This is a genomic window from Bordetella muralis (assembly GCF_965139205.1).
GTDB classification, from domain to species: Bacteria; Pseudomonadota; Gammaproteobacteria; order Burkholderiales; family Burkholderiaceae_B; genus Bordetella_A; species Bordetella_A muralis.
Genome location: NZ_CBCSIU010000020.1, coordinates 9054 through 65216, shown reverse-complemented (window position 1 = coordinate 65216; position 56163 = coordinate 9054). Strand labels below are relative to the sequence as shown.

54 protein-coding genes (1 of these 54 cut by a window edge) are annotated in these 56163 nt (G+C 60.4%); 25 read left to right on the top strand and 29 right to left on the bottom strand.

Features of this window, described 5'->3' with window-relative positions; translation table 11 throughout:
• Positions 1-240, bottom strand: partial view of a uracil-DNA glycosylase gene (locus tag ACNA0I_RS22030; protein ID WP_415808178.1) — the 5' portion only. It extends 525 nt beyond the left edge of the window; only the first 240 of its 765 coding nucleotides appear in the window; it begins with the start codon at positions 238-240; its stop codon lies off the left edge, out of view.
• A gap of 286 nt (positions 241-526) precedes the next feature.
• On the opposite strand from ACNA0I_RS22030, the gene ACNA0I_RS22025 reads away from it, so the two are divergent.
• On the top strand, positions 527-1051 hold the full coding sequence (locus ACNA0I_RS22025; RefSeq protein ID WP_415808165.1) for a hypothetical protein: 525 nt from the start codon (positions 527-529) through the stop codon (positions 1049-1051).
• Between the two features lie 27 nt (positions 1052-1078).
• On the opposite strand, the gene ACNA0I_RS22020 is transcribed toward ACNA0I_RS22025, so the two are convergent.
• The 4 genes from ACNA0I_RS22020 to pap all read right to left on the bottom strand — a co-directional run bounded on the left by ACNA0I_RS22020 (position 1079) and on the right by pap (position 4660).
• Complete coding sequence (locus tag ACNA0I_RS22020; RefSeq protein ID WP_415808164.1) at positions 1079-2095, bottom strand: amino acid ABC transporter substrate-binding protein; 1017 nt, start codon at positions 2093-2095, stop codon at positions 1079-1081.
• Between the two features lie 162 nt (positions 2096-2257).
• Positions 2258-2722, bottom strand: coding sequence for an HIT family protein (locus ACNA0I_RS22015; RefSeq protein WP_415808163.1), 465 nt, complete (start codon positions 2720-2722; stop codon positions 2258-2260).
• On the bottom strand, positions 2719-3168 hold the full coding sequence (locus ACNA0I_RS22010) for a GNAT family N-acetyltransferase (protein WP_415808162.1): 450 nt from the start codon (positions 3166-3168) through the stop codon (positions 2719-2721). Before ACNA0I_RS22010 ends, ACNA0I_RS22015 begins: the two co-directional genes overlap by 4 nt.
• 22 nt (positions 3169-3190) lie before the next feature.
• Positions 3191-4660, bottom strand: coding sequence for a polyphosphate:AMP phosphotransferase (gene pap / locus ACNA0I_RS22005; RefSeq protein WP_415808161.1), 1470 nt, complete (start codon positions 4658-4660; stop codon positions 3191-3193).
• A 235-nt stretch (positions 4661-4895) separates the two neighbouring features.
• Here pap and ACNA0I_RS22000 point away from each other — a divergent pair, with 235 nt between their 5' ends.
• Complete coding sequence (locus ACNA0I_RS22000) at positions 4896-5690, top strand: hypothetical protein (protein ID WP_415808160.1); 795 nt, start codon at positions 4896-4898, stop codon at positions 5688-5690.
• A 62-nt stretch (positions 5691-5752) separates the two neighbouring features.
• On the opposite strand, the gene ACNA0I_RS21995 is transcribed toward ACNA0I_RS22000, so the two are convergent.
• From ACNA0I_RS21995 to ACNA0I_RS21965, 7 genes are all read right to left on the bottom strand, one after another.
• On the bottom strand, positions 5753-7018 hold the full coding sequence (locus ACNA0I_RS21995; RefSeq protein ID WP_415808159.1) for a phenylacetate--CoA ligase family protein: 1266 nt from the start codon (positions 7016-7018) through the stop codon (positions 5753-5755).
• 64 nt (positions 7019-7082) lie between these two features.
• A complete protein-coding gene (locus tag ACNA0I_RS21990; protein ID WP_415808158.1) occupies positions 7083-7976 on the bottom strand; it encodes an ABC transporter ATP-binding protein in 894 nt (297 codons plus the stop codon).
• 54 nt (positions 7977-8030) lie between these two features.
• Positions 8031-9365: an ABC transporter substrate-binding protein gene (locus ACNA0I_RS21985; RefSeq protein WP_415808157.1), complete on the bottom strand. Its 1335-nt coding sequence runs from the start codon at positions 9363-9365 to the stop codon at positions 8031-8033.
• Between the two features lie 111 nt (positions 9366-9476).
• Positions 9477-10541: a branched-chain amino acid ABC transporter permease gene (locus ACNA0I_RS21980; protein WP_415808156.1), complete on the bottom strand. Its 1065-nt coding sequence runs from the start codon at positions 10539-10541 to the stop codon at positions 9477-9479.
• A gap of 10 nt (positions 10542-10551) precedes the next feature.
• Complete coding sequence (locus ACNA0I_RS21975; RefSeq protein WP_415808155.1) at positions 10552-11481, bottom strand: branched-chain amino acid ABC transporter permease; 930 nt, start codon at positions 11479-11481, stop codon at positions 10552-10554.
• Between the two features lie 21 nt (positions 11482-11502).
• The gene (locus ACNA0I_RS21970) at positions 11503-12300 is read right to left on the bottom strand and encodes an ABC transporter ATP-binding protein (RefSeq protein ID WP_415808154.1); all 798 of its coding nucleotides are present in this window, start codon (positions 12298-12300) and stop codon (positions 11503-11505) included.
• A 3-nt stretch (positions 12301-12303) separates the two neighbouring features.
• Complete coding sequence (locus ACNA0I_RS21965) at positions 12304-14280, bottom strand: AMP-dependent synthetase/ligase (RefSeq protein WP_415808177.1); 1977 nt, start codon at positions 14278-14280, stop codon at positions 12304-12306.
• A 174-nt stretch (positions 14281-14454) separates the two neighbouring features.
• Here ACNA0I_RS21965 and ACNA0I_RS21960 point away from each other — a divergent pair, with 174 nt between their 5' ends.
• Positions 14455-15156, top strand: coding sequence for a Crp/Fnr family transcriptional regulator (locus ACNA0I_RS21960; protein WP_415808153.1), 702 nt, complete (start codon positions 14455-14457; stop codon positions 15154-15156).
• Positions 15157-15284: 128 nt separating this feature from the next.
• Here ACNA0I_RS21960 and ACNA0I_RS21955 read toward each other — a convergent pair whose 3' ends face one another.
• A complete protein-coding gene (locus tag ACNA0I_RS21955) occupies positions 15285-15920 on the bottom strand; it encodes a LysE/ArgO family amino acid transporter (protein WP_415808152.1) in 636 nt (211 codons plus the stop codon).
• Positions 15921-16074: 154 nt separating this feature from the next.
• On the opposite strand from ACNA0I_RS21955, the gene ACNA0I_RS21950 reads away from it, so the two are divergent.
• Together ACNA0I_RS21950 and ACNA0I_RS21945 are read left to right on the top strand one after the other, a co-directional pair.
• Positions 16075-16980 (top strand): LysR family transcriptional regulator ArgP, encoded by a 906-nt coding sequence (locus ACNA0I_RS21950; protein WP_415808151.1) that lies wholly within the window; start codon positions 16075-16077, stop codon positions 16978-16980.
• 40 nt (positions 16981-17020) lie between these two features.
• Complete coding sequence (locus ACNA0I_RS21945) at positions 17021-17515, top strand: copper chaperone PCu(A)C (protein WP_415808150.1); 495 nt, start codon at positions 17021-17023, stop codon at positions 17513-17515.
• A gap of 4 nt (positions 17516-17519) precedes the next feature.
• Here ACNA0I_RS21945 and ACNA0I_RS21940 read toward each other — a convergent pair whose 3' ends face one another.
• Positions 17520-18230: a YggS family pyridoxal phosphate-dependent enzyme gene (locus ACNA0I_RS21940; protein WP_415808149.1), complete on the bottom strand. Its 711-nt coding sequence runs from the start codon at positions 18228-18230 to the stop codon at positions 17520-17522.
• A 315-nt stretch (positions 18231-18545) separates the two neighbouring features.
• Between ACNA0I_RS21940 and ACNA0I_RS21935 the strand changes: the two genes are divergently transcribed.
• Complete coding sequence (locus ACNA0I_RS21935) at positions 18546-19787, top strand: aminotransferase-like domain-containing protein (RefSeq protein ID WP_415808148.1); 1242 nt, start codon at positions 18546-18548, stop codon at positions 19785-19787.
• Between the two features lie 86 nt (positions 19788-19873).
• Here the strand turns inward: ACNA0I_RS21935 and ACNA0I_RS21930 are convergent, their stop codons facing one another.
• The 3 genes from ACNA0I_RS21930 to dprA all read right to left on the bottom strand — a co-directional run bounded on the left by ACNA0I_RS21930 (position 19874) and on the right by dprA (position 22691).
• Positions 19874-20350 (bottom strand): hypothetical protein, encoded by a 477-nt coding sequence (locus tag ACNA0I_RS21930; RefSeq protein WP_415808147.1) that lies wholly within the window; start codon positions 20348-20350, stop codon positions 19874-19876.
• A gap of 10 nt (positions 20351-20360) precedes the next feature.
• Positions 20361-21269 carry a hydroxymethylglutaryl-CoA lyase gene (locus ACNA0I_RS21925; RefSeq protein WP_415808146.1) on the bottom strand — a complete coding sequence of 303 codons (909 nt, stop codon included), beginning with the start codon at positions 21267-21269 and terminating at the stop codon, positions 20361-20363.
• A 198-nt stretch (positions 21270-21467) separates the two neighbouring features.
• Positions 21468-22691, bottom strand: coding sequence for a DNA-processing protein DprA (gene dprA, locus ACNA0I_RS21920; protein ID WP_415808145.1), 1224 nt, complete (start codon positions 22689-22691; stop codon positions 21468-21470).
• A 211-nt stretch (positions 22692-22902) separates the two neighbouring features.
• On the opposite strand from dprA, the gene def reads away from it, so the two are divergent.
• Both def and fmt read left to right on the top strand, forming a co-directional pair.
• Positions 22903-23415, top strand: coding sequence for a peptide deformylase (def, locus tag ACNA0I_RS21915; protein ID WP_094824211.1), 513 nt, complete (start codon positions 22903-22905; stop codon positions 23413-23415).
• A gap of 149 nt (positions 23416-23564) precedes the next feature.
• Positions 23565-24509, top strand: coding sequence for a methionyl-tRNA formyltransferase (fmt, locus tag ACNA0I_RS21910; RefSeq protein WP_415808144.1), 945 nt, complete (start codon positions 23565-23567; stop codon positions 24507-24509).
• A gap of 33 nt (positions 24510-24542) precedes the next feature.
• On the opposite strand, the gene ACNA0I_RS21905 is transcribed toward fmt, so the two are convergent.
• The 4 genes from ACNA0I_RS21905 to ACNA0I_RS21890 are packed head-to-tail and all read right to left on the bottom strand — an operon-like array spanning position 24543 to position 27006.
• Positions 24543-25169: a pyridoxamine 5'-phosphate oxidase family protein gene (locus ACNA0I_RS21905; protein WP_415808143.1), complete on the bottom strand. Its 627-nt coding sequence runs from the start codon at positions 25167-25169 to the stop codon at positions 24543-24545.
• Positions 25170-25171: 2 nt separating this feature from the next.
• Positions 25172-25804 carry an HAD-IA family hydrolase gene (locus ACNA0I_RS21900; RefSeq protein WP_415808142.1) on the bottom strand — a complete coding sequence of 211 codons (633 nt, stop codon included), beginning with the start codon at positions 25802-25804 and terminating at the stop codon, positions 25172-25174.
• Entirely contained in the window at positions 25801-26388 is a 588-nt protein-coding gene (locus ACNA0I_RS21895; protein WP_415808141.1) for a hypothetical protein, read from the bottom strand. Before ACNA0I_RS21895 ends, ACNA0I_RS21900 begins: the two co-directional genes overlap by 4 nt.
• A gap of 30 nt (positions 26389-26418) precedes the next feature.
• Complete coding sequence (locus ACNA0I_RS21890; RefSeq protein WP_415808140.1) at positions 26419-27006, bottom strand: LOG family protein; 588 nt, start codon at positions 27004-27006, stop codon at positions 26419-26421.
• Positions 27007-27576: 570 nt separating this feature from the next.
• Here ACNA0I_RS21890 and ACNA0I_RS21885 point away from each other — a divergent pair.
• Together ACNA0I_RS21885 and ACNA0I_RS21880 are read left to right on the top strand one after the other, a co-directional pair.
• Complete coding sequence (locus ACNA0I_RS21885) at positions 27577-28470, top strand: aKG-HExxH-type peptide beta-hydroxylase (RefSeq protein ID WP_415808139.1); 894 nt, start codon at positions 27577-27579, stop codon at positions 28468-28470.
• Between the two features lie 10 nt (positions 28471-28480).
• Positions 28481-29842 carry a hypothetical protein gene (locus ACNA0I_RS21880; RefSeq protein ID WP_415808138.1) on the top strand — a complete coding sequence of 454 codons (1362 nt, stop codon included), beginning with the start codon at positions 28481-28483 and terminating at the stop codon, positions 29840-29842.
• A gap of 89 nt (positions 29843-29931) precedes the next feature.
• On the opposite strand, the gene rimO is transcribed toward ACNA0I_RS21880, so the two are convergent.
• Positions 29932-31257, bottom strand: coding sequence for a 30S ribosomal protein S12 methylthiotransferase RimO (gene rimO / locus ACNA0I_RS21875; RefSeq protein ID WP_415808137.1), 1326 nt, complete (start codon positions 31255-31257; stop codon positions 29932-29934).
• A gap of 46 nt (positions 31258-31303) precedes the next feature.
• Positions 31304-32701, bottom strand: a complete 1398-nt coding sequence (locus tag ACNA0I_RS21870) for an ATP-binding cassette domain-containing protein (RefSeq protein ID WP_415808136.1) — start codon at positions 32699-32701, stop codon at positions 31304-31306.
• 359 nt (positions 32702-33060) lie between these two features.
• Between ACNA0I_RS21870 and rsmB the strand changes: the two genes are divergently transcribed.
• The 7 genes from rsmB to ACNA0I_RS21835 all read left to right on the top strand — a co-directional run bounded on the left by rsmB (position 33061) and on the right by ACNA0I_RS21835 (position 42601).
• A complete protein-coding gene (rsmB, locus tag ACNA0I_RS21865; RefSeq protein ID WP_415808135.1) occupies positions 33061-34422 on the top strand; it encodes a 16S rRNA (cytosine(967)-C(5))-methyltransferase RsmB in 1362 nt (453 codons plus the stop codon).
• A gap of 38 nt (positions 34423-34460) precedes the next feature.
• Positions 34461-35045: a DUF4390 domain-containing protein gene (locus ACNA0I_RS21860; RefSeq protein WP_415808134.1), complete on the top strand. Its 585-nt coding sequence runs from the start codon at positions 34461-34463 to the stop codon at positions 35043-35045.
• The gene (locus ACNA0I_RS21855; RefSeq protein WP_415808133.1) at positions 35042-37363 is read left to right on the top strand and encodes a sensor histidine kinase; all 2322 of its coding nucleotides are present in this window, start codon (positions 35042-35044) and stop codon (positions 37361-37363) included. The genes ACNA0I_RS21860 and ACNA0I_RS21855 overlap by 4 nt, the downstream gene beginning before the upstream one ends.
• Positions 37364-37374: 11 nt before the next feature.
• Positions 37375-38082, top strand: a complete 708-nt coding sequence (locus ACNA0I_RS21850) for a response regulator (protein WP_415808132.1) — start codon at positions 37375-37377, stop codon at positions 38080-38082.
• Positions 38079-39458 (top strand): Trk system potassium transporter TrkA, encoded by a 1380-nt coding sequence (gene trkA, locus ACNA0I_RS21845; RefSeq protein WP_415808131.1) that lies wholly within the window; start codon positions 38079-38081, stop codon positions 39456-39458. The genes ACNA0I_RS21850 and trkA overlap by 4 nt, the downstream gene beginning before the upstream one ends.
• A gap of 59 nt (positions 39459-39517) precedes the next feature.
• Positions 39518-40987, top strand: a complete 1470-nt coding sequence (locus ACNA0I_RS21840; protein ID WP_415808130.1) for a TrkH family potassium uptake protein — start codon at positions 39518-39520, stop codon at positions 40985-40987.
• A 363-nt stretch (positions 40988-41350) separates the two neighbouring features.
• A complete protein-coding gene (locus tag ACNA0I_RS21835; RefSeq protein WP_415808129.1) occupies positions 41351-42601 on the top strand; it encodes a YbdK family carboxylate-amine ligase in 1251 nt (416 codons plus the stop codon).
• Positions 42602-42714: 113 nt separating this feature from the next.
• Here ACNA0I_RS21835 and ACNA0I_RS21830 read toward each other — a convergent pair whose 3' ends face one another.
• Positions 42715-43647: a methyltransferase domain-containing protein gene (locus ACNA0I_RS21830; protein ID WP_415808128.1), complete on the bottom strand. Its 933-nt coding sequence runs from the start codon at positions 43645-43647 to the stop codon at positions 42715-42717.
• 312 nt (positions 43648-43959) lie between these two features.
• Here ACNA0I_RS21830 and ACNA0I_RS21825 point away from each other — a divergent pair, with 312 nt between their 5' ends.
• Both ACNA0I_RS21825 and ACNA0I_RS21820 read left to right on the top strand, forming a co-directional pair.
• Positions 43960-44553 carry a ComF family protein gene (locus tag ACNA0I_RS21825; RefSeq protein ID WP_415808127.1) on the top strand — a complete coding sequence of 198 codons (594 nt, stop codon included), beginning with the start codon at positions 43960-43962 and terminating at the stop codon, positions 44551-44553.
• Positions 44554-44658: 105 nt separating this feature from the next.
• Positions 44659-45129, top strand: coding sequence for a tRNA (cytidine(34)-2'-O)-methyltransferase (locus tag ACNA0I_RS21820; RefSeq protein ID WP_415808126.1), 471 nt, complete (start codon positions 44659-44661; stop codon positions 45127-45129).
• A 121-nt stretch (positions 45130-45250) separates the two neighbouring features.
• Here ACNA0I_RS21820 and ACNA0I_RS21815 read toward each other — a convergent pair whose 3' ends face one another.
• From ACNA0I_RS21815 to ACNA0I_RS21795, 5 genes are all read right to left on the bottom strand, one after another.
• On the bottom strand, positions 45251-46246 hold the full coding sequence (locus ACNA0I_RS21815; protein WP_415808125.1) for a Bug family tripartite tricarboxylate transporter substrate binding protein: 996 nt from the start codon (positions 46244-46246) through the stop codon (positions 45251-45253).
• A 199-nt stretch (positions 46247-46445) separates the two neighbouring features.
• The gene (locus ACNA0I_RS21810) at positions 46446-47486 is read right to left on the bottom strand and encodes an NAD(P)H-dependent glycerol-3-phosphate dehydrogenase (RefSeq protein WP_415808124.1); all 1041 of its coding nucleotides are present in this window, start codon (positions 47484-47486) and stop codon (positions 46446-46448) included.
• Between the two features lie 18 nt (positions 47487-47504).
• Entirely contained in the window at positions 47505-48032 is a 528-nt protein-coding gene (gene secB / locus ACNA0I_RS21805) for a protein-export chaperone SecB (RefSeq protein ID WP_415808123.1), read from the bottom strand.
• A gap of 56 nt (positions 48033-48088) precedes the next feature.
• Entirely contained in the window at positions 48089-48346 is a 258-nt protein-coding gene (grxC, locus tag ACNA0I_RS21800) for a glutaredoxin 3 (protein WP_094824231.1), read from the bottom strand.
• Between the two features lie 14 nt (positions 48347-48360).
• Positions 48361-48783, bottom strand: a complete 423-nt coding sequence (locus ACNA0I_RS21795) for a rhodanese-like domain-containing protein (protein WP_415808122.1) — start codon at positions 48781-48783, stop codon at positions 48361-48363.
• 226 nt (positions 48784-49009) lie between these two features.
• On the opposite strand from ACNA0I_RS21795, the gene gpmA reads away from it, so the two are divergent.
• The 6 genes from gpmA (at position 49010) to ACNA0I_RS21765 (ending at position 56012) form a co-directional block, all read left to right on the top strand.
• Entirely contained in the window at positions 49010-49762 is a 753-nt protein-coding gene (gene gpmA / locus ACNA0I_RS21790; RefSeq protein ID WP_415808176.1) for a 2,3-diphosphoglycerate-dependent phosphoglycerate mutase, read from the top strand.
• A gap of 3 nt (positions 49763-49765) precedes the next feature.
• The gene (locus ACNA0I_RS21785; RefSeq protein ID WP_415808121.1) at positions 49766-51421 is read left to right on the top strand and encodes a murein hydrolase activator EnvC family protein; all 1656 of its coding nucleotides are present in this window, start codon (positions 49766-49768) and stop codon (positions 51419-51421) included.
• Between the two features lie 27 nt (positions 51422-51448).
• Positions 51449-52894, top strand: coding sequence for a S41 family peptidase (locus ACNA0I_RS21780; RefSeq protein ID WP_415808120.1), 1446 nt, complete (start codon positions 51449-51451; stop codon positions 52892-52894).
• Positions 52891-53664 (top strand): HesA/MoeB/ThiF family protein, encoded by a 774-nt coding sequence (locus ACNA0I_RS21775; protein ID WP_415808119.1) that lies wholly within the window; start codon positions 52891-52893, stop codon positions 53662-53664. The genes ACNA0I_RS21780 and ACNA0I_RS21775 overlap by 4 nt, the downstream gene beginning before the upstream one ends.
• 109 nt (positions 53665-53773) lie before the next feature.
• Positions 53774-54553 (top strand): FadR/GntR family transcriptional regulator, encoded by a 780-nt coding sequence (locus ACNA0I_RS21770; RefSeq protein WP_415808118.1) that lies wholly within the window; start codon positions 53774-53776, stop codon positions 54551-54553.
• Between the two features lie 46 nt (positions 54554-54599).
• Entirely contained in the window at positions 54600-56012 is a 1413-nt protein-coding gene (locus tag ACNA0I_RS21765) for an FAD-binding oxidoreductase (protein ID WP_415808117.1), read from the top strand.
• Positions 56013-56163: the final 151 nt, after the last annotated feature.

Here is a 56163-nt window from a genome sequence, read left to right as displayed (position 1 = left end):
ATAGGGATCCTGACCCAGAATCACGACTCGCACGTCGGCCGGCGCCAGATGGTCCAGGGCGCGAAAAGGGGTAGCCGGATACACCACCGCGCCGGCAGCCAGGCGTGCTTCGACGTGGTCGATGATCCCGGAAAGCGCCTGAGCGACCCCAGGAGCCTGTAGAGCGGTCTGCCAGGCAGCAGGTAGGTGGCTGGCCTGCGCAGCCAGCGTGTTTTTGTGCAAGCGATTGTCATGTGCCATCGTGGAATTTTGGCACATGCCCGAGTCAGTCATCCGCGGTTTCCAGCCGGGCGACCCTTGGGGTGCCCGGACTGTAGGTCGAAATGAGGCCCGAGACAGCATCCGGCCAGGCCGTATTTGCCGCAACGGAAACAGCTTGTAGTCATTTCCGCGTTTCCTCGCACCCAGATGCGAGACAGGCCTCTCGCACGGGAGTAAAGTAAAACCCGCTATACCGCAGTATCGGCTCGGTGCTTGGTGACATGAATGCGTGTCGCGACTGAGCTGTTTTTCAGGAAAGACAACTATGAAGTCCCGATTTTGGCGTGCGGCGGCATTGGCCGTTGCGCTGGCCGCATGCAGCGGGCAGGTTTCTGCCCACGGCGGGTACCGCCATTATCACGGTGGTTATTACGGCGGCTCGGGCTGGTGGATTGGCGGCGCGCTTTTGGGGGCCGGCGTGGCATTGGCGCTGACCAGCGGTCCTCGCTATGCCTACAGCGGCGTCAGCTATACCTCGCCTCCCGTGTATTACTCCCCCGGAGCCTATGTCGCCCCGCCTGTCGCCTATGTGACGCCAGCACCTGTGGTGACCTATTCGACACCCAGGGTGACCGTGGCGTCGTCCAGTCTGAACGTCGTTGCTTATCCGGCTAACGGGCAAAGCGAATCCCAGCAGCAGCAGGATCGCCTGGACTGCCAAAACTGGGCGATGAACCAGAGCGGGCTCGATCCTGACTACATCACCGAATACACCACGAGTGCCTCGGCTGAGTCTTACACGCGCGCCATGGGCGCGTGTTTCAAGGGCAAGGGCTACAGCATCAACTGACGTCGCGTTGCGATTCGCCTATGCCGGTCAGCGTATAGGCAGCGCGTACATCAACCCGCCCTGATTCCATTGGGCGTTCAAGCCGCGCGCAATTTTCAGTGGGCTGCCCGCACCAACATTGCGATCGAAGCTTTCGCCGTAATTGCCGACCTGTTTGATGATGTGATACGCCCACTTGTCATCCAGGCCCATGTTGGCGCCTGCACCCGGCGTCACACCGAGAATGCGTTGCACATTGGGATTCGTGCTTTTGGTTTGCTCGTCCACATTTGCCGAGGTAATGCCGTATTCCTCTGCCTCGATCATCGCCGACAAGGACCAATGCACAATGTTCAGCCAGCGATCGTCGCCCTGGCGCACAAAGGGGCCGAGCGGCTCTTTCGAGATGATTTCCGGCAAGACGAGATAATCATCCGGGTTTTGCAGTTTGGAAATCCGGATCGAAGCCAAGCCTGAGGCGTCTGTACTGAAGACATCGCAACGGCCCGAGGCAAAGGCGTTGACGACTTCGTCGAAGGTTTCGATGACGACCGGTTTGTATTCCACCTTGTGAGCACGTGCCCAGTCGGCCAAGGTGTTTTCGTTGGATGTGCCCGTCTGCAGGCAGATCGTTGCGCCGTTGAGCTCGGTCGCGCTTTTCACGCCCAGCGATTTGGGCACAAGAAAGCCCTGGCCGTCATAGAAATTGATGCCCGCATGAATCAGGCCAAGTGCTGTGTCACGCTGTTGCGTGACGGTCGTGTTGCGTGTCAACACATCGATTTCGCCCGATTGCAGCGCGGTGAAGCGTTGCTGCGAATTCAGCGGCACAACTTTGAATTTGTTGGCATCCCCAAAGACGGCGGCAGCGACGGCGCGGCACAGGTCCACGTCCAGACCGCGCCAGACGCCTTTGGCATCGGGCGCAGAAAAACCCGCAAAACCTGTGGTGGTGCCGCAGCGGACTTCCCCGCGTTTTTTGACGACATCCAGTGTGGCGGCTTGTGCGCCAGCGAACGTGCCGAGCAACAAAGCGGCAGCGATTAGGCCTTTCGTGATCTTCATGGTGTGCTTCTCCCTCTACCCAAGCCGACGATCAAAGCGGCCCGTATGTGCGAACCCGACAGCGTAACGAGCTTGTTCGGGCTTGCCAAATAACGGGATGGAATAAGGATTCTACGCGGTGGCGGATTGGTGTCAGTTCAAACCGTAGCGTTCACCTGTCCGTCAGTGCCAGAGCAGGGCGTTCATTGCTTCGACCAAACGGTCGCGATAGCGAGACAGCAACTGCCGGGTTTGCGCCTGTCTCGTGTGCCAGTCTGCAGATTCTGTGCCCGGCGCCACACGGGGCGCCGCCCAGATCGCGTCCGGATAATGCCGGTCGCCTTGCCAACGCGGTATCACGTGCCAATGCAGATGTGGCACCATGTTGCCCAGCGATGCCAGATTGATCTTGTCTGGGGCAAGGATGTCGCGCTGCACTTGTTCCACGGTATAGACCGCGCGCATCATCAAGTCGCGCCCGTGCGTGGACAGGCTGGTCATTTCTGAAAGATGACCATGCCAGATGACGCGCGTGAAACCCGGGTAATCGGCATCGTCGACCTCGATGACTCGCAGATGGGGGCCGCGCCAAAGTACGGCGCCGCCGTCTTCGCGGCAGAGAGGGCAATTGGGATCGCGTGCGCTCACAGGACTTTCCGATATTGAATGAAGCCGGGTTGATCCGCCACGCGGTCATAAAGCTGGCGCGCGGTGGTGTTGGTTTCGTGGGTCAGCCAATAGACGCGAGCAGCGTTGGCAGCGCGCGCCTGGGCATAGACGTGCTCGATCAGGTGCCGGCCGTGGCCGCCTCCGCGTACGTCCGGAGCGACAAATAGATCCTGCAGATAGCAATAATCGCCAGGCGTCCAGGTCGAACGATGAAATATCCAATGCACCATCCCCACAGCCCGTCCTGCGTGATAGGCCAGGGCGGCGTGAACAGGCTCGTCGGGATCGATCATCCGGGCCCAGGCCGTGCGCGTGGCGTCTTCGGGGATATCGACCTGATAGAACGCTTGATAGCCTTTCCACAACGGCAGCCAAGCATCGAAATCAGCATCGGAAACAGGGCGGATATCAGGAGATTGAGCCATGACGGTGATCACCAGGGAAAAGTTACAGGGTTTTTTCTAGGGCTGCGACAATGCTTTTTAGCACGTGTACGCGAGCATAGCGTTTGTCGTTGGTCCCGATAACGTGCCACGGCGCATGATCCGTATCGGTACGTGCCAACATGTCGTTGGCGGCACTGGCATATTGATTCCATTTCTCGCGATTGCGCCAATCGTCGGGCGTGATCTTGAAATTCTTGAAAGGCGAGCGTTCGCGTTCGTGAAAGCGTTGCAGTTGTTCTTCGGGGGTGATGGCCAGCCAGAACTTCAGCACAATGGCGCCATGATCGGTCTGTTGGCGTTCAAAGTCATTGATCTCTGCGTAGGCGCGCCGCCAGTCGGCGCTCGAGGCAAAGCCTTCGACACGCTCAACAAGTACGCGGCCATACCAGGAACGGTCGAAAATCGCGATGCGACCCTGCCGCGGCAGCCGGCGCCAGAACCGCCATAAATAGGGGTGCATCAACTCGTCATGCATGGGTGCACCGATGGGGTGAATATCGACTTGCCGCAGGTCGAGGGCGTGCGTGATGCGGCGGATCGCACCGCCTTTGCCTGCGGCATCCTGGCCCTCGAAAGCCAGGATCAAGGACCGTTTTTTGAACGCGTCTGAACGCACCGCACGGGCGAGCCGGCCCTGCAGCAAGCCGAGTTCCGACTCATAATCGTCCTTGTCCAGTTTGACGCTGTAATCGAGCTGCCCCAGACGATCAGGGCTGCGGCGCCTGGCGATACCCGGCGCGATGAATACCTGCGCCTTGGGCGTGGGCGCGCGATGTGTCATGGCCTGCAGCACCGTTTGGGCTGTGCACACCGCCCGCATGTGTTCGTCCGCGCTAGGGATGATCGTCCAGGGAGCGTAAGGAGGATTCAGGTGCTCAATGATATGTTGGCCCGCATGGCAGATTCTGTTGTACTTTTTTTGGACTTTGCGATCGGCTGGCGTGACCTGCCAGGCAGTTTCTGCGCTGCCAAGCAGTGTTGCGGTGCGCTTGGCTTGGGCCCGGGCCGACAGGTGATACCAGAGCTTGATGATCTGTACACCCTCGGCAGCGAGCCCGGCCTCGAAGCGACCGATCGCGTTGGCGTAGGCGGTCATTCGACGCGGCCGTGGCTTCTTGCGCGAGGCTTCGAGTAACAGCGGGACGTACCAGGAGCCGAACACGATGCCGATTTTGCCCTTGGCCGGCAGTTCGTTCCAGTAGCGCCAGAACGGCGGGTGTTCCTGCTCATCGAATGTGGGCGTACCAAACGCCAGGGTCTGAATATGGCGAGGATCCATCCATTCGTTGAGCAAATTGATGGCTGCGCCTTTGCCTGCCCCGTCTATCCCCGCTACGACGATCAGCAGGCTGCGATCGGCCCGTTCGAGCTGCCGATACTGTGCTTTGAGCAAGGCTGTTCGCAACCGCGGCTCTTGCGCGTCAAACTCGTCTTCGGACAGCGAGGGATCGGACTGGGCGTCTGCAAACATGGATGACATCTCGGGGTGAATGAGGAGATGTCCGATGGTGCAGGATATCGGAATGCGGCACAAGCAACTCGTGGCCGCGCAACGTTGCCGGAGAACGCCAGTGCTCTGTCATGCCGATAAACCAAAACCGGCAACGAGAAATTTCATGGAACAGGATCATTGGGTGAGTTACTCATAACGGCCATATGGTGTGGTTCTGTGGCAATTTTCACTTGAAATAACAGGAATTAACCAAATGAACATGATGAGTTCAATGACCAGCGTCGCCTCCCTGCTGCGCAACGTCCCTGGTCCGATGACGGTTGGCGCGCCCCTGTTGCGCAACGCCTATAGCCCGCAGGTCGTCGCGCCGGTGGCGCGAATCCAGCCGCGCAGCGATAGCGACGTGCGCGCAAGCTACAACGCGGCAGTCAGCCAGGCCTATGAGGCCTTTGCCAAGGAAGCTGCTGTCTTCCATGACGACCAGCAATGCTTTGGCGACGAATTGGCGCGCAAGGCGTTCAACACGCGAGACGAGATCAAAAAGGCGCACCAAGCCGAAACCTCCTGGCTGGGGCAGGCTGGCATCTGGATTCGTAACCTCCTGACGTACGGCTCGGATAATGCCACCTACGAGGGGCTGAGCAAGAAGAAAAACCCCGAGGAAATCGCCTACTCGGCGTTTAAAACCAATGGGCGCGACCTGGGGCTGACCGGCAATGGTTTCGGCGATATTCTGGATACCTGGAATGCCATCAAGGCCGACAGCGATTTGTATCCCGAGGACATCACGCCTGCGATGGTTACCGCCTTCAAGGCGCAACCCCGTGGTCAGGCCGATGTGGCCGCGATTCTGGCTGCCCGTACGGCGGTTGTGGTGAATAGCGAAGTGCAAGCCGGCAAGGCCGTCGACGTTCAGTCGTCGGACAAGGTCGATATCACCACGATCATGGCGGCGCGCCCGGCGAGTGCTGACATCCTGTCGAAAGACGACCTGATCGCTTCGATGATGACGCATACCCCACGCCGCAACCTCGTTGCCTATATCTGAGGCAATGCGCAATCGGCCCATCGCGACGGGCCGATTGCACCTCAGTCTGAGTCAAGGCGCTGTCAGTCGTAAGAACGTATATCGTCGATGACTTTGCCGTCATTGGGCAGGCTGCCCGCGTCAGCCCATTGCACGTCGGCACGCAGTTTGGTGACGTCGCGGGCCGAGGTGGCGATACGTTCGGCCAGGGCTGCGGAGTGATCGTCTGCCTCGACCTGAAGCACCATGCGGTCGCTGCCCATTTGTCCGCTGACGACCAGCCGTGCTCGGCGGATTTCTGGGTGGCGCGCGAGGATTTCAGCCACCTGCGAGGGATGCACAAACAGGCCGCGGACTTTGGTGGTCTGATCGGCGCGGCCCATCCAGCCTTTGATGCGCAGATTCGTACGGCCGCACGGCGATGTGCCGGGCAATACCGCAGACAGGTCGCCGGTGCCGAAACGCACCAAGGGATAATCGGGATTCAGTGTGGTGACGACGACTTCTCCGACCTCGCCGTCGGACACCGGTATGCCGGTGCCGGGGCGTACGATCTCCAGAATGATTTCTTCACCGACGACCAGGCCTTCGCGGGCCGGCGTTTCAAACGCAATCATGCCGAGATCGGCGCTGCCGTAGGCTTGATAACCGTCAATACCACGCGCTGTGAGCCAATCGCGCAGCGACGGGGGAAAAGCCTCGCCCGATACGAGCGCACGGCGCAACGAGGGTAATGTCACGCCCAGCTCATCGGCTTTTTCCAGAATGATTTTCAGAAAACTCGGCGTGCCCAGATAGCCGCTGGGCGCCAGATCGGCAATGGCACGGACTTGCTGTTCAGTCTGGCCTGTGCCGCCGGGAAAGACCGTGCAGCCTACGGCATGGGCCGCGGTTTCCATCATCGAGCCCGCTGGGGTGAAATGGTAGGAAAAGCAGTTGTGCGCCAACTCGCCAGACCGGAAACCGGCTGCATAGAGCGCGCGCGCAAAACGCCAATAATCGGAGCGGCTGCTTTCCGGCTCGTAGATCGGGCCGGGTGAGGCAAAGACGCGCAGCGCTTGTCCCCAACCGATGGTCGAAAATCCGCCAAATGCCTTGGTAGCGCTCGCAGGACGGTTGCTGGCACGACTATGTTGCTGCTTTTCCAGCAACTCGTGCTTGCGCAAAACGGGGAGCGCTGCGAGTGCCTGGCGCGAGGCCACGCTGCGTGCATCGACTCCGTGCAATTGTTCGGCAATGGCAGGCGCGCGGGCCATGGCGTGTGCAACAACGCCCGGTAGCGCTGCCATCAGATCGCGTTCGCGCTGTTCGGGGGCGCGGGTTTCCAGTGCATCAAAAAACGCAGGCATGTGATCGCACTCTATGAAAGGCCAAAAGGCGTAAGCAAAGGCACTAATGCAAAGGCACTAAGGGTCAAGCCAGCCAGCGTTTGCGGCGCCGGTAGAACTTGTTATCACGAAAGCTTTTTCGTTCACCGCTGGAAATACCCAGGTAGAACTCTTTAACGTCTTCATTGCGGCTGAGTTCGCCGGCATCGCCGTCCATCATGACGCGTCCGTTTTCCAGGATGTAGCCGTAGTCCGCATAGCGCAGCGCAATGTTGGTGTTTTGCTCGGCCAGCAGGAAGCTCACCCGTTCCCGTTGGTTCAGGTCTCGCACAATTTCGAAAATCTCCTCGACGATTTGCGGAGCCAGCCCCATGGAGGGCTCGTCGAGCAAAATCATGTTGGGATTGGCCATCAGCGCCCGGCCGATTGCGGTCATTTGCTGTTCGCCGCCCGAGGTATAGCCCGCCTGGCTCGTGCGTCGCTGCTTCAGGCGCGGGAAATATTGATAGACGCGGTCCAGAGCTGCCGTTGTGTCGCCACGGCTGAGGTCTCGGGTGTAGGCGCCCGTCAACAGGTTGTCCTCAATGGTCAGATGGGCGAAACAATGGCGACCCTCCATGACCTGTACGACGCCGCGTTTTACCAGCTCGGCAGGCGAGAGCTGATCAATGCGTTGGCCTCGGTATTGAATGGAGCCTTTTGTGACGTCGCCACGTTCGCCCTTCAGGAGATTCGACACGGCGCGCAGTGTGGTGGTCTTGCCCGCGCCATTGGCGCCCAGCAAGGCGACGATGCGGCCTTCGGGGACTTGCAGCGAGACACCTTTCAGCACCAGGATCACATGGTTGTAGATGACCTCGATACCGTTGACGTCCAGCAACGGTGCGGCGATGTCGGGTGCCGTTGCCTTGGCTGCCCCCGAGTTTGTCGTCGGGGCGTTGGCCGCGGTGGCAGGTGGGGCAGTGTGTGCAGCAGTCATAGCAGTTCCTGCGTGGTAGCCGCCAGCGCGCGAAGCGCCGGCGGCTGGTTCACATCAACCTTCGCACTTGCGAGGCGTGATGTTCTTCTCTTTGGCGTATTTCTCTGCAGCCTCTTTCACCAGCGGCCCGGTAATTGCCTTGTCGGATTGGTACCAGTCGGAGACGACCTTGAAGTCCTTGCCATCCCATTGCACGATGCGCGCCCAGTCGTCGCCCATGTGGTTGCTGCACGAGGTTTTCACCGGACGCATGATGTCGCCAAAGCCCAACTCGTTCAGGCGTTCCTGAGACAGGTTCAGGTTTTCAAAGCCCCAACGGACTTGTTCGGGCGTCATGTGTTTGCCTTTGCCGAATTTCTCCTGCGCAGTGCGGATGGCTTCGACTTGCAGCATCGAGATCATCATGCCGCGGGTGTGCGCGATCGTACCGAGCGTGGAGGTGCCCGACGCATCGCTGCCCTGGCCTTTGTCGTAGACGAATTTTTTCAAGTCCTCGTAGACCTTGCCCTGGGCAGCGCTGTTGTGAATGGTGATCGCGTTATAGCCTTTGGCAACCGCGCCCAGGTCTTTGACGTCGCCTTCGGAGCCTGCCCACCAGATGGCATACATTTTGTCGCGCGGATAGCCGGTGGCCTGGGCTTCGCGTATCGCCGTCGGCGTCATGATGCCGGCGCTCCACAGCAGCACGTAGGCGGGGCGCGATTGACGGATCTGCAGCCAGGTGGACTTTTGCTCTACCCCTGGCGCGGTGACCGGATAGAGCAGCAGTTCGAAGCCTTCCTTGGCCGCGCGTTTCTGCAGCAATGCAATGGGCTCTTTGCCGTAGGGCGAGTCATGGTAGACCAAGGCGATCTTTTTACCCTTGAGTTTGTCCATGCCGCCTTCTTTCTTGGCGATGTCCTGGATCATGACATCGGCCGCCGTCCAATAGGTGCCGAGCAACGGGAAGTTCCATTCAAAGACACTGCCGTCGACCGATTGCGAGAGGCCGTAGCCCATCGTTTCTACAGGGACTTTGTCGACGATGGCTTTGTCCGTCACGGCAAAGGTGATGCCCGTGGATTGGGTGTCAAAGCCCGACGCCCCACCGCTTTTGCCCTTTAGACGCTCGTAGCATTCCACGCCACGATCGGTGGCATACGCCGTTTCGCACTCTTCGTAGGTGATCTTGACGCCGTTGACGCCGCCATCGCGGGCGTTGACCAACTTCAGATAGTCCAGTTTCCCGTCGGCCCATGGTATGCCCAGCGGTGCAAACGAGCCGGTGCGATACACCAAGAGCGGGACGAACTGCTCTTCAGCCGCCAACACCGGCGCGGCGGTGCTGAGGGCGCCTGTGGCGATCAGGCAGGCCGCTGCCCATTTCAAGTTAAGACGCTTCATCTCCATTACCTCCTGCTTGGTGTGATTGACACCAGGATTGGCCCGGTCTGAAGCCGGGTAGTCAAAGAGGCTGCTGCTTCGCGGACGGCGGGCGGCAGCCGGGAACAGTACGGAACATCAATGCGGGAAAGGCCAGATTCGCAGCTTTTCTTTTGCGATACCCCAGAGTCGAGCCAGCCCATGCGGCTCGGCAATCAGGAAAAACACAATCAGTGCACCAAAAACCATGTGTTCGACGTGCGCCGCTGTGTCCACCGACAGCGAGAGCCCCAGCATGTGCGGCACATTGGTCAGCGCGACCGGCACCAACACGATAAAGGCCGCGCCAAAGAAGCTGCCGACGATAGAGCCGAGTCCGCCGATGATCACCATGAACAACAGTTGGAACGAGCGCGCCAGGTCAAAGGCCAAGGGTTCCCACGACCCGAGATGGATATAGCCCCACAACGCACCCGCGACGCCGACGATGAACGAGCTGACGGCGAACGCGGTGAGTTTCGCGTACATGGGTCGGATGCCGATCACCGCTGCGGCAACGTCCATGTCCCGGATCGCCATCCACTGACGGCCGATCGCGCCGCGCACCAGATTCTTGGCCAGTAACGCGAATACCACGACAAAGCACAGGACGAGCAGGTAGCGTTGCAGCGCAGTTTGCACCGGCATGCCAAAGACGCTGAGAGGCGGCACCGAGACGCTGCCCGACGAGGAGTAATTCGTGAAAAACGGAATGCGCAAAAATGCCCAGTCGACAAAAAACTGTGCTGCCAAGGTGGCGACTGCCAGATACAGTCCGCGGATACGCAAACTGGGGATGCCGAACAACACGCCGACGATGGTGGCAAAGCACCCCCCCAGCAATATCTGTATCACCAGTGGCATGCCGGGAAAGCGCACACCGAAATTCCATGCCGCATAGGCGCCTACCGCCATGAACGCGCCCGTGCCCAGTGAAATCTGGCCGCAATAACCCACCAGAATGTTCAGGCCCACCGCCGCTAGCGACAAGATCAAAAATGGGATCAGGATGGCGCGCAGAAAATAATCGCTGGCCAACATGGGGACTGCAATAAAGGCTACTGCGAGCAGCAGTACCATGAAAATGCGGTCCTGGCGGATCGGAAAGATCTGCTGGTCGGCGCGATAGCCTGTCTTGAATTGGCCGTTTTCGCGATAGAACATGATGTCTCCCTCAGACCCGATCGATGATTTTCTCGCCGAACAGCCCTTGCGGGCGGAACAGCAGGAAGACAAGCGCCAACACGTAGGCGAACCAGATTTCGATGCCGCCGCCTACCAGAGAGCCCAGATACACCTCTGACAGTTTTTCTCCTACACCGATGATGAGCCCGCCGAGAATGGCGCCAGGCACGGAGGTCAGTCCGCCCAGGATCACCACAGGCAAGGCCCGCAGTGCCGCCGTGGATAAGGTGAACTGCACGCCGAATTTCGAGCCCCAGATAATGCCGGCGACGAGCGCGACCAAACCTGCCACGCTCCAGACAATGACCCAGATGCGGTTGAGCGGGATACCGATGGATTGAGCGGCCTGGTGATCATCCGCGACAGCACGCAACGCGCGCCCCGTGCTGGTGTATTGAAAGAAAATGGCCAGCGCGGCAACAAGCAGGGCGGCGACTACCGCGGCGGTCAGGTCCTCCAGGTTGATCAGGACACCGCCTTCAAAGACCGATTCCAAAATAAAGGCAGGATCTTTCGGCATACCCACGTCGATGCTGTAGACCGAACTGCCAAAGGCGATCTGCCCCAGGCCGTCGAGGAAATAACTGATACCCAGCGTCGCCATGAGGAGCGTAGTGGCCTCCTGGTTGACGAGATGGCGCAGCACATAGCGTTCGACGACTACCGCCAGCACAAACATCAGCAAGGCACTGACGATGAACGCCAGAACGTTGGCCAACAGCAGATTCTCGAATCCCAGCCATCGCGGAATCCATTCCGAGAAACGAGCCATCGACAGCGCCGCGACCAATACCATCGCGCCCTGTGCAAAGTTGAATACGCCCGATGCTTTGAATATCAGCACAAAGCCCAAGCCGATCAGCGCATACAACATGCCGCTCATCAGGCCGCCGAACAAGGTTTCTAGAAAAAATCCCATGGTTCTGTTTCCGCCTTGGTGCTAGTGCGATACGCCCAGATAGGCTTGAATGACGGCTTCGTTGGAGCGGACCTCATCGGGTTTGCCATCGCCGATTTTCTTGCCGTAATCCAGAACCACAACGCGATCGGAAATGTCCATGACCACGCCCATATCGTGTTCAATCAGCACGATGGTGGTGCCAAACTCATCATTGACGTCCAAGATAAAGCGGCTCATGTCCTGCTTTTCTTCGATATTCATACCCGCCATGGGCTCGTCCAGCAATAACAGACGCGGCTCCATGGCCAGCGCGCGTCCCAGGTCCACGCGTTTCTGCAAGCCGTAGGGCAGACGACCCACGGGGGTTTTGCGATAGGCCTGGATTTCCAGGAAATCGATGATGTTTTCGACAAACTCGCGGTGCCGGATTTCCTCGCGTTCGGCGGGACCCCAGCGCAATGCCTGCGCCAGCAGCCCGCAGGTCATCCGCAGATTGCGCCCCGTCATGATGTTGTCCAGCACACTCATGCCTTTGAACAAGGCCAGATTCTGGAAGGTACGCGCGATGCCCATTTCGGCGGCACGGCGTGGGTTCATACGGGTGTAGCGCGTGCCCTCGAATTCGATGCCGCCTTGCTGGGGCGTGTAGACGCCGTTGATGACGTTGAGCATCGAGCTCTTGCCTGCGCCGTTGGGGCCGATGATGGCGCGGATTTCATGCTCGCGCACATTGAATGAAATATCGGTCAGCGCTTTCACCCCGCCGAATGACAGGGAAATATTCTGCAGGTCGAGCATGACCTTGCCGATACGCTGGTCGCGGTCTGTATGGCTCATGATTTAGGCGGCCCGGGCAGTAATGGCGGGAAAGGTCTTGACCGGACGGATCTTGATATCCGCCGCAATCTTGCCGATACGGCCGTCTTCGAATTTGACTTCGGTCTCGATGTATTGCGTGTCTGAGCCTGCGAACAAGGCATCGACCAGCACACCGTATTTCTGCGCAATGAAGGCGCGTCGTACTTTGCGGGTGCGTGTCAGCTCGTCGTCATCGGGATCGAGTTCTTTATGCAGAATGAGAAAACGCGAAATCTGCGAGGCGGCGAGCTTGGGGTCCAGCGCGAGATCGGCATTGATTTGTTCGATGCATTCTTCCACCAGCCGGTACACCTCGTCTTTGCCCGCCAGGTCGGTGTAACCCGCATAAGGCAGACCGCGTCGCTCGGCCCAGTTGCCTACGGCCTCGAGGTCGATATTCACAAAAGCGCAGACGTGATCCCGGTCGGCGCCAAAGGCCACGGCTTCTTTGATGTGAGGAAAGAACTTGAGCTTGTTTTCCAGGTACTTGGGCGCAAACAGGCTGCCGTCAGCGAGTTTGCCTACATCTTTGGCGCGATCGATGATCTTCAATTGGCCGTCGGTATCCAGATAGCCCGCGTCCCCGGTGTGGAACCACCCGTCGGCATCGCGTGCCTCTTCGGTGGCTTGAGGGTTGCGGTAATACTCTTTGAACAGGCCCGGGCTCTTGACGAGAATCTCGCCGTTATCGGCAACACGGATCTCCACGCCGCTGACGGGCGGGCCAACGGTATCGTCACGGACCTGGCCGTCGGGTTGCACGCAGACAAACACCGACGTTTCGGTCGAGCCATAAAGCTGTTTGAGGTTGATGCCGATGGACCGATAGAACACAAACAGATCAGGACCGATGGCTTCGCCGGCGGTATACGCCACACGCACGCGGCTCATCCCCAGCGCATTGCGCAACGGACCGTAGATCAAGATGTTGCCCAAGGTATAGCGCAGCCGATCCCACAGGCCAACCTGCTCGCCATCCAGAATACGCACACCCACCCGCCGGGCCAATTTCATGCAAGCCTGAAACACGCTGCGTTTAATGCGGCCCGCGTCTTCCATGCGGATCATCACGTGCGTGAGCAGGCCCTCCAGCACGCGAGGCGGCGCGAAATAATAGGTCGGCCCGATATCGCGCATGTCGATCGATACCGTTTCTGGAGACTCGGGATGGTTTACCGTAAAGCCGCTGACGAGCAGCTGCGTATACGAGAACATGTTCTGCCCGATCCAGGCGGGAGGCAGATAAGCCAGCACGTCTTCTTTATCGGTGAGCTTTTCCATTTCGGCAACGGCGCGGGCGCGATCGATCAACGCATGGTGCGTCAACACAACGCCTTTGGGCTTGCCTGTCGTGCCCGAGGTGTAAAACATGGCTGCGGCATCATGCGGCCGCACGGTGGCCACGGATGCTTCGAAAAACCCTGGATGCTGTTCTGCGTGTTTTTGGCCGGTCGCGATCAGTTGGTCATATGAACGCAACATAGGATCGGCGTAATGGCGCAGTCCTCGCGGATCGTCATAGATGACATGTGCCAGGTCGGGACACTGATCGCGCACCTCGAGCATCTTGTCGACTTGTTCTTGATCCTCGACCACGGCAACGGTGATGCTGGCGTCTTGCAGGACATAGACCATTTCCTGTGCGACGGCGTCTTGATAGAGCGGCACGGGAATGGCGCCTAAAGCCTGCGTGGCCATCATGGCGATATACAGGCGTGGCCGGTTCTCGCCAATGACGGCGACGTGCATCCCGGGTGTTATCCCTAATGCTGCCAAACCGTGCGCTGTCTGGCGCACGTCGCGCGCGACGTCGCTCCAGGTCAGGGTCTGCCAAATGCCCAGGTCTTTTTCGCGTATGGCGGGCCGCGACCCGCGTACGCTGGCATGCTGCAAGAGCAGGCCGGGAAAGGTGCTGGGTGCGGCCGACGTGTTGCCGTCGACGGCAGGCTGTGCATGCACCACGTTGTCTCCTCCGGTTTGGGGGCCACTGGTCCGATGCTCACACTGGCGGTATGAACATCGGGGTGGCACTTGACCAGTTCATTTTCGATGTACGGCAACAGTAAGGTATAAGCTTGCTTAGTCGCCAACTGTCATGATCACGACATTCCAAGAATATTTAGGGTATTCCCGATGCAATTAACCGATTCTCTGCATCTCGCAGCAGCCTGGTTCCGAGTCTTGACCGACGAGCAAAAATCGCGCGTCGAGCGGGATATCGTGGTGCAGCCTGTGCAAGCAGGAACGATCATAGAGCGCAAAGGAGAGCTTGCCCAGGCGTGGATCGGGGTGTTGGCGGGATTGATCAAAGTCTCGGTGGGCAACGCCGAGGGCAAAGTCGCCTCGTTGACCGGGGTGCCTGCCGGCGGCTGGATCGGCGAGGGCTCGCTGCTCAAGCGCGAAGTGCGCAAGTACGACGTGGTGGCGTTACGCGATTCGGTGGTGGCACGTATGCCGGCGGCGACGTTTGAGTGGTTGCTGGATACCAGTATCCCGTTCAATCGCTATTTGCTGCACCAATTGAACGAACGCGTGGCGCAGTTCATCGGCAAGGCGGAATATGACCGGTTGCTCGATCCCGACGCTCGGGTCGCGCGCTGCCTGGCGGAATTGTTCAACCCCTTGCTATATCCCGGGATGGGGATGCGATTGACCATCACTCAAGAGGAAGTCGGCTATCTGGCCCGTGTCTCGCGTCAACGCGCCAATCAGGCCCTGGGCAAACTCGAGGAAGCTGGTCTGCTGCGCGTGGAGTATGGCGCGGTGCGCGTGTTGGACCTGAACGGATTGAAACGCTATGGCGCCGACGCGGTGAGCGGGCAGCGCGACGAGTGAGTGCGGCGGGGCAACGCTACAGACCGATGGCGAGGCGGCCGGTGGCGTCAGCGTCACGTCAGCAACGACAGTCGCGTAATCGCGGGGGATGAAGCACCGCGCCGTCCGTCAGTTGGCAGGATGATTGCTCAGGCCAGGCCATTCCACGCCAGGCGCATTGCCAAACCAGCCATGATGACGGCGATCACGCCATCCAATATGCGCCACGCTTTAGGGTTGGCGAAATAGGGCGCAAACAGGCGCGATCCGACGCCCAGCACGATCAACCACAGGACGCTGGCCGTGACGGCGCCTGCGGCAAAGGCCAGCCGTGCATCGTTAAATCCGTGTGCCAATGAGCCGATCACCATGATGTCCAGCCAGAAATGCGGATTCAGCAAGGTGAAGCCCGCAGCCGCCAGCAGGGCTGCGGAACGCGAGGGGACGGCATGCTGCGCGGCAGTCAGGCCGCCTTGCGCCCGAATGGCGCGTTGGGCGGATTGAAAGGCATACCAAGCCAGAAAGGCAACGCCAAACCACAGGATGGCGTGCGTCAACCAGGGGAACCAATTCACCGCGGTCTGCAATCCCCACACGCTGGCAAATATGCAGATGCCGTCCAGTAGGGCGCAAATTGCCAGGATGCTGAGCAAATGCGCGCGCATCAATCCCTGCCGCAGAATAAAGGCGCTTTGCGCGCCGACGACGGCAAATAGTCCCAGTCCGGTGGCGGTGCCACTGGCCCAGGCGGTAAACAGGGCGGGGGAGGAGGCGAACGTAAACATCTTTGCGAGCTTCTACAAAACAGCGCCGCAGCAATTGCCGCGGCCAGGAGCGTATTTTGGCTTGCACAAGATATGAAATAAAGCTAATTTTGTTTAAGTTGATTAAGTTTTTCTAAACCAATAAGAATGGCAGCACTTGCCGGAGCAAGGACGGATGAAAATTGATCACGGCAATCTGCGCGCCCTGGCTGCTGTGGTGCGTGAAGGGAGTTTCGAGCGGGCGGCCGCCGCACTGAATGTGACGCCCTCGGCGGTGTCACAGCGCATCAAGTCGCTGGAGGCGCGCATGGGGCGTTTGCTGGTGCAGCGTACGGTGCCTGTCGTGGCTACGCCCGACGGGCAGGTGCTGGTGCAATTGGCCGATCAGACGGCCTTGCTGGAGCATGATGCACTGGATCGTCTGGGCCTGGAGGACGACGCCGTGACACAGGCCAGTCTGACGGTGGCTGTGAACCATGACAGCCTGGAAACCTGGTTTATGGATGCGGCGCGGCGCTTTGCGGCCCGCAGCCGCGCCACCCTGGATCTGCAATCTGAAGACCAGGATCACACGGCGGCGTTATTGCGCAATGGTTCGGTGTTGGGCGCCGTGACCGCGTTGGCGGATCCGGTGCAAGGGTGCCGTCTCCACGCGTTGGGCAGCATGCGTTATGTCGCGACGTGTACGCCCGCATTTCATGCGCAGTATTTTTCCGCAGGCGTGAACGCGCGGACCCTGGCGCTTGCGCCGGTATTGGTGTTCAACCGCAAAGATGCATTGCAGGCGCGCTTTGCGCGCAAAGTCATGGGCGATGAGCCGTGGCAGCCGCCTGTGTGGTGGCTGCCTTCATCCCGCGCTTTCGTACAGGCGACGCGCGACGGTCTGGGTTGGACGATGAACCCGTTGCCGTTGATTCAGGAAGAGCTCGACACAGGTGCTTTAGTCCCATTACGTGCCCGTGCTACCGAGGATGTCCCCTTGTATTGGCAGCACTGGCGGGTAAACTCACAAGCCATGGAGGCCTTGACCGATGCGGTCCTGGCCGCTGCCGCAGGCGGAGGTCTGGTCCGGCGGCGTTAACTCGTCAGCGCTTAGGCTGACTGTCACGGAGATGTTTTGCATGAAATTCCGTCAATGGGCGCTGGTCGCCCTCTTGGGGCTGTCTGCTGCCACGTCGGCCTGGGCGCACGATTACAAGGTCGGACAGATTGAGATCGATGATCCGTGGGTGCGCGCTTCGGCGCCTGGCCAAACCAATGGCGCGGGTTATCTGGACATTGATAACGACGCCAAGACGGCGGATCGTCTGGTGTCAGTGAGTTCGGATGCAGCCGAGCGAGTTGAATTGCATACCGTGCAAGCCGAAAAGGGTGTGGCTCGCATGCGTCATCTGCCCGAGGGCATCGAGGTGCCTGCCGAAGGTGAAGTCAAACTGGCACCTGGCGGCTATCACGTGATGTTCATGAATTTAAAACAGCCGTTTGTGGCAGGTGGCGAGGTCCCGGCTACGCTGAAGTTCGAGAAAGCGGGCGAGGTGGCGGTGAAGTTCGAGATCAAGCACATCGGGCATCAGCCGGATGCGGGCCATGCGCATACGGAACACATGAAGCATTGATCTCTCAGGGGTAGTGCCGAGCGCCAAAAATTGCGCTGCCGATTCGGACTTCGGTGGCGCCTTCTTCGATGGCGATTTCGAAATCGCCGCTCATCCCCATGGACAGCCTGTCGAGTTCGACGCCCTCGATGGCCGCGTCTTTCAGGCGGTCGCGCAGCTCGCGCAGCGCACGAAAACAGCTGCGTACGGCCTGCGTGTCGTCAGACTGCACTGCCAGGGTCATCAGTCCTTTTACATGTAATGCCGGGCATTCCCGCACGACGGTCCGCAGGAAATCTGCCGCGTCCTCGGGGGGAAGGCCATGTTTGCTGGGCTCAGTCGACGTTTTGATCTGAACCAGCACGTCGATTTCGCGGCCTTCGGTCTGTAGTCGGCGCTGTAGCGCGTGAGCCAGTTCCAGGCGGTCCAGGGATTGGACTTCCGAGGCGTCGCGCGCTGCGTCTTTGGCTTTGTTGGTCTGCAAGTGGCCGATCATGACCCATTGCATGGGCAGATCTGCCAGTGCGTCAATCTTCTGGCGGATTTCCTGCGTTTTGTTTTCGCCGAAACGCGTAAAACCCAGGGCTGCTGCCTCGCGGACGGCGTCAGGGCCGAAAGTCTTGCTGACTGGCAAGAGGGCGACGCTGCCGGCTGGCCGGCCCACGCGGACGCAAGCGGCGTCGATGCGGGCGCGCAGTTGGGCCACGCGGGTCGACATCGAGTCATCGGTACTCATAATGGATGAATGCTGGGTAAAAGCATCATGATAATCGCGCCGGTGTTTTTATTGGCCATGTCCAATGGGCGAGGACACACGCGTGTCCAGGGCAGATTGCGGTCTGCTTGCGTAGAGGCGCGTGCGTGAAGACAGCGTGCGCATCGGCAACGCATTCTCTGCTGGCTGTCTACTGCAGCCGTTGACCGCCCCCGGGGGCAGGCATAGAATTCTTCGTCATTTACTTATTTCGTTGGGCGCTGAGCAGTCTGGTGCGGCCCGGCGCCACGCTGACGCTCGATTCAGCGCTTACTTTTTACCGGCTTCGCCCTCCTCATGTCGCTCGCAGCACCCCGCTACGCTTTCGCCGCGCCGTTCGAAACACCTCCCGCTTCGCCCATTCGTTCCTTGATGCCGTATGCCATGAAACCGGGCAATATTTCCGTTGCGGGCGGCTATCCCGCGCAGGAATTGTTCGACGTGGATGGTCTGACTGCGGCCTCGAATCAGGTCGTGGCGCGTTTAGGGGCGTGCCTGCAGTATTCCAATATCGATGGGCAGGCCAGCTTGCGCACGGAGCTGGCGCGCCTGACGGCCGAGCGGGGCTTGGTTTGTGATCCAGACACCGAGCTGGCCGTCACCGGCGGGTCGCAGCAGGCATTGGCGCTGGTCAGCCGTGTCATGCTGCAGCCCGGCGATCATGCCATTATCGAGAGTCCCGCGTTTCCGAACTCCGTCCAGGCTTTGCGTTATACCGGCGCCACTGTCCACACGGTGCCCTCTGGGCCAGATGGTGTCGACGTTGATGCGCTGGACGAGATGGCGGGCCGTATCAAGCCCAAAATAGTCTGTGTCGTCGCGTCGTTCTCGAACCCCTGCGGCGCTACGATCAGCCGGCAACGGCGTCTGCGTCTGCTCGAGCTAGCGGTCAAGCATCAGTTTCTGATCGTCGAGGACGATCCCTATGGCGAGCTGCGCTTTGCTGGCGAAATGGTCCCGCCGATTGCTGCGCTGGCCGAGGGCGAGGCCCGTCATTGGGCGGTCTATATCTCGACCATGTCCAAGACCATGGCACCTGCTTTGCGCATAGGCTGGATCGTCGCCCCGGCTGAAGTCCGCCGTCGCTGCGTCGGCGCCAAAGCTGCCGACGACATGGCATCATCGGCCTGGATTCAGGAAGTCGTCGCTCAATACTTGGCTGACGGCCGCTACGCACAGCATGTCCCTCGCATCCAGGCCGCCTACGGCGCCCGTTGCGACGCCATGGCGCAGTCCCTGAACCAGTCGCTCGCCGGCCGTATCGTATTCAACAAGCCCGAGGGCGGCATGTTTTTCTGGGCCAGGCTCAACGGCGACATAGACGCGACGCGCCTGTTGCCCTATGCCATTGAACAGGGCGTGGTCTACGTCCCGGGCAAGGTCTTCTATGCAGATCCCGCGCAGGCCGACCTTTACGCCATGCGCATGTCGTTTGCCACCATGAACGAAAGCCAGATCGCCGAAGGCATGACACGTCTGGGCCGTGCGCTGGATGCCTGCGAGGCAAATGCGCCTGTGTCGATTTCCTTGGCGGCGTAACGCCACTGGCGGTCGATTATCTTTCCGTATCGATCGCCGCCATGCATCGCCCAATCAGCTGCGACGCCGGATTCTGCAAACCCGGCTCACCGCTTGCGCCGATATAACAACGATATCTTGGCAAATGCGATTTGCAGTTCCTTCGTTCCGCCCTGAAACACCACCGGCCGCCCGCGTTGAGTAAAAACGACCAAGCGCTTGGAGAACAGCAACGGAACGAATTTGGCAAAGTGGATATCCTGCCAGGCCACCTCGCGCCGAGTTATCCACGTTTGATGCAGACCCGCCTCGTTGATCGTCGTGACGGATTTCTGCATGTGCCATGACACCAGCACCAGCCCCAAAAAACACAGTATGACGATCCCGGCGACAACCGAATTGACCTGTTCGGGTGGCATGCGTATCGCCGACATGGCGATCTGTACGCCAATGATCGCCAGAATCACCCAGGCCAGAATGCGTACCCAATCTGGCCAAGCCTGACCTGACAGCGGTAGGGGACCGATATCGCGTAGCAGCGCTTCGTGCTCGCTGGCGGACGGAGAGACATCGAGAAGATTCATGGCGCTGTAATTACGCGGCTCGTTTGGCTGCAATGGCATTGCCGGCACGGCTGCCACTTTTGCGGTTCAGATTGGCCGACATCCACTGGCCGATATCGACGACCGCATCGAAATCCACGCCGGTCTCAATATCCAGGCCGCGCAACATGTACAACACGTCCTCAGTGGCGACGTTGCCCGTGGCGCCTTTGGCATAAGGGCAGCCGCCCAGTCCGGCGACCGACGTGTGGTAAATGCTGATACCCGTCTCCAGTGCAGCCAGAATATTGGCCAGCGCTTGCCCATACGTGTCGTGGAAATGCCCCGAAATCCGGGCGGGATCGACAACCTGGGTGACGGCAGCCATCACCTCGCGCACGCGCTGTGGGGTGCCCACGCCTATCGTGTCGGCCACATCGATTTCATCGCAGCCCAGTGCCAGATAGCGCCGAGCGACATCGACGACGGACTCGATCGGCACTTCGCCTTGATAGGGGCAGCCCAGCGCGCAACTGATGCTGCCGCGCAGCCGCAGGCCCGCGGCACGTGCGGCTTCGGCAACGGGCTCAAAGCGTGCGATCGATTCGGCGATGGAGCAGTTGATGTTCTTTTGCGAAAACGCCTCACTGGCTGCGCCGAAAATGACGACTTCGTCGGCCTTGGCGGCCAATGCGCCTTCCAGGCCTTTCATGTTCGGCGTCAGGACGGAATAGATGACGCCCGGCTTGCGCTGGATTCGCGCCATGACCTCGGCAGCGTCGGCCATCTGAGGCACCCATTTGGGCGAAACGAATGACGTGGCCTCGACATTGGGAAACCCGGCAGCGGTCAAACGATCAACCAGCTCTACCTTGATATCCGTGCTGATCAGTTCTTTTTCGTTTTGCAGACCATCGCGAGGAGAAACCTCGACGATTTTGACGCGTGAAGGCAAGCTCATTTCTTTTCCTGGGAAGGGCTGCGTACCGTGGGACGCATACCTGCGATTGATGCTGATGACTAAACGTATAGTAATCCTATGCTGCCGAACCGGATGCACGAAGAGCGGGGCTGACCATCCGGGCCGGCTGCCTGAGGCGCTGCAACGTCTATCGAACTGTCGCCTGGCGCCGGAGGTGCTCGCCGGGCACTGTGCCCTTTATTTGAGGCGCTGAAACTGTCCGCCGTCCAGCCGCGCGATATGGCCGGCCAATTCCAGTTCGAGCAATTGCGTGGTCAGTGTGGGGATGTCGAGGCCGGTGCGAGCCTGCAAGGCGTCCAGATGCAGGGGATCGTAGCCGAGCGCTTGTAACAGCGGGGATGTGGGTATATCGACGTCGGCCACGGCCTCCTGAGCGTCGGCAGCGGTTGCCGGCGACGCTGCGGGGCGGGCTGGCGACGGCGATGTATCGGATGATTTTCCGCTGGTTCTGGTGCGTGTGGGAGTCCGTGTGCGGGACGTTGCGCGGGATGCGGCTGGCTGTTCGCCGCCGAGCTCATCGGTGATGTCCTGAGCCGTTTCCACGAGCTTCGCCCCTTGCCGGATCAGAGCATGGCAGCCGCGTGACAAGGGGGAATGGATCGAGCCGGGAATGGCGAACACTTCGCGGCCGCTTTCCCCCGCCAGGCGTGCCGTGATGAGCGAGCCGCTCTGGCGTGCGGCCTCGACGACCAGCACGCCGCGCGCCAAGCCTGCCACCAGGCGGTTGCGCAGGGGGAAATGGTGAGGCAGCGCGCCCATGCCCAGCGGCAATTCCGATACCAGGGCGCCATGCTCGGCAATGCGATGCGCCAGTTCGCGGTGCCCGGCGGGATAGACACGATCGATGCCGGTTCCCATGATGGCCACGGTGCCTGCGCCATCAGGCCCTGCCAGCAGCGCGCCTTCGTGCGCTGCCGCATCGATCCCCTGCGCCAGGCCGCTGACGACGCACCAGCCGTGGCTGGCCAGGTGCCGGGCAAAGGCCCTGGCGTTTTCGCATCCGCCGGGCGTGGCGCTGCGCGCACCTACCACTGCCAGCGCCGGTTGAGTCAGGCGTGCCGGATCGCCATTGACATACAGCACGACCGGCGGGTCGGCGATGGTGAGCAGGCTTTGCGGATAGACGGGATCCGCCAGTGTCAGGATGTGATGGTTCGGCTGCGCCGCCCATTCCAGCGTCCGGTCAATCTGGGCTTGAATCTCGGCTGGCGTGTCGGCCGCCAACTGGATCGCCAGTTGTTGTGGCACGTAACGGGCCAGGGCCGGTGCGCTCAGCGCATAGATTTGTTCGGGCAATCCCAGTGCCGAAAGCAGGGGATAGCGCATCGACGGCGTCAAGCCGGGTTCCAGTGACAGGCGTAGCCAGGCAGAGAGTTCGGTGGCGGAATGGGCGAGCGGCATGGTTCGTGAAAGGCCGTCAGTGGATGGCGGGGCCCTAGTGTCGCATGGGCCGAGCCAGTCCCTGGCGGCCCAAGGGACGAAAAAGACTCGGCAAAACCTGGGCGTCGAGTTTTTTCATAGTGCTATTAGTCGAAAACTATTAGAAATCATATGTCTAATGAATTATTATTAACGAATCGCTGACTAATCAGCCCAATTACCCCTGTTTGCCATGGCTTTACTTCCTATTCTTCATTACCCCGACCCGCGCCTGCACAAAAAGGCCAAGCCGGTTGCGGTGGTGGACGACCGCATCCGGAAGTTAGTACGTGATATGGCCGACACCATGTACGACGCGCCTGGTGTGGGGCTGGCGGCGACGCAGGTGGACGTGCACGAACGGGTCGTTGTCATCGACGTCTCCGAAGAAGGTAATCACCTGCGCGTGTTGATCAATCCCGAGATCACCTGGAAAAGCGACGAACGCCAGACCTACGAAGAAGGCTGTCTGTCCGTGCCCGGCATATATGACGAGGTCGAACGCGCTGCGCGTATCCGCTATCGGGCGCTGGATATCGATGGCAATGCCTACGAGGCCGAGGCCGATGGGCTGTTGGCGGTGTGTGTCCAGCACGAGCTGGACCATCTGGACGGCAAGGTGTTTGTGGAATACCTGTCCAACCTGAAACAGACCCGCATCAAGACCAAGCTGAAAAAAGCCGAGCGCGAAGCGCTGCGCGCCTGAAGCTCGTTCGAGACGGTTCTCACACTGGCGCGATGGCGGGCATTCCGGTTGCTTGCTGGGATTGTCTCGGGCTGCGTGATGAATATGCGATCATCGCAGCATTTGCTGACTCTTGTCCGACGCGCAATGGCGCGTTCTCCTGATCTCTTATGCGCCTGGTTTTTGCTGGAACTCCCGAATTTGCCCGCGTCGCGCTCGACGCTTTGTTGGCCGCCGGGCACGAAATCCCGCTGGTGCTGACGCAGCCGGACCGGCCCGCCGGCCGTGGGCTGAAGCTCACACCCAGTCCGGTCAAGCAGGCCGCGTTGACTGCGGGGATCCCTGTCGCGCAGCCGCGCAGCTTGCGTCTGGACGGCCGCTATCCTGACGAGGCGGCGCAAGCCCGCGCGCAACTGGAGCACGCCGCGCCCGAGGTCATGGTGGTGGCGGCCTATGGCTTGATTTTGCCGGCTTGGACGCTGCAGCTGCCCGCGCGCGGGTGCCTGAACATCCATGCCAGCTTGCTGCCGCGGTGGCGCGGCGCGGCGCCGATTCAACGCGCCATCGAGGCTGGCGATGCGGAAACGGGCATCACCATCATGCAGATGGACGAGGGCCTGGACACGGGCGACATGCTGCTCGAACGCCGCGTGCCGATCGGTGATACCGACAGCGCTGCACAATTGCATGACGCCTTGGCTGCCGCCGGTGGCGAGGCCATCGTGCAAGCGCTGCAATTGCTGCAAGCCGGAAGCTTGCAGGCGCAAGCGCAGCCGGCCGATGGCGTGACCTACGCTGCGAAGCTCGACAAGGCCGAGGCCGCGCTGGATTGCACGCAAGCTGCAGCGTTGTTGGCGCGGCGGGTTCGCGCGTTCAATCCTGTACCAGGTGCGACGGTACGGCTGCCGGGCCTGGAGGCGCCGGTCAAGGTATGGCGGGCAGAGGCATTGGATACGGTCGTCACCCATGCGCCAGGCACGCTATTGCAGGCCACGGAGGCAGGAATAGACATTGCGACGGGCGATGGTGTTCTGCGGTTGCTGGAGTTGCAGAAAGCCGGCGGAAAACGTCAGCCCGTGGATGTGTTTGTGCGGGGATGGCAGCCCGCAGCCTGAGCCGCTGCGAGCCTCGTGAGGTTTCCCTGAAGCCTAATACAGCGTGTTGCGCACCCGCTCTGGTAATTCCCGGTCATACGTCACGCCGTCAAATGTGCCTGCACTGATATCGGCCAGCATTCGCCCCACGCTGGGCAGGCTGCTGCGATCCACCTGCTTGGCAGGGTCCCAGAGCTGGGATCGCAAAATCGCGCGCGAACACTGAAAAAACACGGTCTCGACGTGTATGACCAAGACCGATCGAGGGGGCTTGTCGTTCATCGAGAAACGGGCCAGCAGCCCGGGGTCTGTGCTGATGCTGGCGCGGCCGTTGACTCTCAATGTCTCGCCCACTCCTGGAACGAGAAACAGCAAGGCGACGCGCGGATCGGCCAGGATATTGCGCAGGCTGTCGATGCGATTGTTGCCGCGTCGATCTGGAATCAACAGCGTCTTGTCGTCGGCCACCGTCACAAAGCCCGCGGGATCGCCGCGCGGCGAAGCGTCCAGCCCCGCGGGACCGGATGTCGCCAGGATCGCGAACGGCGCTGCCTCGATAAAGGCGCGGTAGTGCGGGTGCACGTGATCCACTTCCTTGATGAGCGAGGCGCCGGCCGGTTGGCCGTACAGCGTCTGCAGAGCGTCCAGATCGGTGATGCAGTAATCGTCGTTGAGGTCCATGATCACACTTGAGTCAGTTTGGCGGGTAGATCGGCGACGGTCAGAATGAGCTCGTCGGGGTGATGGTCGCGCAGCGCATCGACATGGTTATAGCCCCAGGCAACGCTTGCGACTCGCACGCCTGCTTTGCGGGCGGCATCGATGTCGCGCATCTCGTCCCCTATCAGGACGCAGCGTTGCGGTGCCACCTTGTGGCGCGCTACCAGTCTTTTGAGTTTGGCCGCTTTGCCGAACATGTCCGTGCCGCATTCGAAATCGTCGAACCACCGGTCCGCCTGCGGACCCAGCACACGTTGGACGTTGGCTTTGGAATTGGAGCTCAGCACCGTCATGCGCAAGCCGCTTGCGCGCAGGCGGGTCAGGGCGTCGGCCATGCCGTCGAATAGCTGCACAGTGGGCGCCACGTCGCGCATCATCTGGCGTACGTGTGCCATGATGGCAGGCAGTTTCCAGAGCGGTACACCGAGGAATTTCAGGATGTCGTGGGCATTGCGATATCGCAACTCGGCCCGTTCGGCGGCATTGGTCTTCCGAAAGCCATATTTGTCAGCGACCTCGTCCAGGATCGATTCGAACCAGGGCCAGGTGTTGGCCAGCGTGCCGTCGAAATCAAAGGCGGCGAGATCGTACTTCAAGCGGTGCCACCGGTGGGATCTACGATATGGTCGCGGCGGATCCAGTGCATGACCGGCGCCAGAGCCTCGATGGGCGGCGCAGCTTGCACCACGCGTTCCGGATCTGTCCAGGGATAGGGTAGCGCGGTGAGCCAGTTGAAAATCGCCGGGGCTGTGTCAGAGGGCAAGTTCAACATCGTTTCAATCGTGATCGTCAGGCGGCGGGCCACATGAGGCTCGGCCTGGAACTCCCAGTCATAACGGCCACAGCCCACGCGAACCTGGCCGGTTGCCTTTTCGGCCATGCCGACGAACCAGTCGCACGCATACGTATTCAGGATGGCACCTTCGCCAGGATGCGCCAGGTAAAAAGTGAATACGTTTTCGTAGGTCTGGCCAAATGTGCGTACGAGTGTCTCGGTGATGGCGTCCAGACCGTGCGACTCAGGCGGAAAGGCGATCGCCTGGGTACGCAGCGTCATTTTCAATACGGCATCGGCGGCAAAGGCCCGAGCCATGTAGACGGGGCGATTTTCGTCTTTGGCTTGCAGGTAATACCGCATCACAGATGCGGTATTGAGTGCAGGTGCATGGGCAGGAGACATGGCGAGTGCGTAGTGAGCAAAGCAGTCCGATCAATGCTCGCCCGGGTCTATCCATTTGGAGACCGTAGGCGGCGTGTAGGCGGCATAGCGATCCAGCAGGTCAGCAGGCTGGCTTTCGACGATCAGCATGGCGCGGTGTTCGGCTCGAATGAAGGACTCTTGCGCCGCGTGATCCAGAAAGCCGGCGAGTTGATTGTAGTAGCCGGCAATGTTCAGCAGGCCGCAGGGCTTTTGATGCATGCCCAGTTGGGCCCACGTCCAGGTTTCGAAGATCTCTTCCAGAGTGCCCGCGCCGCCGGGCAAGGCGATAAACCCGTCCGAGCGCTCGGCCATCATGGTCTTGCGCTCGTGCATCGACGCGACGACATGGAGCTCGGTCAAGTTGTTATGGCCGATTTCTTTACGCAGCAGGCCCTCGGGGATGATGCCGATGACGCGGCCGCCTTCGGCGAGTACGGCGTCGGCCACGGCGCCCATGATGCCCACGCTTGCGCCACCGTAGACCAGCCCGATATCGCGGCTGACCAATTCGTGTGCCAGGGCGCGTGCGCCCTCGACATAATCAGGGCGGCTACCCGCATTGGAACCACAGTAAACGCAGAGATTCTTGATGGTCATGGATTCGAAACAGATCTGAATAACAACGGTATGCCCCTAGTTTACGCAAATTGGGCGATCAGGCTCGGGCGAAGGGGGGGCTGGAAAGAAAAGCGTAGGGAAAGGATGGCGGCGAACACCAGGTGGGGGACGCCATTCTGCTGAGGTTTCACTGCGAAACATAGCGCGCAAGGCCTGTCTCTTTGTCTGAAATTCACCTCACTTCTGCGTTTTCGGCCGGCATATTTGGGGCTCAGGTATCCAATACAGGGTGTGCTGCACGAGGATGCAGCTAATTCCTTATCTGGAGGGCCGTTATGTTGGTTGCAAGTCTAAGCGAAACGATCAGGGCTAAGGTGTCTCAGATCGTCGAAAGGGGAAATAGCGGGGCCAATAAATATCAGAGCGACGATTCCACGGCACAAGAATGTTCCGTTGACACCGTGCTGCCTGTCCGTATGGGTCCAGGCCCTCATCCGCGCTATCGCATGATCTCGTACGACGACATGATGCTGGCCGACTGATTGACGATGCATTATCAGCGCACGCGTTTGCGTGCGCTTTTTTGATGTTTCAGAGAAAAGTACAGAAATGATTTCTCAGACCCCGCTCGATACCCACTTGGAAAGTCTGCTGGCCTTCATTGAAAAGGCTGGATTGGATATAGGCACAGTGGAGGATGAGCAGACACTTTCGACTTGCTATATCGAGGCATTAGAGGGGCTGCAAGGCAGAAAAACCAAGGGCAGATACCGGGCGGCAAACATCGTGCTCGACTATGACCAGGCGAGCGAATTCTGCCGACTGCTGTCCGACGACGATTTGACGATCCTGGACGACAAGAACCAAGCCCAGGTCATCAGCCAGGAACCAGATCCGCTTGTGGAAAAGAAAGCGATGCTGCTGCGTTCTGCTATCGAGTGTCTGGGCGTTCTGTCCTCTGAGCACAAATGCCTGTTCGATTTCCTGATCACCGATATATTTTTGATGCCCTCCAAGGACGCCAGCGGCGGAAGCACGTCCTCTGCCATCGGCGTGATATGGGCAAATCCCAAGATTACCCATCGGGTGCCTGACGTGGTGGAGTTTATCGTGCACGAACTGACGCATCATGCGATGTTCATCGACGAACATCGGTATGGACACTACGATCACCGCGCACTGATGAACCCCGATAGCTGGGCGCAGTCGGCTATCTTGAAAGTCCCGCGCCCTCTGGACAAAGTGATTCATAGCATTGTGGTCGCTACCGAGATCGTGATGTTTCGCGAAAAATTCATCGGCCACCCCGCAGCGCCGCTCATGCATCCTCCGACGCCGAAAATCCTGGCGCAACTGGTGGCTTCAGTCGATTCTGTGGAGGAGGTCATCGGCCGGCATGAGCATGCAGGCATTGCGTCAGTGTCCTCTCGCACGAAAGCGCTCTTGTCCGGTGTTCGAGACATTGTGGAGTCCGACGCCCTTTGCAAGTATCGAACACGATAAAGATTTAACGATGAGCCTCTCGTCTACGCGAGCTTCCACATGGATTTTTCATGATCGGGCAGCCTTCCTCACGCTTGTGCTGGTTGTGGTGCATCAGTCTCTCATCGCGTCGTCTGCGTATTTTTTGACGCAAACGATCACTGGCTACCAACAGGGCACGGAGATCGGTGTATATCTGGTCTTGTATTTTCTTTCGATGATTCTTCCGTTCATTCCCGGTGCGCTTTCGTTTGTCATGGCAGAGCGCTGGACAAATGCTGTGCATCGGAGATTCACTCTGGCCATGGCGTCGGCCGTCTACGGCAAGCTCAATGAGTACCGGTCGACGGAAAACAAGGCGGCATTCGAGTCGGCCATCTCGAGAAACTCATTCGACGTGATCTCATCGTATATCTTGCTGTCGCATGATTTTCTCAGCCTCGCACTCAACAGCATCCTGAGTCTAGCTGTCATCGGTTTTATCCTGCCATCCGAGATCGTGCTGGGTTATTTCGTCAGTCTGACGCTCAGTGTGGGAATGGTCTATGTGTTGTCCAAGGCCGTGCAAAAGCTGTCTGTCGACACAGAGCGGCGGCATGCGGATTACGGCAATACCTTGGGCAGAGCCTGGGACAATGCGGTGGTCGGAAACGCCTACAACTATCGTCTATGGCTGGACGAGTTCAAGGCCGACGGGGCCAGCTATTATTCAAGCGCGTTGCGGCTCACAGCCTGCAAACAAGCTGGCAATGTCGGGATTGCCTTCGCGTCTCTGATTCCGACGGCCTATCTGGTGTATCACCTGCTGGTGCTGGAACAGATCGAGGCCGCAGTCGTGGCGGCGATCATCGTGAATTTGACGCGGATCTTTCACATTCTCAATGCACTGAGTGCGCTGATTTACGAGATTGTCGAGTGGGCGTCTGCGTCCGCCCGCCTGCGGTATCTTTTTGCTTTTCTGACGCAGGCGTCCGTCGTCGATATCCCGCAATCGCCTTCGGGGAATGTGAGCGTCAATGGCGAACTGATCACTGACTATCTGGCAGTGCAGGAGACATTGCGTCATCGTACGTGCGGCAGAGTGACGATACGGGGTGAAAATGGCTCCGGCAAGTCCACGCTCTTGCTGTCGATCAAGCAGGCTTTCCCACATAAAGCCCATTTGCTGCCCGCGGGAAACAATCAACTCTGTTGGCGTCTCGGGCACGGCGCGATGTCGACGGGGCAACGGGCTCGCGCGATCATCGACGAACTGCTGAAGCAAGGTTCGGACATTCAGTACCTCTTGCTGGATGAATGGGATGCGAACCTGGATCAGGACAACCGCAGTTGTATCGACGAATTATTAGAGCGCCTCAGTCACGACAAGGTCGTGATCGAGGTGAGGCATTAGGTTCAGAATTGGCGTCGCCGTGGGCGGGCCTGGCGCCCGCCCAATAACGAAGGTGTTAACCCGTAACGCCGGTCCCGGGTCGCGTGGGCTCAGACAAGATCGCCATGCAGATCGTATTCGTCCGCCTCGGTCACGCGTACGCGCACTAGATCGCCCGGGCGCAGCTTGCGCTCGGCGTTGACGTAGACGTTGCCATCAATCTCCGGAGCATCGGCGCTGGAACGGCCGATGGCGCCATCGGCTGCAATTTCGTCGATCAACACGTCGATCTCGCGTCCGACGCGGGTTTGCAGACGGGCGGCCGAAATCGCCTGTTGATGCGCCATGAAACGATCCCAGCGCTCTTGCTTGACCTCGTCGGGGACGGGGTTGGCCAGGTCGTTGGCGGGAGCGCCGTTGACCGGCGAATACTGGAAACAGCCGACGCGATCCAACTGGGCCTCGCTCATCCAGTCCAGCAGGTACTGGAAGTCTTCTTCGGTTTCGCCCGGGAATCCCACGATGAAGGTCGAGCGTAACGTCAGATCGGGGCATTCTTCGCGCCAGCGTTTGATACGCGCCAAGGTTTTGTCCTCGAACGCCGGGCGTTTCATGGCCTTGAGTACACGCGGGCTGGCGTGTTGGAACGGGATATCCAGATAGGGCAGGATTTTGCCCTGCGCCATCAGCGGGATGACTTCGTCTACGTGTGGATAGGGGTACACATAGTGCAGGCGCGTCCAGACGCCGAGTTCGGACAAGGCCGTACAGAGCTCGGTCATGCGTGTTTTCACGGGCCGGCCATTCCAGAAGCCGCTGCGATATTTGATATCCACGCCGTAGGCGCTGGTGTCTTGCGAGATGACCAGCAGCTCTTTTACGCCGGCTTTGACCAGGCGCTCTGCCTCGTTCAACACGTCGCCCACGGGCCGGCTGACCAGATCGCCACGCATGGACGGAATGATGCAGAAGCTGCACCGGTGATTACAGCCCTCGGAGATCTTCAGATAGGCGTAATGGCGCGGGGTGAGTTTGATGCCCTGCGGCGGCACCAGGTCGACGTAGGGATCGTGATCGGTCTTGGGTGGCGCAGCCTGATGCACGGCGCGCACGACTTCTTCGTATTGTTGCGGTCCAGTCACGGCCAGCACGCTGGGGTGTACGTCGCGAATGACGGATTCCTCGACGCCCATACAGCCCGTGACGATGACTTTGCCGTTTTCGGCAATGGCTTCGCCGATGGCCTCCAGCGACTCGGCCTTGGCGCTGTCGATGAAACCACAGGTGTTGACCACGACGACGTCGGCGTTGTTGTATTCGGGTGAGACCTGATAACCCTCTGTGCGCAACTGCGTCAGGATGCGCTCAGAGTCGACCAGGGCTTTTGGACACCCTAAAGAGACCATCGCTATGCTGGGTGCCCGCTTGGTTTCCATGTTGGAATTCCGATTTGTGAATATAAACCCTATAGTTTACAACGGCTTAAGGCTTTTCGGCTGGGGTCGGACAAGCAGATTTCTGATGCCTGGCTTCGATAATCACGCGTTCTGTGCTGAGCGTGTCCAACAGTTGATCGATGAGTTTCCGATTGTCGTCGTCCAGGTTCGCGTCCCATTCGTCGAGCAATAGATAGCGGATGTCCGGACCCTGGTGCAGGATCTCGTCGATGATGGCACGGGCCCGTTGTCCTGCTGATAGGTTGCGGTGCTTGAATCGCCAGCAGAGTTGATTGTCGCCAGCGGGCAGCAAATGGGCCTGTTGCGCAAAAGCTTGTTTGATCGACAGGAGCAGGGCGGATTTGCCGGCGCCATTTTCGCCGCGCAGGGTCATTCTGCCGAAACGATGGCGACGCAGCGTCTCTCGCACTGTCTGATAGTCGCTGACCGGCTCGCCGTTGAGTGTGATCGTGCCCGCAGGGGCCCGAGGCAATGGCGCGGTGGTGGCGGGTAATAGAAAGGCCCAGAGATAGCGCAGCCGGGCAGATGCGCTGGCCCATTCGAACAGCTCGCGTATCAACGTGCCCAAGGAATTGAGGATCAGGAATATCCGCGTCAGGTTGACGATGATCGTCGCGATGATGGCGGCCTCTATCTGTTCGATCACGAGCAGGTGATACACGAGATAGGCGGTTGGAATAAGAGAAGCTGACGCGATGGCGATATTGCCGAGCTGTTTGTACGTGGTGAGCCGCTGGGAGGATGTGTAGTAGCAAGCCCCCTGGGCGTGGAACTCGGCCTTCCACAGATCATAGTTGTACGCGTTGCCGAGCACTGCGTTGTCCCAGGCCTTATGCAAGGTATCGCCGTAACTTGCGTATCGCCGTCCGGTATCCATGGATAAATTTCGCGTTCCTTTGGCAAGGAAGCAAACGATTGCCGTGCTGAGCGCCAGACTGATACCGTAGCCCAGTGCGATTTCGGACGGCAGGATCATGCCAATCACCGCGATGCTCAGGACACTATTCAGTATCAGGCTGAGAAGATCGTGCGACAACATGGCATACGACGAGATCAAGTCGAAGGCGTCCTTGGAGATCGTGGACTCGAATGCCGACTGACGTTCAATCGATCGGTATTCGTTCAGTCTGCCATAGACCGCTGAGGTCATGGCCAGTGTGAATTTCCGGTGTATGGCGTTGATCCAGCGCTGCATCGCCATGAACGACAGATACCCGGGAATGAATGGCACGATGATCGAGAGCAAATACAGCGCGAGATATTCTCTGAGCGCTTGGTCTTCTTGATAGTGGATGATGGTTTGCGTCAGAAAATACGCAGACGAGGCGATGAGAGATTGATGTAACACCACCAGTACGATAGTGAGCATGGCCGCAGGGTCGGCAACAATCCAGGTCAAGGGCCGTGCTGACAAGCGTGTCATGGGTCGGCCCTCATGCCGTGTGCCGGTGCTTGTCGTCGCCGGCGAATGCCACGATCTCGTCATTGGCCGCGCCACCCGGGCTCAGGTATTGCATTGAGAGTCTTCCGTATAACAAAGTTCGCCGTATCGTCACTGCAGTGAATCCGTATTGAAAGTGAGAAAGCACGGCGAACTTTTAACCGGCTCGATATGAGCGGCCTTTCGGACTAAAGGACGTCGGTTGGCGCCGGATGGCTGGTATCTCTCCTGTCTCGTCCGACAATTTGCGTGGTTTAATCTGTCCCCGAATAGCCCTATCCCTGATGCGCTTGCCTGTCAGCGGCTACCATAGCGGGATTGCACAATCATTGATGGTTCACATGGTTTCCCCTGCTTCCCTGGATGTTCTCGAATCGCAACCCGCCCGGTCGCCGTTGTCGGTCGTGTTGTTGGCCGCGGCAGGCGCGGTGTGCGCCGTCATGGAGGGGCGCTCGCTGACCGAGGCACTGGCTGCTGTGCCATCGCCGTTGCGCCCGGCAGCGCAGGCGGTGTCTTTCCATGCCATGCGCCAATTGGGCTGGGCCAGCGCGATCAGCAGCGGTCTGGTGCAACGGTCTCCTGGCACGCAGTTTGATGCGTTGTTGAATGTGTCGTTGTCCTTGTTGAAGGTGGCGTCTTCAGATGCGGGAGAGGTCCAGGCGCTACCCGGCATGCCTGTGTACGCCGCACATACCGTGGTGAATCAGGCCGTGACCGCGGCGGCCGGCCAGCGCAGTCTGGCGGCCTATAAGGGGTTGCTCAACGCGTGCTTGCGGCGTTTTCTGCGTGAGCGCGACGCCATCGAGGCGGCAGTGGGCGATTTGCCCGAGGCGCGCTGGAATCACCCGCGTTGGTGGGTGGAGCGGCTGCGGCAGTCGTATCCAGACCAGTGGCAAACCATTCTGGCTGCGGCGAATGTTCCGGCGCCTTTGACGGTGCGCGTCAATACGCGGCGTGCCAGCCGCGATCAGGTGCGGGACGCGTTCCTGGCAGCTGGCGTCTCGTCCGAGCCGGTCGGGCCGGCCGGCCTGGTGCTGGCCGAAGCCCGGCCTGTGACCCAATTGCCCGGGTTTGCCGAGGGTTGGTGGTCGGTGCAGGATGCCGCCGCGCAGCAAGCCGCTGTGCTGCTGGCCGTGCGCGCCGGCGAACGCGTGCTGGATGCCTGCGCGGCGCCTGGCGGCAAGACGGCACATTTATTGGAAAACGCCGACGTCGAGCTGCTGGCGTTGGATTCCGATGCGGCACGCCTGGCGCGCGTGGAGCAGAACCTGGATCGACTGGGTTTGCGTTCGGACCGGGTGGCCCTGGCCGCAGGCGATGCGGCAGATCTGGATGCCTGGTGGGACGGTCGGCCGTTTGATGCCGTGCTGGCCGATGTGCCTTGCACGGCCTCGGGGATCGTACGCCGCCATCCCGATATCCGCTGGCTGCGTCGCGCCCCGGACGTGGCGCGCACGGCGGCATTACAGGCGCGCATCGTGGATGCACTGTGGCGCACGGTGGCCCCCGGCGGGCGGCTGCTCTATGTCACCTGTTCGATTTTTCCTGAGGAAGGCGAGCGTCAGGCGCAGGCTTTTGCCCAGCGTCACGCCGACGCGCAGCGCCAGGATGCGCCAGGGCAATTGCTGCCTGTTGCGGTCGGCGCAACACCTCAGGCTCAACACGACGGTTTTTTCTATGCACTGTTTGCCAAGCAGTCTTGAATCGCCAAGAATAGCCGTAGGATGCGATCAGGTTACGAATGTCGATGATTTCTCGCTTATGTTATGCGTTCTTGCTGTTATTTCTGATGGCACCGTTGGGTGTCGGGCAGACGCACGCCAGTGAGCCCAAGGTGGCTCGCATCGAGCCTGCTGTCCGTGACGGAAAGCTGGAAATCGATGCCGAAATCGATGTCCAGTTGAATGATCAATTGCGCGACGCTGCCGAGCGCGGACTGCCGCTATATTTCACGGCCGATATTGTGATCAGCCGGGATCGCTGGTGGTGGTTTGACGATACGGTGGTCGATACCAGCAGGACTTGGCGCGTGATCTATAACGCCCTGACGCGTCAATGGCGTGTCGGAACGGATTCGCTGAGCTGGCCGGTGTCTTCGCTGGACGAGGCCATGGATATGGTGCGCCACATTCGCCACTGGGTCTTGATCGATGTCTCGGAGCTCGATTACGAGGTGTCGTATCAAGGGCAGTTGCGGCTGCGGCTGGACACCTCGCAGTTGACGCGTCCGTTCCAGGTCAATGCGCTCAATAGCAGTTCCTGGAGCCTGGGAACGCCTTGGACTGGTTTTTCGTTTGAATTAGCCAAGCCTCGGGATCCGTCATGAGAATGCTGCTGCGCATCGCGCTGATCATTGGGGCTATCAGCGGGCTGGCATTGTTGGGTTTGCTCGCCTGGTCGACCGGTAACGCGTCGCGGTTTGCCCGCTACTACGATATCTTGCTGGTGCTGAACGGCGTCTTCGCCCTGGCCTTGTTTGTCTGGGTGGTGGCGCTGACGACGCGGCTGGTGCGCCAGATCCGCCGCCGCCAGTTCGGTGCGCGGCTGACGGCGCGCTTTGCCTTGGCCTTTGCGCTGATCGGGGTTGTGCCAGGCGCGTTGATCTATATCGTATCGGTGCAGTTCATGTCCAGGTCTATTGAGTCCTGGTTCAATGTCCGTGTCGATAGCGCACTGGAGTCCGGCCTGAATCTGGGGCGCGCTGCGCTGGATTCGTCCCTGGCCGACCTGGATGCGAAGGCGCGTTCCATGGCGTCCGAGTTGAACAACACGCCTGATCGCGATATTCCGCTGGCGCTGACGCGCTTGCGCGAGTCCAGCGGGGTGCAGGATGTGATGGTATTTACCGGGGGCGGCCGGCTGGTGGCGTTTTCCACCGATCAGTACGGTCAATTGCTGCCGGAAATACCGCCTGCCTCTGTGTTGAACCAGTTGCGGCTGGGGCGAGGGTATTCCGCCGCAGAGGCCGATGATGCCAGCTTGGCGGGCGGCAAAGACAGCCTGACATTGCGCGTGGTCATCCCGCTGACGACGCCTCAGCGTTTCGACACCTTGATGTCGCCGCCTTCCGAGCCGCGCTGGTTGCAACTGCTGCAACCCGTGCCCGAACAGATTGCGGATAACGCCAACCGGGTGCAGCAAGGATTTCGCGATTATCAGGAGCTCGCGCTATCGCGGCTGGGGCTGCGCAAGCTCTATGGCATTACGTTGACCTTGGCGTTGTTGCTGGCCGTGTTCGCCGCGATCGCCGTGGCCTTGTCGCTGTCCAAGCGGCTCGTGCGGCCGCTGCTGCGCCTGGCTGCCGGGACTCAGGCGGTGGGGGTGGGCGATTATCGTCCTTTGCCAGAGCCTCCAGAGCGCGACGAGGTAGGGCAATTGACGCGTTCTTTCAATGCGATGACTCGTCAGCTGGACGAGGCGCGCCATATGGTCGAGAGCAATCGCCGTCAACTGGAGCGTTCAAACGTCTATCTGGAAAGCGTGTTGTCGAACCTGTCGTCGGGTGTGCTGGTATTTGACGAGGGTTTTCGCGTGACGACCGTGAATCAGGGGGCGCAATCCATTTTGCAGGCCGATTTACGTTCGGTCATTGGGCGGCCCCTGGAAACGGTCGACGGTATGCTGGAGTTCATCCAGATCGTACGCCAGGCCTTTGCCCAGCACGCTGCCGTGGGGTCCGAGCGTCTGCATTGGCAGCAACAGTTCGAGATTTCCCTGGCGCCGTCGCCCGATTCCACCGAGTCCGCGCAAATGTTGACCTTGTTGGCGCGAGGCACGCATCTGCGAGTGGATGGGCGCGGCAATGGCTATCTGGTGGTGTTTGACGACATTACCGAAGTGATCTCGGCCAACCGTACGGTGGCGTGGGGCGAAGTCGCCCGCCGTTTGGCACACGAAATCAAAAATCCGCTGACCCCGATCCAGCTGTCGGCCGAGCGCCTGGCCATGAAACTCGCCGATCGCCTGGAACCGGCGGATCGCCAGATGCTCGAGCGATCGACAAATACCATTGTGAATCAGGTGGGCTCGCTCAAGCAGATGGTGGATGATTTCCGCGAATATGCCCGCACACCTCCCGCCGTGATGCAAACTATCGACTTCAATGCCTTGGTGGCAGATGTGCTGGCGTTGTATGGTTGGGAACCGGGAGAGAAACACCTGACCCCTGGGCGCGCATTGGCGCCGGCGTTGAATCTGGATGTCTCTCTGGAGCCTGGCCTGCCGCATATCGAGGGGGATCCGACTCAACTGCGCCAAGTCATTCATAATTTGTTGTCCAATGCGCGGGATGCGATTGCAGAACAGGGGGCTGAAGGACGTGTGCAAGTGACGACGCAACTGATGGGAGAACCTAATGGCGCCACGCCGTCTGCGGTGCGCTTTACGGTCGCTGATACCGGCCAGGGGTTTTCGCATAAAGTCATGCAGCGGGCTTTTGAACCGTATGTCACCACCAAGGCCCACGGGACTGGGTTAGGATTGGCAATTGTGCGCAAGATCGTGGAAGAGCATGGTGGGAAGATCGATCTGGGCAACCGCAAGGAAGGGGGCGCGCGGATTTCGATATTATTGACCCGACTAGCCTCCAAGGCCGCGGCTATGGACGCGGCTGCGCAAGAACAGGATAATGCGGCTACGCAATAGGTGGAAGGTTTATGGCCAGAATTCTGGTGGTTGACGACGAAGTTGGCATTCGTGAACTTTTGTCCGAGATTCTTTACGACGAAGGGCACACGGTCGAATTAGCCGAAAACGCGGCGCAAGCGCGTGCTGCACGGCTGCGTATGCGCCCGGATTTGGTGCTGTTGGACATCTGGATGCCGGATACTGATGGCGTGAGCCTGCTCAAAGAGTGGGGCTCGCAAGGGCTGTTGGATATGCCCGTCATCATGATGAGCGGCCATGCCACGATCGACACCGCCGTCGAGGCAACGCGTATCGGCGCGATGGATTTTCTCGAAAAGCCCATCACGCTGCAACGTTTGCTCAAAACGATCGCAGCGGGCTTGGCGCGCGGGCGCACGTCGCACCCGTCCGCCGTGACGACGCCGTTGGGCGCGGTGGCGCCGGCAGTGCCGCTCGAGGACGAGCTGGACCCGCCCGCGGCGCTGACGTCGGTGGCCAGTCTGCCTCCCTTGGCCGAGGCGCCCCCCGCCTCCAGTGGCAAACTGGGCAGCATTGCACTGGATCAGCCATTGCGCGAAGCGCGCGATGAGTTCGAGCGCATTTATTTTGAATATCATCTGGTTCGTGAAAATCACAGCATGACGCGTGTGTCCGAACGTACCGGGCTCGAGCGCACACACTTGTATCGCAAGCTCAAGCAATTGGGCATCGAGTCGGCACGTAAACGCGGCACATGAAGATCCTCATCATGGGGGCAGGCCGCGTCGGGACCAGCGTGGCCGAAAATCTGGTGTCCGAGCAGAACGACATCACGGTGATCGACACCAATGTCGATCAACTGCGCTATCTGCAGGATCGCTTCGACCTGCGCGTGGTGCATGGCGATGGGACACAGGTGGCCGTGCTGGAGGCCGCGGGTGCTGCGGATGCCGATCTGTTTGTGGCCTGTTCCGCTTCCGACGCAGCAAATATGGTGGGCTGCAAGATCACACGGCAGTTGTTCAATGTGCCGCGCCGCATTGCCCGTATCCGCATGCCGGATTTCGAAGATCAGCCCGAGCTCATGGGTGATGAGGGCTTCTGTATCGACGCGCTGATCAGCCCCGAGCGCAGTGTCACTGCGTATTTGCATAGCTTGATCGAGTTTCCCGAGGCTCTGCAGGTCGTCGAGTTCGCGGACGGGCGCATCAGCGTCGTGACGGTGCGTGTCGGGCACGGCAGCCCGATGGCGCATCATCCGATTGCGCAGCTACGCGATGTATGGCCGGATGTTGCGGCGCGTGTGGTGGATGTGGTGCGTGATGGCCGGCCCCTGCAGGCCGACCGCGGGACCGTCATCGCGCCGGGCGACGAGGTGGTGCTGGTAGTGGATTCCCGGCATGCCCGCCGTGCTGTGCGGCAATTGCGCGAGGCGGAAAAGTCGGTGCGCCGCGTCATGATCGCAGGCGGAGGCAATATCGGTCTGCGGCTGGCGCGCCAGTTGGCCGAGGAAAATTACAGCGTGCGCATCATCGAGCGCAATGAAAAACGCTGTGAATACCTGGTTGCCGAGTTGCCCAGCAGTGTCCTGGTGCTGCATGGCAGCGGTACCGACGAGGAACTGCTCGAGCAGGAGAACATCGGTGATATGGATACCTGGCTGGCGCTGACCAGTGACGACGAAGACAACATCATGTCGTCGCTGCTCGCCAAGCGCCTGGGCGCGCGCAAGGTGATCGCGCTGATCAACCGTCCGGCCTACGGCGAACTGATGCAAGGCAGCCATATCGATATTGCGGTATCTCCTGCGCAAGCCACCATGAGCGAGCTGCTGCGACACGTCCGCCGCGGCGATATCGTGGTCGCGCACCGGCTGCGTCAGGGGGTGGCCGAGGCGATTGAGGTTGTCGCCCATGGTGACCGCAGCAGTTCCAAGGTCGTCGGGCGCGCCGTGGGAAGTATCCGTTTGCCCAAGGGAGCCAGCATAGGCGCCCTGGCACGTGGGGACGAGATTTTGATGCCGGACGACGATACGGTCATCGAGACGGACGACCATGTCATTGTCTTTGTGCCGTCGCGCCAGATGATGCCGCGTGTTGAAAAACTGTTCCAGGTTTCGGCGTCTTTCTTCTGATTTCGGATATCGTCACCCATGCGCCATACGGCCGTTCACATTAGCGTTTGCGATTGCCTATGAAGCGCTTGCTGGCTACCTTTTATGTCGCTGGCCTGACCATGGGCGTCTTTGCGCTGACCATGTTGCTGCCGTTGCTCGTGGCATATGTGGGCGACGACGCCGGGTTCACGGCGTTTCTGGATGGGTTTTTGCTGGCGTTCGGGGGCGGAGCCGCCGTTTGGCTTGTCACACGGCGCGGGCGTAGCGAGTTGAATGCTCGCGATGGGTTTTTGCTGGTATCGGTGGTGTGGGTCAGCCTGCCGCTGCTGGCGTCGATCCCGTTCTTGATCTATTTCGACCGGGCAGGGATACCGCTATCGTTTACCGACGCGTATTTCGAGGCCATGTCGGGCTTGACCACCACCGGGGCGACGGTGCTGACGGGGCTGGACCATCTGCCGGCCTCGATCAATCTCTGGCGCGCTACCCTGGTCTGGATTGGCGGATTGGGCATCCTGGTGCTGGCCGTGGCGATCTTGCCGCTGCTCGGGGTCGGCGGGCATCAGGTGGTGCGGGCCGAAACACCAGGGCCCATGAAAGACGAGCGCTTGACGCCCCGTATCGCCAGTACGGCAAAAGCGCTCTACGCGGTCTATTTCGGGTTGTCCATTTTGTGCCTGGTGGCCTATCGCGGCGTCGGGTTGTCGTGGTTCGAAGCCTGGTGCCACACGGCCACCACGATGGGGCTGGGGGGATTTTCGACCAAAGACGCGGGCTTTGCTTATTTCGACTCGGTGCCGCTGGAGATCGTGTCGATGATTTTCATGACCTTGGCCGGGATCAATTTCGCGACTCATTTCAACGCCTTGCGACAGGGCAGTTTGCGCGCCTATCGTACCTGTCCGCAAACGGTGCCGTATCTGGTCATCATGCTGGGCGCCGGACTGGTGATTTCCGCGTATTTGTATTTCCGCGGGGTCTACCATGATCCATTGCAGGCCTTGCGCTATGGCATGTTCCACACCATTTCGGTGGCTACCACCACAGGTTATGCCACGGTCGACTATGCCGTGTGGCCCCTGGTTGCGCCGCTGACGATGCTGCTGTTGTCGGGGTTTGTGACTTGTGCCGGCTCGACGGGCGGGGGGATCAAGATGATTCGTGCTGTATTGCTGACCAAGCAGGCACGCAATGAATTGGTGGTCATGCTGCATCCTCATGCGGTCAGTCCGATTCGTATGGGCGGACGCTTGGTGAGTCAGCGCGTGATGGCGTCGGTGCTGGCTTTCATGATGGTCTATGGCTTGTCGATCGGGGTGTTTACCAGTCTGCTGCTGGTGTCGGGCCTGGAGCCCATCACGGCCTTTTCCGCGGTGCTTGCCACGATCAACAACACTGGCCCGGGTTTGGGCCCGGTGGGACCCATGGGCAATTTCGCAATCCTGACCGACTTTCAGACCTGGGTCTGCACGTTTGCGATGTTGATCGGCCGCCTGGAGCTGTTGACCGTGGTGGTGCTGTTTACCCCAATGTTCTGGCGCAAATAATCGTTGCGTCTATCTCGCCTGGCTTGTCACAATCTGGTCAGGTATCACCCGCACAATATCAGGACTAACCCGAATTAGGGTTATCCCGAGCCTGTTCGACAGCCCCATTTTTAGCGACCTTTCGGGATGCATCACGCTGACAGCCGCGCCATTCCTAGTCTGTGAGCATTTACTCACTTTACTGTCACAGACAAAAACGCATTGATTCTTGAAGTTGCGCGTAAATGTCACGATTTTGATTCTTCTTGGCACAAAGTTGCGGCTATCATGAAGCCATAAGACACCGTCTAGTGCCCCCCGGGAGGTCGCCGGGCTTCAAGGCCGAATGGTGCGTCCCTACCAACATACATAAAGGAGTCGGAGATGGAACAGATCCCGTTCGTCTCGTCCGCCCCAAACACGCTCGGCATTGAGTTGGAGTTGCAACTGATCAATCCACGTAGTTTTGATCTGGCTGCAGCGGCTGACGAGTTGTTGGTTCAGATGGCCAATCATCCTATTGCGGACCGGGTCAAACCCGAAATCACCCGCTCGATGATTGAGTTGAATTCTTCGGTGCATGAACACCCCATGGGCCTGTTGGCCGAGATGCGCGAAATGCGCGACGTCCTTTGCGAGGCAGCCGATGCCGTGGGTGTTTCGGTAGCAGGTGGGGGAGCTCATCCCTTTATGCGCTGGCAAGAGCGCGCTATCTCTGATTCGCCACGGTTTCAGTATCTGGCGGAAATGTATGGGTACCTGGCCCGCCAATTCACGGTCTTTGGCCAGCATATTCATCTGGGCGTGCCCTCTGGCGATGCGGCGGTGCGGATGGTGCACAGTCTGTCGCCCTATATTCCGCATTTCATCGCGCTGTCGGCCTCCTCGCCCTATTACGAAGGGGTGGATACGCTGTTTTCGTGCTGCCGCCTCAATGCGGTCAACAGCTTCCCGCTGGCCGGTCATTTACCGGCGGAAGTCATGGACTGGTATCAATTCGAGGCGCACATGGCGCAGCTGCGTCAGAGCGGCCTGGCCGAGAGCATCAAGGATCTGTACTGGGATATCCGGCCCAAGCCGGAGTTCGGTACCGTCGAAATCCGCGTGTGCGATACGCCGCTGACGGTCGAACGCGCTTGCCAGCTGGCGGCTTTTGCTCAAGCGCTGGCGGTATTGGTCTCGCGCGAACCGCAGCCGGCCTCTACGGCCTGGCTGGCCTATCGCAGCAACCATTTCCAAGCCTGCCGTTTTGGCCTGCAGGGCAGTTATGTGACGCCGGACGGACAGCGGCTGCGCTTGATTGACCACTTGCGCGCGTTATTCCACCGTCTGATGCCTATTGCGGACGAGTTGGGGACGCGCGACATGCTGGCCATGCTGCAAGAGGAAGCGGTCCGCAACGGCAATGACGCGCGCTGGCTGCGCGGGCAGTTCCACCGCGTGCGCGATTTGCCGGCCGTGGTCGAGTCGATGACTCGGGTGTGGCGCGGCGAGCGTGATACGGCTGTGGTGGCCGAGGCGACCCCTCGACGCCGCATCCGTGCCACGTCAGAGCCCATGCACGGCGGCGTTCAGGCGCTGGCGACTCCTGAGGCCGGGCGGACCTCCGGCTGGGGTTCGGATCGCCTGCATTGAGTGAGCCGGCAGAGCTGTTCCGGAACTGAGCCATTCAGCAGCGGGGCTGTGTAAGCCCTGCTGCGGCGAAAGTCCGACGATGAGGGGCCATCCGAGATGCCCCCGGGTGTGCGTCAGCTGCCCGCGCGGCGGCCGCCGATGGCGCTGATCGACAGGTGGGTTTCGCCCGGCGCACTGCGGCGCGCGGCTGCGCGCCAGGCGTGGCCATAGGACACTTCAATCGTCAAAGGGATGACGCCTTCGGCGTTGCGCTGGGTTTCCAATGCCGCGCGCAGGCGAGCCAGCCAATCGCGTCCCACCAGCCCTTTGCGGCGGCCGTTCGCAGGGTTGCCGCCCAGCGCGCGCACGTCTTGCAGCAGGCGTTCGGGGGTGCGATAAGTGAGCGTCAGGGTTTCCTGATCCATCACGGGGTCGGAAAAACCGTTCTCGACCAATAGGTCTCCGAAGTCATGCATGTCCACAAACGAGGGCGTTGCGGTGCGCAGGCCGGCATCGTCCAGCGCTTGACGCAGCTCGCGCAGGGTCGCAGGGCCGAGACAGGAAAACATCGCCAGTCCGCCCACCTTCAGTATGCGGCGCCACTCGGCGAGCACGGCATGCGGCGCCGGGTGCCAATGCATGGCCAGATTGGACCAGACTAAATCCAGTGATTCCGGTGGCAGGCCTGTGTCGGCGAGATCGGCGCACAGGAAACGCGGGCCGTTCTGGCCACGGCCGATCAGTTTCCCGAGCCAATGGCCCACGCCTGCTGCGGCATAGCGCTCACGCGCATGGGCGAGCAGCGTTTCGCTGATGTCCAGGCCCTGGTAGGCGGCATCGGGATAACGTTCCCGCAGCAGAGGCACATTGTCCCCGGCCCCGCAGCCGGCATCGAGCAGGGCCTCGGGTTGCAGGCGAATGTATTGCAGGCGGCCCAGCATGCGGCGGGCGACTTCGCCATAGAGAAATTGTGCGTCGGCCAAGTCGCCGCGGCGTGAAAACTGTCGTGCGACGTGCACGGGGTCCAGCGGCAAGGTCGGAGGGGTGGCAGGTGTGGGGTGTGACATGAATGTCGCGCTGCTGCGTGGCAGCGCAGGAAAAGCATGGTGTGATAGCAGCCCTTGCGACTTGCATGAGCCCGAATGCTATCCATTATGGCCGATTCGCATTTTCTCTTCCGCCTGAGGGGTGTTACCCGGCAGATGTTGTCGCAGGTGGCGACGAATTGTCCTCTATGTGAGGGTCGGGCGGCTGGGGGCGGGCTATGTGCCGGTTGTCGCGATGATATTACGCACACGATGCGAATGGGGGGATACCGATGCACGCGCTGTGCGCAGCGCATGATGTTCGGCGGGCAGGCCTGCCAGGGCTGCACCGATATGCGCCCGGTTTTTACGCAAGCCATCGCTGCGTTCGATTATGAGCCGCCGTTCGACAGCTTGATCGGCCGTTACAAGGCGGAGCATCGGTTCGGGCTGAGTACGGCCCTGGCGCAACTGCTGGCCCAGGCTGTGGCACGCGCCGGCGGGATAGCCCGGACTGGGCCGGGATCGGCGCTTTGCCTTGCAGAGCAGGGGCAGGGAAGCGGGTCGTACGCATTAAAGGCGAATACGGTCTTGATCCCGATTCCCTCCAGCGGCGCCTCACTGCGTCGGCGAGGCTTCAATCCCGCCGCCGAGTTGGCCGCGAGCTTGGGGGCTTGTCTGCAATTACCTGTTCGGCGCGGGGTCTTGCGCCGTCTGCGCGAGGGCCCGCGTCAGGCATTCAGCGGCCGTCTGGCGCGCCAGCGAGGGGCTCAAGGGTTATTCGCCTGCATCGCGCCTGTTCAGGGCTTGTCTATCGGGCTGGTCGATGACGTGATGACGACGGGCAGTACGGTCAATGCTGCGGCACATGCGCTGCTCCACGCCGGGGCCGCGGACGTCGCGGTGCTGGTGGCGGCACGCACGCCGGTGCGGGATCGCCATGCCTAGTGCGTTGTGGCGGCTGGTTTTCCGCAATTTTCGCAGCGTAGACGAGCTCCCTGGCAAAATAGCGTCTTCGCGTGCCGCGTGTGCTGGTGCGCCAGGATGATATTCATGTTTCACGTCGTACTCGTTTGCCCTGAGATTCCCCCCAATACCGGTAACGTCATTCGGTTGTGCGCCAATACCGGGGCGCAACTGCACTTGGTGCGGCCGCTGGGATTTGAGCTGGACGACACGCGCCTGCGGCGCGCGGGGCTGGATTATCACGAGTGGCAGCCTGTGCAGGTCCATGACACGCTGGCGCAGGCGCTGGCCGCCACGGGTGCGCAGCCCGATCACTGCTATGCCATGACCACGCGCGCAACGCATAACGTGTCAGAGGTGGCATTCGTGCCGGGCGATGTCTTTGTGTTTGGCCGCGAGACGGCTGGGCTGTCTGCCGAGCACATGGCCATGTTTGCGTCGTCGCAACAGATCCGTTTGCCTATGCGCGAGGGGCAGCGTAGTCTGAACCTGTCCAACGCGGTGGCGATTACGGTGTACGAGGCATGGCGGCAGAACGGCTACGCAGGCGGATCGTAGCCTCAGCGCGATGTCGTACGTGGTCCGGGATCGCGCCATGTGGGGATGGTCGGCGGCACGATGGGGTCACCATGTGCCGGGTGTGCCATTATCGTAGTGCTTCGCCTTCGTGACTGGCCCTTCAATCCAGCGATAATCCCAGCCGCTTGATCACCGCATTCCAGCGCGTTTGATCTTTTTGAATGCGATCGGTCAACTCGGCCGGCGTGGAAGGGGCAGGCGTGAAATATTGCTGCGTCAGTTGTTTACGCACCGCGTCGCTGTTGATGATCTGCGCCAACTCCTTGTTCAGGCGTTCCACAATCGGAGCCGGCGTGCCGGCGGGGGCGAAGATGGCGTTCCACGAGATGGCTTCAAAGCCCGGATAGCCCTGTTTGTCCATGGTGGGAACACCTGCCAGGGACTCACTGGGCTGCAGGCTGGTGATGGCCAGGGCTTTGACTTTGCCGCTTTGGACTTGCGGCATCGCGATGGCAGGCACCATGAATCCAGCCTGGACATCACCGGCGATGATGGCACTGATGATCTGCGGAAAGCCCGAATAGGGAATGTGCACGAGGTCGATGTTTGCCTCGCTTTTGAACATTTCCATGGCCAGATGCGCAGAGCTGCCGGGGCCGACGGAACCGTAGTTCAACGCGCCCTTGCGCTCGCGCGCCAGTTTGACGAAATCCGCGACATTCGCGACGGGTAATGTTCCCGGGACCGTCAGCACATTGGGGCTGGTGGCGACCAGTGTGATGGGCTGCAGGTCTTTGAGCGGGTCGTAGCCGAGGGTTTTCTTGTACAGCTCGGGGGCGGTGACCATCGGGCCGTTGATGGTGTAGACCAAGGTATAGCCATCGGGCGTGGCCTTGGCGACCATGCGGGTACCGATGTTGCCGCCCGCGCCGGGTTTATTGTCGATGACGACGGGCTGGCCCAGTGCCTGTGACAGCGGCTCGGAAATGGTCCGCGCCAGCAGGTCCGGCGATGAGCCCGGCGGAAAGGGCACCACCATGTGGATGGGCCGCTCAGGCCAATCGGCCATGGCAGTTGTGGGGAGCAGGGCGGCAGTCAGTAGCAGGGGCAGGCAGCGCAGCAGAGCGCCTGCGCGAAATGGGCGGGCAAATGACATGGTGAACTCGATGGCTTGTCTCGATGTTGATATGGTTTTGTGGGGCGTATTGTGAGGGATATGTTGGCGCGGCGGTAGGGGGATCAGGGGGCCTGGAGTGCACGAGGATCAGATCGGCGCTGACGTCAAAAATTTATGTGTGTCAGGACGGTCGATGCATGTTGACGCTGTGCTGACCATGCATCGAATCACGCCTGAGCTAAATTTCCAGTCGCGCCTCGCGTGCCAGGAGCGCGGATACCGCGGTCACCGGGGCGACGCCCTCGAACAGTACGGCGCAGACCGCCTCGGTAATGGGCAATTCCACACCCAGTGTGCGAGCGCGTTGCAGCGCTGCGCGCGCGCAGCGTACGCCCTCTGCGGTGATGCCGCTGGCCAGAATATCGGTCAATTTACGCCCGGCGCCGATTTCCAGGCCGACACGGCGGTTGCGCGATAGCTCGCCGGTGGCGGTCAGGACCAGGTCTCCCAGGCCGGTCAGGCCGGCAAAGGTTTCGGCCTGAGCGCCCAGCGCGACACCAAAACGGCTCATTTCCGCCAGCCCGCGCGTGATCAGCGCCGCGCGGGCATTGGTGCCCAGGGCCAGGCCATCGGAAATACCGCAGGCCACCGCGATCACATTTTTCAAGGCGCCGCCGACCTCCACACCTGCAACGTCGGTGCTGGCGTAGACGCGTACGGCGCCGCCATGCAGGGCGGTGGTCGTGGCGGTGCGCACACTCTCGTGTTCGCTGGCGATGGTGAGGGCAACTGGCAGACCTTGCGCGACCTCGCGCGCGAACGAGGGGCCGGACAGGACGCCGCCGGGGATGCTCGTATCGCTCAAGGCTTCGGCCACGATCTCATGCGGCAGGCGAGCCGTGTCGGCTTCGAAGCCTTTACAAGTCCAGACCACGGGGGTGTGCGCCAAGCCCAATGCGGGCAAGCGGGTTGCCAAGTCACGGCAAATCGCATCCAGGCCCGCGACAGGCACGCCCAGAATGATCAAGGTCTGCGACGGCGCAGCGGACAAAGGCGCGAGGGCCTCTGTCAGATCACTGGTGATGCCCAGGGTGTTGGGCAGCGCGACGTCTGGCAGATAGCGTGTGTTCTCGTGGGATTTTGCCATCGCATCGGCCTGCGCGGCATCTCGTGCCCACAGCATCGTGCGATGGCGGCGGCTGGCCGCAGCAGCCAGCGCCGTGCCCCAGCTGCCCGCGCCGAGAACGGCAATGTTCAAAGGAGCGGGCGCTTGGGTCATACGTGCGAACGCAGTCGATTACTGGCGAGTCGCGCCGGGCGGCAGGATGATGCCCGAGTCTGCGCCGTTGGTGTTGCCTTCCTGTTGCTGGGCCAACTCAGCCAGGCGTTGCTCGTACAGCGCCTGGAAATTGACTTCGGCCAGATGCAGTGCCGGCAGCGAAGTGCGGGTGATGGCATCGGCAATGTTGGCGCGCAGATACGGATACAGCATGGTGGGGCAAACGATGCCCAACAGCGGGTCCATCTGTTCGGCAGGAATATTGGCCAATTCGAAAATGCCGGCTTGCGTGCCTTCGACCAGGTACAAGACCTTGTCATTGACGCGGGTCGTCACGGTGGCCGTCACGGTGGATTCGAAAATCGATTCGGCCAGGCGCTGGCCGCCGACGTTGATGCTGACTTCGACCTGCGGCTGCTCTTGTTCCAGGAACACGTGAGGCGCATTGGGCATTTCCAGCGACAGGTCTTTCAGGTAGACGCGTTGCAGATTGAACGCAGGCGATTCGCCGCCTGCCTGCTGGTTGTTTTGATCCTGTTCAGCCATGAGAATTTCCGGGTTGTAGGTGGGCAAAAATAAAAAGCGGGCGGCGCGGCGGACCGTCAGCCGTTGAGCAGTGGCAACAAGCCGCCTGAGCGGTCCAGCGCGATCAGGTCGTCGCAGCCGCCAACGTGTTTGTCGCCGATAAAGATCTGCGGCACGGTGCGACGGCCTGTGCGTTCAATCATGACGTCGCGCTGGGCCGGATCTTGATCAATGCGGATGATGTCCAGATCGGTGACGCCACGCTCGGTCAAAAGCGCCTTGGCGCGCGCGCAATAGGGACAATAATCCTTTGAGTACATGACAACTTTATTCATGCCGGGGCTCCAGATCAGGGTTTCTGAGTGACGGGCAGGCCGGCCGAGGACCAGGCACGCATGCCGCCTTCGAGCACGGACACTTCGGCAAAACCCTGTGTGCGCAGGCGGGCGGCGATGCGATTTGAGTCGCGGCCGGTCTCGCAAACCAGCAACAGCGGCTTGTTTTTAGGCAGGGCGCTGGCTTTTTGCTCGACTTCGGCGGCCGGCAAGCTACGTGCCTGGGCGATGTGGCCCGCGCGGAATTGCTCGGTCGGCCGAACATCCACCCAGACGCCTTGGCGCTGGTTGATCAATTGAATGGCTTCGGCGGTGCTGAGGCCATTGCCGCCTCGGCCCTTGCGCAGCGCCGGGACGGCGAGCATGATGCCCGACACCAGCACCACGGCGACGATGAAGATGTTTTCTTTAGCTACCAAGAATTGCAGAAGATCCACAGAGGTTCCTGAAAGGGGGACAAGCTTGCACAATACGCATCGCTCGTCTGGACACGGCGGCCTGATTCGGACCCGCATCATACTGGGTTAACTGCGGTCAGGTCGAAATGCCTGCCGCTTACGGTAAGAAACCCAGAGTTGCCGGGAAAAACCAGGAGCAAAATCGCTCAATTATAAAATGAGCGCATTCGTCAACTTCAAGCCAGCCCTCGGGCGGCCCAAAACCATGTACAAACTCGTTCTGATGCGTCACGGCGAAAGCCAATGGAATCTGGAAAACCGCTTCACGGGATGGACCGATGTCGATCTGACCGACACCGGCCGCGAACAGGCCCGCAAGGCAGGTGAGCTGCTCAAAAAAGAGGGCTACGAATTTGATCTGGCCTACACCTCGGTGCTCAAGCGCGCGATCCGCACGCTCTGGATCGCACTGGACGCCATGGATGCGATGTACACCCCCGTGGGAATCAGCTGGCGCCTGAACGAACGCCACTACGGTAACCTGCAAGGCTTGAACAAGGCCGAAACCGCCGCCAAATACGGCGATGAGCAAGTCTTGATCTGGCGCCGTGCCTACGCGATCGCCCCCGAGCCCCTGGCGCTGGACGACAAGCGTCATCCTCGTTTTGACGGTCGGTATGCCAAAATCCCGGCTGATCAGTTGCCCGCGACCGAATGCCTGCAAGACACCGTCGCCCGCGTGTTGCCGTTCTGGAATGATTCCATCGCACCGGCGATCCGCGCCGGCCGCCGAGTGCTGGTGGCGGCCCACGGCAACAGCCTGCGTGCCTTGATCAAGCACCTGGATAATATTTCTGATGACGACATCGTGAGCCTGAATATTCCTACTGGTCAGCCCCTCGTTTACGAGTTGGATGCAGACCTGCGCCCGATCCGCCATTATTATCTGGGCGATGCAGCGGAAATCGAAGCCGCGATGGCCGCGGTTGCCGCCCAAGGCAAGGCGAAAAAGGACTGATTCATGCGGTTTGTGGCAGGTTTGCTGTTGACGGTGGCTGTGGCGGCGACGCCATGGCCCGGTGTTGCGGCGTCGTCGGACCTGGCAGACCGCCAGTCCGATGCCGAGCGGCAGCAAGCCGAGCTGCGTGAGCGTATCGATACCCTGCAGAAATCGCTCGAGGATCGAGAAGCCGCACGCAGCGAAGCCGCCGACGCGCTAAAAGCGTCAGAATCGGCGATTTCGCGCATCAACCGCCGGTTGCGCGATCTGGCTGCTGACAATGACCGGGCCGAGGCCGACTTGGCTGGTCTTGAAAAACAGATCGCTGCGCAACAGCAAGCGTTGCAGCGCAAACGTACCGAATTGGGCGATCAATTACGCACCCAGTACACCAGCGGCCTATCTCCGTGGACCGCGTTACTGTCGGGCGATGATCCGCAGCAACTAGGCCGCAATCTGAGTTATTTGGGCTATGTTTCGCGCGACCGGGCGGAAACGGTACAGGCACTGCGGCGTGATCTGGATCGTTTGGCCGAACTGCAGGGACAGGCAGACGCGCGTCGTGCAGAGATTCAACGCACGGTCGCTGAAACCTCTGAGCAAAAGGCTGAGTTGGTCAAACAGCAGTCCGAGCGTGCAACGTTGTTGGCCCAATTGGAAGGGCAGATCGCTGCGCAACGCGCTGAGGCACGCAAATTGGGGCGTGATGACAGCCGCCTGTCGATGCTGATCGTCGATCTGGAAAAAGCCATCGCCGAGCAGGCCGAGGCCGCGCGTCGCGCCGAAGAGGCCCGGCAGCGCGCCGAGGCCGTCCGCCGTGCGCAAGAGGCGCGTCTGGCCGAGGAGGCACGAGTCAAAGCCGAGGCCGCTCGCGCCAAGGCCGAGGCCGAACGCCAGGCCGCCATGGCTCGCGCCGCCGAGGCGGCAAAAGCCGAGCAAGCGGCCAAAACAGAGCAGGTCCGGGCTGCCGCTCAAGCCAAGCGCGATGAAGCGGCGCGTGATGCGGCGCGAGCACGTGAACAGGTCGAGGCCGCTCGCGAACGCGAGCGTGCTGCCAGCGAGCGTCAACGCGGCGCGGTGGCACTGGGCGATTGGGATGCGTTGAGCCCGGCGACCCAAGGTGATGTGAGAGTGAGTCAGCCACAACCGGCCCCGCGAGCAGAGCCTCCGGCACGCGCGGCTGCTCCGGCGTCACCGCCCTCGAATCGTCAGACGGACGACGAAGCCGACGGCGATGAGGCGTCTACGCAACAAACTGCGCGCCGCGCCGCGCCGCCGCCTAGTACGGCAAATGGTCTGCGCCACGGATTGACGGCGCCTGTCCGTGGTACGGTACAGGGTCGTTTCGGGGTGGATCGTCCCGATGGCGGCGTGTGGCGGGGCATCGTGCTGCGTACGGCTGCAGGCACCCCGGTCAAGGTCGTCGCCCCCGGCACGGTCGTTTACGCGAGTTGGCTGCGGGGTTTCGGCAACTTGATCATTGTTGATCATGGCAAGCAATATATGACGGTATATGCCTACAACCAGAGTTTGCTCAAGCAGGTTGGGGACACCGTAGCGGCCGGCGAGGCCATCGCTACGGTAGGCTCCACCGGCGGGCAGGTGGAATCGGGCCTATACTTTGAGATTCGATATCGAGGCACCCCGGTGGATCCGGCCCAGTGGTTGGCCTTATAACCTCCGGCTCAAAATCAGGAAGTGTGCATGGGCACTCGCAAGTTTCGCGGTTTAGGTTTGATGGCTACTGGTGTGGTGGCGGGCGTTCTGCTCAGCGTAGGTGTGACAGCACTGGCGCAGCGAGGCAGTCCTCTGCCGCTGGACGAGCTTCGGCAGCTCAGCAATGTGTTTGCCGCCATCAAAAACAACTACGTCGAGGCGGTCGACGACAAGACGCTGATTGATAACGCCATCTCGGGCATGGTGTCCAATCTGGACCCCCATTCCGCCTATCTGGATGCGGACGCATTTAAAGAAATGCAGAGCACCACGCAAGGCGAGTTTGGTGGTCTCGGCATCGAAGTCGGCGCAGAAGACGGTTTCGTCAAAGTCATCTCGCCCATCGAAGACACCCCAGCCGCGCGGGCTGGCGTGATGGCTGGCGATCTGATCATCAAGATCGACGATACGCCCACCAAAGGCATGACCTTGAATGACGCCGTCAAGCTCATGCGCGGTGCGCCGAAAACGCCTATCACGCTGACTTTGGTGCGGGCTGATAATCCGCAGCCTATTGTTGTGAAGATCATTCGCGACATCATCAAGGTGCGCAGCGTGCGCAGCAAGATGCTCGACGGTGGCGTGGGTTATATCCGTATCGCGCAATTCCAGGAAAAAACCGGCGCCGATCTCGCGCGTCACCTGAAAGACATGGGCGCAAAAGGCGCGCCCAAGGGCCTGGTGCTGGATCTGCGTAACGATCCGGGCGGACTGCTGACCAGTGCGATTGGTGTAGCGGCCGCGTTCCTGCCGCCCGATGTGCTCGTGGTATCCACCGACGGCCGTACGCCGGATTCCAAGCATAAATATCTGGCGACGCCCGCGGAGTATGCGCGTGGCGAGGGCAACTATCTGTCGGATCTGCCCGGCTGGGTCAAGACTGTGCCGATGGTCGTGCTGGTGAACGTCGGTTCGGCCTCGGCGTCGGAAATCGTGGCGGGCGCGCTGCAAGACTACAAGCGCGCCAAGGTGCTGGGCAACCGTACGTTCGGCAAGGGCTCGGTGCAGATCATTCTGCCGCTCAGCCAGGACACGGGCGTCAAGCTTACGACCTCTCGTTATTTCACGCCCAAAGGGCGCTCCATCCAGGCAACCGGCATCGAGCCTGATTATGTCGTGGCCGATACCGCGGATGGCGACTTGTTCCGCCTGCCGCGCGAGGCCGATCTGCAGCGGCATTTGTCGAATAACCAGAGCGACGAAATCAAATCTCTGCCGGGCGCGGACGAGTCTACGCCGGTCGGCAAGGTATTCGAGTTCGGCGGCAAAGACGACTTCCAACTGCAGCAGGCGCAAAATGTATTGGCAGGCAAGCCCGTACAAAAAGGCTCGGCCCGCGCACAGGCACAGGCCAACGCCAAACCTGCCGTCAATGGCGACACAGAGCGCCTGACGATCACGCCGTCTGGAGTGCAACCCGCCAAGAACAAATGAACGACCAGCAGTTATTGCGTTACGCCCGGCATATCTTGCTAGATGAGCTGGGCATCGAGGGCCAGGAAAAATTCCTGGCGGCTCGAGTGCTGGTGGTGGGCGCGGGCGGGCTCGGCTCTCCCGCGGCCTTGTATTTGACGACGGCGGGGGTAGGCGACATCACCCTGGCGGATGACGATATCGTCGAGCTGAGCAATCTGCAGCGCCAGATTCTGCACGGCGAGGCGAGCGTCGGGCGGCCTAAAGCCGAATCGGGCCGCGATACGCTGGCGGCCTTCAATCCCGAGACGCATGTGACCGCGCGCGTTGAGCGCCTGGACGGCCTGGCTCTGGATGAGGCCGTCGCGGCTGTGGATCTGGTGCTGGACTGCACCGACAACTTCAGTACACGGCACGCGATCAATCGTGCCTGTGTGCATCATCGCAAACCGCTGGTGTCCGGGGCGGCAATCCGTTTCGATGGCCAGGTCAGCGTGTACGATCTGCGTCGCGATGATGCGCCGTGCTATCACTGCCTGTTTCCCGAGGCCGATGACGTCGAGGCCGTGAATTGTGCGACGACTGGGGTTTTCGCCCCGCTCGTGGGCATCATAGGCGCCATGCAGGCGGCGGAGGCCCTCAAGCTATTGGCTGGCATCGGCGAGAGCCTGTCGGGCCGATTGCTGTGGTTGGACGTGCGTACCATGCAATGGCGCAGCGTCAACGTGCACCGTGATCCTGAATGCGCGGTCTGCGGGCACCGCGACGCTAATGTTCAGAACGCGGCTTGAGCGGTCCCTAGATACGGTTTTCCTGGCGGCTCCTTGTAGTCATTCTCGGTGTCGGGCTGAATGGCTTAAAAGTTTTCATATAACCTGATAAATAATCTACAATGGTCACATGCTGACCAAATCCACCACTCTCACTGAGCAGGTCGCCGGCCAACTGTCGGCCGACATTGCCGCAGGCGTTTACCCCGTAGGGGCCAAGTTGCCCACGGGCAAGGCGCTCGCGCAGCTGTACGGGGTCAGTGCTGCGGTGATTCGCGAGGCGACCGAGCGGCTGCGCGCTCAGGGGCTGGTCGAAAGCCGCCAGGGTGCGGGCTGTACGGTGATATCGCGCACAGTCAGCCGGGGCTTTCAAGTGCCTGGCCGTTCATCGCTCCGCCGCGACGAGCTGGCCAGCGTCTACGAACTGCGTATGGAGCTCGAGGGCGGCGCTGCGGCCTTGGCCGCGATGCGTCGCACGGATGCCGATCTGGCGGAGATGGCCCGTTGTCTAGAACATCTGCAAAGCCATCTGCATCATCCCGAACAGGCTGTCGAGCAAGACATCGCTTTTCACGCGGCGATTGCGGTGGCCACGCATAACGCTTATTACCAGCAACTGCTGCAGTATCTGAATCTGCAAGTGCGCGAGGCGGTACGCATGGCACGCGACAATACATTGCAGCATCAATCTGAACGTATTGTCGACGTGCACCAAGAGCACGTCGACGTATACGAGGCTATTGCGGCCCGCGACGCCGTCGCTGCCCGGCAGACTGCCGTGCGGCATTTGCAGCGCGCCGCCGCGCGTTTGCAGTTGGACTTTTCGGCTGTTGATGGCGCGTTGGTGCCGGCTGCAATGACGCCTGCCGACCTGGGCGCGCGCATTACGAAAACCGTGCGGACAACCTAGCTCATTTTTCGATTCTTCGATTTCTGCATCTTCTGCCTGAACACTTATGACTACTTCCGATTTTGCGCAGCGCCTGGTTCAAGCCCTGGGCCCCGATACGGTATTGACCGCAGCCGATGACATCGCACCGTGGCTGTCAGATTGGCGTGGCCTTTATAACGGGCAGGCCCAGGCCGTCGTACGTCCACGTACCACTGAAGAGGTCGCGCGATGCCTCGCGTTATGCCAACAGGCCGGCGTACCTGTTGTGCCGCGCGGTGGCAATACCGGTCTGTGCGGAGGTGCGACGCCGGACCAGGCGCCCGCCAATGTGGTGCTCTCGCTGGATCGCATGAATGCCGTGCGTTCGATCGATACGATCGCCAATACGATGGTGGCTGAGGCGGGATGCATTCTGGGTAATCTGCGCCGTGCTGCCGAGGATGTGAACCGCATGCTGCCTCTCAGCTTGGCCGCAGAGGATTCTTGCCAGATCGGCGGAAACGTCTCGACCAACGCAGGTGGCGTCAACGTCGTACGCTATGGCATGACGCGTGAGCTGGTCTTGGGTATCGAGGCGGTGTTGCCGACAGGCGAGATCTTTCATGGCCTGCGTACGCTGCGTAAGGACAATACGGGTTATGACCTCAAGCAATTGTTGATCGGCGCTGAGGGCACGCTCGGTGTGATCACCGCTGTGGCATTACGCTTGTTTCCTCGCAATAGTGTGCGTTCCGTGGTGCTGGCGGCAGTGCAATCTCCTGAACAGGCCCTGCAATTGGCTGAGCTGGTCAACGAGCAATGTGGCCCGCGTCTGCAGGCCTACGAGTTTTTCACGGGTGATTGTGTTGACTTGGTGTTGACGCATGCTCAAGGCGTGCAAGAGCCTTTTGCACAGCGTTATCCCGGCTATGTGTTGATGGAGTTGGCTGACACGGCCGATGAGGAGGCACTGAATGCGCTGTTGGAAAACGTGATGGGCGCTGCGTTGGAACGCGAGTTATGTCTGGATGCTGCTGTCTCGACCTCGTTGGCGCAATTGCAGGCGCTGTGGAAATTACGCGAAGAAATCTCCGAGGCCCAGCGTGCCGATGGGCCCCATCTCAAGCACGATATTTCGTTGCCGATCGAACAGATTCCGGCGTTCATGCAGACTGCCGAGCAGCGTGTCCGTGCGGCTTATCCGGATATTCGGCCGTTTATCTTCGGGCATTTCGGCGACGGCAATCTGCACTACAACCTCTCGCGTCCGGCGGGTGCTCCGCGTGAGTGGGCGGCTCAGCAGGGCGATGCGGTGACAGATATCGTGCTGGATGAAGTGAATCGCTATGGCGGCAGCATCAGTGCTGAACACGGCATCGGTCAACTCAAGCGCGATCATTTCCTGCATAGCAAAGATCCGTTGGAGCTGCGGTTGATGCGTGAGATCAAACGGGTTTTTGATCCTGCGGGGATTTTGAATCCTGGGAAGTTGCTGTAGGCTGAATGTGGTTGTGCGTCATGCGGAATTGACGGTGTTTTGTGGGGCGTCTTTGTTGAGCGCCGGATGTGGTTGTTTGGAGGGTGTGGTTCTATTGACGTCGTGGCGGGGCGGTAAGCGTGTGGGGGCNNCGCGTGGTCGGTCGGACGCC

Coding starts and splice junctions, on each gene's coding strand:
- ACNA0I_RS22025 (WP_415808165.1), top strand. CDS start 527: ATGAAGTCCCGATTTTGGCGTGCGGCGGCATTGGCCGTTGCGCTGGCC.
- ACNA0I_RS22020 (WP_415808164.1), bottom strand. CDS start 2,095: ATGAAGATCACGAAAGGCCTAATCGCTGCCGCTTTGTTGCTCGGCACG.
- ACNA0I_RS22010 (WP_415808162.1), bottom strand. CDS start 3,168: ATGGCTCAATCTCCTGATATCCGCCCTGTTTCCGATGCTGATTTCGAT.
- pap (WP_415808161.1), bottom strand. CDS start 4,660: ATGTTTGCAGACGCCCAGTCCGATCCCTCGCTGTCCGAAGACGAGTTT.
- ACNA0I_RS22000 (WP_415808160.1), top strand. CDS start 4,896: ATGAACATGATGAGTTCAATGACCAGCGTCGCCTCCCTGCTGCGCAAC.
- ACNA0I_RS21995 (WP_415808159.1), bottom strand. CDS start 7,018: ATGCCTGCGTTTTTTGATGCACTGGAAACCCGCGCCCCCGAACAGCGC.
- ACNA0I_RS21990 (WP_415808158.1), bottom strand. CDS start 7,976: ATGACTGCTGCACACACTGCCCCACCTGCCACCGCGGCCAACGCCCCG.
- ACNA0I_RS21985 (WP_415808157.1), bottom strand. CDS start 9,365: ATGGAGATGAAGCGTCTTAACTTGAAATGGGCAGCGGCCTGCCTGATC.
- ACNA0I_RS21980 (WP_415808156.1), bottom strand. CDS start 10,541: ATGTTCTATCGCGAAAACGGCCAATTCAAGACAGGCTATCGCGCCGAC.
- ACNA0I_RS21975 (WP_415808155.1), bottom strand. CDS start 11,481: ATGGGATTTTTTCTAGAAACCTTGTTCGGCGGCCTGATGAGCGGCATG.
- ACNA0I_RS21970 (WP_415808154.1), bottom strand. CDS start 12,300: ATGAGCCATACAGACCGCGACCAGCGTATCGGCAAGGTCATGCTCGAC.
- ACNA0I_RS21960 (WP_415808153.1), top strand. CDS start 14,455: ATGCAATTAACCGATTCTCTGCATCTCGCAGCAGCCTGGTTCCGAGTC.
- ACNA0I_RS21955 (WP_415808152.1), bottom strand. CDS start 15,920: ATGTTTACGTTCGCCTCCTCCCCCGCCCTGTTTACCGCCTGGGCCAGT.
- ACNA0I_RS21950 (WP_415808151.1), top strand. CDS start 16,075: ATGAAAATTGATCACGGCAATCTGCGCGCCCTGGCTGCTGTGGTGCGT.
- ACNA0I_RS21945 (WP_415808150.1), top strand. CDS start 17,021: ATGAAATTCCGTCAATGGGCGCTGGTCGCCCTCTTGGGGCTGTCTGCT.
- ACNA0I_RS21940 (WP_415808149.1), bottom strand. CDS start 18,230: ATGAGTACCGATGACTCGATGTCGACCCGCGTGGCCCAACTGCGCGCC.
- ACNA0I_RS21935 (WP_415808148.1), top strand. CDS start 18,546: ATGTCGCTCGCAGCACCCCGCTACGCTTTCGCCGCGCCGTTCGAAACA.
- ACNA0I_RS21930 (WP_415808147.1), bottom strand. CDS start 20,350: ATGAATCTTCTCGATGTCTCTCCGTCCGCCAGCGAGCACGAAGCGCTG.
- ACNA0I_RS21925 (WP_415808146.1), bottom strand. CDS start 21,269: ATGAGCTTGCCTTCACGCGTCAAAATCGTCGAGGTTTCTCCTCGCGAT.
- dprA (WP_415808145.1), bottom strand. CDS start 22,691: ATGCCGCTCGCCCATTCCGCCACCGAACTCTCTGCCTGGCTACGCCTG.
- def (WP_094824211.1), top strand. CDS start 22,903: ATGGCTTTACTTCCTATTCTTCATTACCCCGACCCGCGCCTGCACAAA.
- fmt (WP_415808144.1), top strand. CDS start 23,565: ATGCGCCTGGTTTTTGCTGGAACTCCCGAATTTGCCCGCGTCGCGCTC.
- ACNA0I_RS21905 (WP_415808143.1), bottom strand. CDS start 25,169: ATGGACCTCAACGACGATTACTGCATCACCGATCTGGACGCTCTGCAG.
- ACNA0I_RS21895 (WP_415808141.1), bottom strand. CDS start 26,388: ATGTCTCCTGCCCATGCACCTGCACTCAATACCGCATCTGTGATGCGG.
- ACNA0I_RS21890 (WP_415808140.1), bottom strand. CDS start 27,006: ATGACCATCAAGAATCTCTGCGTTTACTGTGGTTCCAATGCGGGTAGC.
- ACNA0I_RS21885 (WP_415808139.1), top strand. CDS start 27,577: ATGATTTCTCAGACCCCGCTCGATACCCACTTGGAAAGTCTGCTGGCC.
- ACNA0I_RS21880 (WP_415808138.1), top strand. CDS start 28,481: ATGAGCCTCTCGTCTACGCGAGCTTCCACATGGATTTTTCATGATCGG.
- rimO (WP_415808137.1), bottom strand. CDS start 31,257: ATGGAAACCAAGCGGGCACCCAGCATAGCGATGGTCTCTTTAGGGTGT.
- ACNA0I_RS21870 (WP_415808136.1), bottom strand. CDS start 32,701: ATGACACGCTTGTCAGCACGGCCCTTGACCTGGATTGTTGCCGACCCT.
- rsmB (WP_415808135.1), top strand. CDS start 33,061: ATGGTTTCCCCTGCTTCCCTGGATGTTCTCGAATCGCAACCCGCCCGG.
- ACNA0I_RS21860 (WP_415808134.1), top strand. CDS start 34,461: ATGTCGATGATTTCTCGCTTATGTTATGCGTTCTTGCTGTTATTTCTG.
- ACNA0I_RS21855 (WP_415808133.1), top strand. CDS start 35,042: ATGAGAATGCTGCTGCGCATCGCGCTGATCATTGGGGCTATCAGCGGG.
- ACNA0I_RS21850 (WP_415808132.1), top strand. CDS start 37,375: ATGGCCAGAATTCTGGTGGTTGACGACGAAGTTGGCATTCGTGAACTT.
- trkA (WP_415808131.1), top strand. CDS start 38,079: ATGAAGATCCTCATCATGGGGGCAGGCCGCGTCGGGACCAGCGTGGCC.
- ACNA0I_RS21840 (WP_415808130.1), top strand. CDS start 39,518: ATGAAGCGCTTGCTGGCTACCTTTTATGTCGCTGGCCTGACCATGGGC.
- ACNA0I_RS21835 (WP_415808129.1), top strand. CDS start 41,351: ATGGAACAGATCCCGTTCGTCTCGTCCGCCCCAAACACGCTCGGCATT.
- ACNA0I_RS21830 (WP_415808128.1), bottom strand. CDS start 43,647: ATGTCACACCCCACACCTGCCACCCCTCCGACCTTGCCGCTGGACCCC.
- ACNA0I_RS21825 (WP_415808127.1), top strand. CDS start 43,960: ATGCGCCCGGTTTTTACGCAAGCCATCGCTGCGTTCGATTATGAGCCG.
- ACNA0I_RS21820 (WP_415808126.1), top strand. CDS start 44,659: ATGTTTCACGTCGTACTCGTTTGCCCTGAGATTCCCCCCAATACCGGT.
- ACNA0I_RS21815 (WP_415808125.1), bottom strand. CDS start 46,246: ATGTCATTTGCCCGCCCATTTCGCGCAGGCGCTCTGCTGCGCTGCCTG.
- ACNA0I_RS21810 (WP_415808124.1), bottom strand. CDS start 47,486: ATGACCCAAGCGCCCGCTCCTTTGAACATTGCCGTTCTCGGCGCGGGC.
- secB (WP_415808123.1), bottom strand. CDS start 48,032: ATGGCTGAACAGGATCAAAACAACCAGCAGGCAGGCGGCGAATCGCCT.
- grxC (WP_094824231.1), bottom strand. CDS start 48,346: ATGAATAAAGTTGTCATGTACTCAAAGGATTATTGTCCCTATTGCGCG.
- gpmA (WP_415808176.1), top strand. CDS start 49,010: ATGTACAAACTCGTTCTGATGCGTCACGGCGAAAGCCAATGGAATCTG.
- ACNA0I_RS21785 (WP_415808121.1), top strand. CDS start 49,766: ATGCGGTTTGTGGCAGGTTTGCTGTTGACGGTGGCTGTGGCGGCGACG.
- ACNA0I_RS21780 (WP_415808120.1), top strand. CDS start 51,449: ATGGGCACTCGCAAGTTTCGCGGTTTAGGTTTGATGGCTACTGGTGTG.
- ACNA0I_RS21775 (WP_415808119.1), top strand. CDS start 52,891: ATGAACGACCAGCAGTTATTGCGTTACGCCCGGCATATCTTGCTAGAT.
- ACNA0I_RS21770 (WP_415808118.1), top strand. CDS start 53,774: ATGCTGACCAAATCCACCACTCTCACTGAGCAGGTCGCCGGCCAACTG.
- ACNA0I_RS21765 (WP_415808117.1), top strand. CDS start 54,600: ATGACTACTTCCGATTTTGCGCAGCGCCTGGTTCAAGCCCTGGGCCCC.